56 protein-coding genes, 3 tRNA genes and 1 pseudogene (2 of these 60 only partly in view) are annotated in these 55776 nt (G+C 63.8%); 29 read left to right on the top strand and 31 right to left on the bottom strand.

Going from position 1 to position 55776, the window contains the following annotated elements; all coding sequences use genetic code 11:
• A protein-coding gene (locus ACSVHC_RS10740) for a GatB/YqeY domain-containing protein (RefSeq protein ID WP_439180930.1) crosses the window boundary here: on the bottom strand, positions 1 to 519 show its 5' portion. Its footprint begins 60 nt before the window's first position; only the first 519 of its 579 coding nucleotides appear in the window; it begins with the start codon at positions 517 to 519; its stop codon lies off the left edge, out of view.
• A 149-nt stretch (positions 520 to 668) separates the two neighbouring features.
• A complete protein-coding gene (locus ACSVHC_RS10745) occupies positions 669 to 1811 on the bottom strand; it encodes a glycerate kinase (RefSeq protein WP_437772007.1) in 1143 nt (380 codons plus the stop codon).
• Positions 1812 to 1943: 132 nt separating this feature from the next.
• Here ACSVHC_RS10745 and ACSVHC_RS10750 point away from each other — a divergent pair, with 132 nt between their 5' ends.
• Both ACSVHC_RS10750 and ACSVHC_RS10755 read left to right on the top strand, forming a co-directional pair.
• Positions 1944 to 2294 (top strand): YciI family protein, encoded by a 351-nt coding sequence (locus tag ACSVHC_RS10750; RefSeq protein WP_437772006.1) that lies wholly within the window; start codon positions 1944 to 1946, stop codon positions 2292 to 2294.
• Positions 2295 to 2301: 7 nt separating this feature from the next.
• Positions 2302 to 3591, top strand: a complete 1290-nt coding sequence (locus tag ACSVHC_RS10755; protein WP_437772005.1) for an RNA polymerase sigma factor — start codon at positions 2302 to 2304, stop codon at positions 3589 to 3591.
• Here ACSVHC_RS10755 and ACSVHC_RS10760 read toward each other — a convergent pair.
• Entirely contained in the window at positions 3533 to 4318 is a 786-nt protein-coding gene (locus tag ACSVHC_RS10760; RefSeq protein ID WP_437772004.1) for a glycerophosphodiester phosphodiesterase family protein, read from the bottom strand. The genes ACSVHC_RS10755 and ACSVHC_RS10760 overlap by 59 nt on opposite strands.
• A gap of 38 nt (positions 4319 to 4356) precedes the next feature.
• Complete coding sequence (locus ACSVHC_RS10765) at positions 4357 to 4605, bottom strand: hypothetical protein (protein ID WP_078107057.1); 249 nt, start codon at positions 4603 to 4605, stop codon at positions 4357 to 4359.
• A gap of 206 nt (positions 4606 to 4811) precedes the next feature.
• Between ACSVHC_RS10765 and ACSVHC_RS10770 the strand changes: the two are divergent.
• Positions 4812 to 4973: pseudogene (locus tag ACSVHC_RS10770) on the top strand (response regulator transcription factor); the annotation flags it as partial.
• Between the two features lie 29 nt (positions 4974 to 5002).
• Here ACSVHC_RS10770 and ACSVHC_RS10775 read toward each other — a convergent pair.
• The 4 genes from ACSVHC_RS10775 to ACSVHC_RS10790 form a co-directional block, all read right to left on the bottom strand.
• Entirely contained in the window at positions 5003 to 5812 is an 810-nt protein-coding gene (locus ACSVHC_RS10775) for an HAD family hydrolase (RefSeq protein ID WP_437772003.1), read from the bottom strand.
• Between the two features lie 44 nt (positions 5813 to 5856).
• A complete protein-coding gene (locus ACSVHC_RS10780; protein ID WP_437772002.1) occupies positions 5857 to 6381 on the bottom strand; it encodes a YbhB/YbcL family Raf kinase inhibitor-like protein in 525 nt (174 codons plus the stop codon).
• The gene (locus ACSVHC_RS10785) at positions 6378 to 7346 is read right to left on the bottom strand and encodes a carbohydrate kinase family protein (protein WP_437772001.1); all 969 of its coding nucleotides are present in this window, start codon (positions 7344 to 7346) and stop codon (positions 6378 to 6380) included. Before ACSVHC_RS10785 ends, ACSVHC_RS10780 begins: the two co-directional genes overlap by 4 nt.
• A gap of 69 nt (positions 7347 to 7415) precedes the next feature.
• Entirely contained in the window at positions 7416 to 8225 is an 810-nt protein-coding gene (locus tag ACSVHC_RS10790; RefSeq protein WP_437772000.1) for an alpha/beta hydrolase, read from the bottom strand.
• Positions 8226 to 8377: 152 nt separating this feature from the next.
• Here ACSVHC_RS10790 and ACSVHC_RS10795 point away from each other — a divergent pair, with 152 nt between their 5' ends.
• Positions 8378 to 9481, top strand: a complete 1104-nt coding sequence (locus ACSVHC_RS10795; RefSeq protein ID WP_059388901.1) for a GTP pyrophosphokinase — start codon at positions 8378 to 8380, stop codon at positions 9479 to 9481.
• A gap of 6 nt (positions 9482 to 9487) precedes the next feature.
• Positions 9488 to 10987 carry a SulP family inorganic anion transporter gene (locus ACSVHC_RS10800; protein WP_437771999.1) on the top strand — a complete coding sequence of 500 codons (1500 nt, stop codon included), beginning with the start codon at positions 9488 to 9490 and terminating at the stop codon, positions 10985 to 10987.
• 80 nt (positions 10988 to 11067) lie between these two features.
• Here ACSVHC_RS10800 and ACSVHC_RS10805 read toward each other — a convergent pair whose 3' ends face one another.
• The 4 genes from ACSVHC_RS10805 to ACSVHC_RS10820 all read right to left on the bottom strand — a co-directional run bounded on the left by ACSVHC_RS10805 (position 11068) and on the right by ACSVHC_RS10820 (position 14360).
• Positions 11068 to 11688 (bottom strand): LacI family DNA-binding transcriptional regulator, encoded by a 621-nt coding sequence (locus ACSVHC_RS10805; protein ID WP_437771998.1) that lies wholly within the window; start codon positions 11686 to 11688, stop codon positions 11068 to 11070.
• A 3-nt stretch (positions 11689 to 11691) separates the two neighbouring features.
• Positions 11692 to 12426 (bottom strand): LysR family transcriptional regulator substrate-binding protein, encoded by a 735-nt coding sequence (locus ACSVHC_RS10810; protein WP_437774108.1) that lies wholly within the window; start codon positions 12424 to 12426, stop codon positions 11692 to 11694.
• A 69-nt stretch (positions 12427 to 12495) separates the two neighbouring features.
• Complete coding sequence (locus ACSVHC_RS10815; protein WP_437771997.1) at positions 12496 to 13560, bottom strand: sulfate/molybdate ABC transporter ATP-binding protein; 1065 nt, start codon at positions 13558 to 13560, stop codon at positions 12496 to 12498.
• Positions 13557 to 14360: an ABC transporter permease gene (locus ACSVHC_RS10820; protein ID WP_437771996.1), complete on the bottom strand. Its 804-nt coding sequence runs from the start codon at positions 14358 to 14360 to the stop codon at positions 13557 to 13559. The genes ACSVHC_RS10815 and ACSVHC_RS10820 overlap by 4 nt, the downstream gene beginning before the upstream one ends.
• A gap of 133 nt (positions 14361 to 14493) precedes the next feature.
• Here ACSVHC_RS10820 and ACSVHC_RS10825 point away from each other — a divergent pair, with 133 nt between their 5' ends.
• Together ACSVHC_RS10825 and ACSVHC_RS10830 are read left to right on the top strand one after the other, a co-directional pair.
• Positions 14494 to 14943, top strand: coding sequence for a DUF5997 family protein (locus ACSVHC_RS10825; RefSeq protein ID WP_236813998.1), 450 nt, complete (start codon positions 14494 to 14496; stop codon positions 14941 to 14943).
• A gap of 150 nt (positions 14944 to 15093) precedes the next feature.
• Positions 15094 to 15711, top strand: a complete 618-nt coding sequence (locus ACSVHC_RS10830) for a hypothetical protein (RefSeq protein WP_437771995.1) — start codon at positions 15094 to 15096, stop codon at positions 15709 to 15711.
• Positions 15712 to 15757: 46 nt separating this feature from the next.
• On the opposite strand, the gene ACSVHC_RS10835 is transcribed toward ACSVHC_RS10830, so the two are convergent.
• The 5 genes from ACSVHC_RS10835 to ACSVHC_RS10855 all read right to left on the bottom strand — a co-directional run bounded on the left by ACSVHC_RS10835 (position 15758) and on the right by ACSVHC_RS10855 (position 22137).
• A complete protein-coding gene (locus ACSVHC_RS10835; protein ID WP_437771994.1) occupies positions 15758 to 16444 on the bottom strand; it encodes a GntR family transcriptional regulator in 687 nt (228 codons plus the stop codon).
• A 33-nt stretch (positions 16445 to 16477) separates the two neighbouring features.
• Complete coding sequence (locus ACSVHC_RS10840; RefSeq protein WP_439180931.1) at positions 16478 to 18208, bottom strand: acetyl/propionyl/methylcrotonyl-CoA carboxylase subunit alpha; 1731 nt, start codon at positions 18206 to 18208, stop codon at positions 16478 to 16480.
• A complete protein-coding gene (locus ACSVHC_RS10845) occupies positions 18205 to 19830 on the bottom strand; it encodes a 5-oxoprolinase subunit B/C family protein (RefSeq protein ID WP_437771992.1) in 1626 nt (541 codons plus the stop codon). Before ACSVHC_RS10845 ends, ACSVHC_RS10840 begins: the two co-directional genes overlap by 4 nt.
• Entirely contained in the window at positions 19827 to 20585 is a 759-nt protein-coding gene (locus ACSVHC_RS10850) for a LamB/YcsF family protein (RefSeq protein ID WP_439180932.1), read from the bottom strand. Before ACSVHC_RS10850 ends, ACSVHC_RS10845 begins: the two co-directional genes overlap by 4 nt.
• A 160-nt stretch (positions 20586 to 20745) precedes the next feature.
• Positions 20746 to 22137 (bottom strand): flavin monoamine oxidase family protein, encoded by a 1392-nt coding sequence (locus ACSVHC_RS10855; protein WP_439180933.1) that lies wholly within the window; start codon positions 22135 to 22137, stop codon positions 20746 to 20748.
• A 139-nt stretch (positions 22138 to 22276) separates the two neighbouring features.
• Between ACSVHC_RS10855 and ACSVHC_RS10860 the strand changes: the two genes are divergently transcribed.
• On the top strand, positions 22277 to 22960 hold the full coding sequence (locus ACSVHC_RS10860; RefSeq protein ID WP_437771989.1) for a TetR/AcrR family transcriptional regulator: 684 nt from the start codon (positions 22277 to 22279) through the stop codon (positions 22958 to 22960).
• 127 nt (positions 22961 to 23087) lie between these two features.
• On the opposite strand, the gene ACSVHC_RS10865 is transcribed toward ACSVHC_RS10860, so the two are convergent.
• Positions 23088 to 23170 (bottom strand) — tRNA-Leu (locus ACSVHC_RS10865).
• A gap of 362 nt (positions 23171 to 23532) precedes the next feature.
• On the opposite strand from ACSVHC_RS10865, the gene ACSVHC_RS10870 reads away from it, so the two are divergent.
• Genes ACSVHC_RS10870 through pknB form a run of 7 tightly spaced genes read left to right on the top strand, consistent with a single transcriptional unit; the run spans position 23533 to position 33065 of the window.
• The gene (locus ACSVHC_RS10870; RefSeq protein WP_437771988.1) at positions 23533 to 24276 is read left to right on the top strand and encodes an FhaA domain-containing protein; all 744 of its coding nucleotides are present in this window, start codon (positions 23533 to 23535) and stop codon (positions 24274 to 24276) included.
• Positions 24277 to 24281: 5 nt separating this feature from the next.
• Entirely contained in the window at positions 24282 to 24764 is a 483-nt protein-coding gene (locus tag ACSVHC_RS10875) for an FHA domain-containing protein FhaB/FipA (protein ID WP_059390255.1), read from the top strand.
• Between the two features lie 3 nt (positions 24765 to 24767).
• Positions 24768 to 26462, top strand: a complete 1695-nt coding sequence (locus ACSVHC_RS10880) for a PP2C family protein-serine/threonine phosphatase (protein ID WP_437771987.1) — start codon at positions 24768 to 24770, stop codon at positions 26460 to 26462.
• Positions 26459 to 27826 (top strand): FtsW/RodA/SpoVE family cell cycle protein, encoded by a 1368-nt coding sequence (locus ACSVHC_RS10885; protein ID WP_437771986.1) that lies wholly within the window; start codon positions 26459 to 26461, stop codon positions 27824 to 27826. The genes ACSVHC_RS10880 and ACSVHC_RS10885 overlap by 4 nt, the downstream gene beginning before the upstream one ends.
• Positions 27823 to 29280, top strand: a complete 1458-nt coding sequence (locus ACSVHC_RS10890; RefSeq protein ID WP_437771985.1) for a penicillin-binding transpeptidase domain-containing protein — start codon at positions 27823 to 27825, stop codon at positions 29278 to 29280. Before ACSVHC_RS10885 ends, ACSVHC_RS10890 begins: the two co-directional genes overlap by 4 nt.
• Positions 29277 to 31088 (top strand): protein kinase domain-containing protein, encoded by a 1812-nt coding sequence (locus ACSVHC_RS10895; RefSeq protein WP_437771984.1) that lies wholly within the window; start codon positions 29277 to 29279, stop codon positions 31086 to 31088. Before ACSVHC_RS10890 ends, ACSVHC_RS10895 begins: the two co-directional genes overlap by 4 nt.
• A 6-nt stretch (positions 31089 to 31094) precedes the next feature.
• Positions 31095 to 33065 carry a Stk1 family PASTA domain-containing Ser/Thr kinase gene (gene pknB, locus ACSVHC_RS10900; RefSeq protein ID WP_437771983.1) on the top strand — a complete coding sequence of 657 codons (1971 nt, stop codon included), beginning with the start codon at positions 31095 to 31097 and terminating at the stop codon, positions 33063 to 33065.
• Here pknB and ACSVHC_RS10905 read toward each other — a convergent pair.
• Positions 33062 to 33703 (bottom strand): aminodeoxychorismate/anthranilate synthase component II, encoded by a 642-nt coding sequence (locus ACSVHC_RS10905; protein ID WP_345448282.1) that lies wholly within the window; start codon positions 33701 to 33703, stop codon positions 33062 to 33064. The genes pknB and ACSVHC_RS10905 overlap by 4 nt on opposite strands.
• Before the next feature lie 170 nt (positions 33704 to 33873).
• Positions 33874 to 34602: a class E sortase gene (locus ACSVHC_RS10910; RefSeq protein ID WP_437774107.1), complete on the bottom strand. Its 729-nt coding sequence runs from the start codon at positions 34600 to 34602 to the stop codon at positions 33874 to 33876.
• Positions 34603 to 34912: 310 nt separating this feature from the next.
• Here ACSVHC_RS10910 and ACSVHC_RS10915 point away from each other — a divergent pair, with 310 nt between their 5' ends.
• The 12 genes from ACSVHC_RS10915 (at position 34913) to ACSVHC_RS10970 (ending at position 43440) form a co-directional block, all read left to right on the top strand.
• Positions 34913 to 35164: a cell division protein CrgA gene (locus tag ACSVHC_RS10915; RefSeq protein ID WP_437771982.1), complete on the top strand. Its 252-nt coding sequence runs from the start codon at positions 34913 to 34915 to the stop codon at positions 35162 to 35164.
• A gap of 42 nt (positions 35165 to 35206) precedes the next feature.
• Entirely contained in the window at positions 35207 to 35716 is a 510-nt protein-coding gene (locus tag ACSVHC_RS10920) for a methylated-DNA--[protein]-cysteine S-methyltransferase (RefSeq protein ID WP_437771981.1), read from the top strand.
• Positions 35716 to 36222, top strand: a complete 507-nt coding sequence (locus ACSVHC_RS10925; RefSeq protein ID WP_437771980.1) for an RNA polymerase sigma factor — start codon at positions 35716 to 35718, stop codon at positions 36220 to 36222. The genes ACSVHC_RS10920 and ACSVHC_RS10925 overlap by 1 nt, the downstream gene beginning before the upstream one ends.
• Complete coding sequence (locus tag ACSVHC_RS10930) at positions 36219 to 36839, top strand: methylated-DNA--[protein]-cysteine S-methyltransferase (RefSeq protein ID WP_437771979.1); 621 nt, start codon at positions 36219 to 36221, stop codon at positions 36837 to 36839. Before ACSVHC_RS10925 ends, ACSVHC_RS10930 begins: the two co-directional genes overlap by 4 nt.
• Positions 36836 to 37531 carry an alpha-ketoglutarate-dependent dioxygenase AlkB family protein gene (locus ACSVHC_RS10935; protein WP_437771978.1) on the top strand — a complete coding sequence of 232 codons (696 nt, stop codon included), beginning with the start codon at positions 36836 to 36838 and terminating at the stop codon, positions 37529 to 37531. Before ACSVHC_RS10930 ends, ACSVHC_RS10935 begins: the two co-directional genes overlap by 4 nt.
• Positions 37532 to 37587: 56 nt before the next feature.
• Positions 37588 to 38190 (top strand): DNA-3-methyladenine glycosylase I, encoded by a 603-nt coding sequence (locus tag ACSVHC_RS10940; RefSeq protein ID WP_437771977.1) that lies wholly within the window; start codon positions 37588 to 37590, stop codon positions 38188 to 38190.
• Positions 38191 to 38496: 306 nt separating this feature from the next.
• On the top strand, positions 38497 to 38859 hold the full coding sequence (locus ACSVHC_RS10945) for an ArsR/SmtB family transcription factor (protein ID WP_437771976.1): 363 nt from the start codon (positions 38497 to 38499) through the stop codon (positions 38857 to 38859).
• Complete coding sequence (locus tag ACSVHC_RS10950) at positions 38856 to 39893, top strand: cation diffusion facilitator family transporter (RefSeq protein WP_437771975.1); 1038 nt, start codon at positions 38856 to 38858, stop codon at positions 39891 to 39893. The genes ACSVHC_RS10945 and ACSVHC_RS10950 overlap by 4 nt, the downstream gene beginning before the upstream one ends.
• Before the next feature lie 140 nt (positions 39894 to 40033).
• Complete coding sequence (locus tag ACSVHC_RS10955; RefSeq protein WP_437771974.1) at positions 40034 to 41389, top strand: FtsW/RodA/SpoVE family cell cycle protein; 1356 nt, start codon at positions 40034 to 40036, stop codon at positions 41387 to 41389.
• A gap of 300 nt (positions 41390 to 41689) precedes the next feature.
• Entirely contained in the window at positions 41690 to 42040 is a 351-nt protein-coding gene (locus tag ACSVHC_RS10960) for a hypothetical protein (protein WP_437771973.1), read from the top strand.
• Positions 42041 to 42590: 550 nt separating this feature from the next.
• The gene (locus ACSVHC_RS10965) at positions 42591 to 42995 is read left to right on the top strand and encodes an ArsR/SmtB family transcription factor (protein WP_437771972.1); all 405 of its coding nucleotides are present in this window, start codon (positions 42591 to 42593) and stop codon (positions 42993 to 42995) included.
• Positions 42970 to 43440: an SRPBCC family protein gene (locus ACSVHC_RS10970; RefSeq protein WP_437771971.1), complete on the top strand. Its 471-nt coding sequence runs from the start codon at positions 42970 to 42972 to the stop codon at positions 43438 to 43440. Before ACSVHC_RS10965 ends, ACSVHC_RS10970 begins: the two co-directional genes overlap by 26 nt.
• A gap of 14 nt (positions 43441 to 43454) precedes the next feature.
• Here ACSVHC_RS10970 and ACSVHC_RS10975 read toward each other — a convergent pair whose 3' ends face one another.
• Positions 43455 to 44324: a rhomboid family intramembrane serine protease gene (locus ACSVHC_RS10975; RefSeq protein WP_437771970.1), complete on the bottom strand. Its 870-nt coding sequence runs from the start codon at positions 44322 to 44324 to the stop codon at positions 43455 to 43457.
• Between the two features lie 21 nt (positions 44325 to 44345).
• Positions 44346 to 44888 (bottom strand): peptidylprolyl isomerase, encoded by a 543-nt coding sequence (locus ACSVHC_RS10980; RefSeq protein WP_234752982.1) that lies wholly within the window; start codon positions 44886 to 44888, stop codon positions 44346 to 44348.
• Positions 44889 to 45041: 153 nt separating this feature from the next.
• Here ACSVHC_RS10980 and ACSVHC_RS10985 point away from each other — a divergent pair, with 153 nt between their 5' ends.
• Positions 45042 to 46022 (top strand): hypothetical protein, encoded by a 981-nt coding sequence (locus tag ACSVHC_RS10985; RefSeq protein WP_437771969.1) that lies wholly within the window; start codon positions 45042 to 45044, stop codon positions 46020 to 46022.
• A gap of 122 nt (positions 46023 to 46144) precedes the next feature.
• Positions 46145 to 47029 carry a glycosyltransferase family 2 protein gene (locus ACSVHC_RS10990; protein WP_437771968.1) on the top strand — a complete coding sequence of 295 codons (885 nt, stop codon included), beginning with the start codon at positions 46145 to 46147 and terminating at the stop codon, positions 47027 to 47029.
• Positions 47030 to 47044: 15 nt separating this feature from the next.
• On the opposite strand, the gene ACSVHC_RS10995 is transcribed toward ACSVHC_RS10990, so the two are convergent.
• The 9 genes from ACSVHC_RS10995 to recF form a co-directional block, all read right to left on the bottom strand.
• Positions 47045 to 47953, bottom strand: a complete 909-nt coding sequence (locus tag ACSVHC_RS10995) for a DMT family transporter (RefSeq protein WP_437771967.1) — start codon at positions 47951 to 47953, stop codon at positions 47045 to 47047.
• A gap of 67 nt (positions 47954 to 48020) precedes the next feature.
• A tRNA-Ala gene (locus ACSVHC_RS11000) sits at positions 48021 to 48096 on the bottom strand.
• A gap of 72 nt (positions 48097 to 48168) precedes the next feature.
• Positions 48169 to 48285 carry a DLW-39 family protein gene (locus tag ACSVHC_RS11005; RefSeq protein ID WP_437771966.1) on the bottom strand — a complete coding sequence of 39 codons (117 nt, stop codon included), beginning with the start codon at positions 48283 to 48285 and terminating at the stop codon, positions 48169 to 48171.
• 57 nt (positions 48286 to 48342) lie between these two features.
• A tRNA-Ile gene (locus ACSVHC_RS11010) sits at positions 48343 to 48416 on the bottom strand.
• A gap of 113 nt (positions 48417 to 48529) precedes the next feature.
• Positions 48530 to 49225 (bottom strand): DUF3566 domain-containing protein, encoded by a 696-nt coding sequence (locus tag ACSVHC_RS11015; protein WP_437771965.1) that lies wholly within the window; start codon positions 49223 to 49225, stop codon positions 48530 to 48532.
• Entirely contained in the window at positions 49222 to 51954 is a 2733-nt protein-coding gene (gene gyrA, locus ACSVHC_RS11020) for a DNA gyrase subunit A (protein WP_437771964.1), read from the bottom strand. The genes ACSVHC_RS11015 and gyrA overlap by 4 nt, the downstream gene beginning before the upstream one ends.
• A 63-nt stretch (positions 51955 to 52017) precedes the next feature.
• Complete coding sequence (gene gyrB / locus ACSVHC_RS11025; protein ID WP_437771963.1) at positions 52018 to 54093, bottom strand: DNA topoisomerase (ATP-hydrolyzing) subunit B; 2076 nt, start codon at positions 54091 to 54093, stop codon at positions 52018 to 52020.
• Positions 54094 to 54489: 396 nt separating this feature from the next.
• Positions 54490 to 55044, bottom strand: coding sequence for a DciA family protein (locus ACSVHC_RS11030; protein ID WP_437771962.1), 555 nt, complete (start codon positions 55042 to 55044; stop codon positions 54490 to 54492).
• On the bottom strand, positions 55031 to 55776 hold the 3' portion of the coding sequence (recF, locus tag ACSVHC_RS11035) for a DNA replication/repair protein RecF (protein WP_439180934.1). 448 nt of this gene lie beyond the right edge of the window; only the last 746 of its 1194 coding nucleotides appear in the window; the start codon falls outside the window, past its right edge; the stop codon is at positions 55031 to 55033. Before recF ends, ACSVHC_RS11030 begins: the two co-directional genes overlap by 14 nt.

The following is a 55776-nucleotide window of genomic DNA, read 5'->3' on the forward strand; positions in this document are numbered from 1 at the left end:
CTTTTCGGTGACCGGCTTCATGACATAACCCATGTGCATAAGGGACAACTCCACGCCGTCGGCCTTGAGCGAGGCGATGACCTCGTCAACGATGGACTCAACTTCCCCTACGGCCAGTGGTTCCGGCAGGTAGGCCTCGATTACCCCGGCGTCCGCGATCTCCGTGGCTGCGCGCTCGGACTCTCCGGCCTCCTCGTAAAGTCGGGCGACCTCGTGATACTGCGAAGCCTCCTTCTGCAACATGGTGGTGATCTGGGCGTCGTCCAGCTGGATCGGCGTCTGGCCGGCTTTCTCACGGGTGTCAATCTCGCTGAGGACGTTGCGCGTGGCGTTCAGGGCGATGCGGTTGCCATCCTTCATATGGCTGACGACGTCTGCGTGCAGCCGCTCTTTCAAGGTGGACATGATGTGCTCCTCGATTCGATGGTGCCGCGCTGGCCGGCTGCCAGCCCGGCGGGCGGTGACGGCGTCCCGGGCGGGGTCGTCGCATCGTAGGTGCATGGCAGAGGTCAGAGCCATGCTTTGTACGTTAATTATCTGCCCGACGACGCCGAGCAGCCCCGCAATCAAACTCTGTGCATGCCCCCTGGCGCTCACGAGTGGGCATATTCGCACTATGTCCACTCCTCGCATCCAACGCGGGGCATGTCCCTTGGTGGACGGGGAGCTTAGGCCCCTTCCAGAACCTGGCTCGTAGCCCATGCCAGGTACTTGGCGGCATTCGCTACGGCGTCCGCGGCATCGGGCACGCCATCCCGACGCTGCGCGACGTCGAGCAGCTGCGCCGCAGCCACCACTCCGTGGCCGGCTAGTTCCTCTGGGGTCACGAGGATCCTGCCGGCCACCACAATCACCGGAATGCCTTGACCGTGCGCCGAATCCGCGAGAGCGATGGGTGCCTTGCCTGTCAGGGACTGCGAGTCCATGGATCCTTCGCCGGTGATCACCAGGTCCGCGCCGTCGAGCTGCTCGGGCAGCCCCGTCAGTCCCGCCACGAGTGCGAACCCGCCTTCCAGCGTCGCTTGGGTGAAGGCCAGGAACGACGCCGGGAATCCGCCAGCCGCCCCGGCTCCCGGAACGTTGACGTCCTGTCCGCCCGCGTCACGCAGCAGGGACGCCCAGTTGCGCAGGCCGGCGTCGAGCAGTTCCACCGCGTCCTGGTCCGCGCCCTTCTGCGGGCCGAAAACATGCGCCGCACCGTCGCTGCCAAAGAGGGGATTCTGGACGTCGACGGCGATCCGGAACCTCACCGCGGTCAGCCTCGGATCGAGACCGGAGACGTCGAGGGACACGACCTCGGCGAGCGAGCCACCGCCGAGCGGAACCACGTTTCCGGCCGCGTCCAGGGGCTTGAGTCCGAGCGCACGCAGCGCGCCGCTGCCGCCGTCGGACATTGCGGAACCGCCGACGCCAAGCACAATCTCGGTGGCTCCGGCGTCGAGGGCGGCGGCGATGAGCTGGCCGCAACCATAGCTGTGGGCACGCAAGGCGTTTTCCGGCGTCGGCTCCATGTGTGCCAGTCCGGACGCCTGCGCAGTTTCGATCACCGCAGTAGCTCCGCCGAATGCATTTTGCCGGATGGCCCACGCGGCGCCCACCGGTTTGAGAATGGGGCCGACGACGGCATTGATCCGCTCTTCGTAGCCCGCCGCCACGGCTGCCTCCAGCGTTCCTTCGCCACCGTCGGCGATGGGAAACTGCGTCACCACCGCATCCGGATAGACGCGCAGTGCCCCTTCGGCCATCGCCGAAGCCGCTTCGGCGGCGGTGAGGGAACCTTTGAACTTGTCCGGGGCAATCAGGATGCGCATGCTCCCATCCTGCCAGCGGGGCTAAGCTTTTCGCAGATTCGTGTGCGGAGATGTCGAAAACAGCCCACGCCGTTCGTATAGAGGGTGAGACGCGGGCAAGGTGCCGGCGCCACATCCGAAGGAGGAACAGTCATGTCACGCTATCTGCTCAGCATCTACCAGCCCGATGGCCCCGCCCCGGAGCCTGAAGTCCTCAACAAAATCATGGCCGATCTTGACGTCCTGAACCAGGAGATGCGCGACGCCGGCGCCTGGGTTTTCACGGGTGGCCTGCACCCGGCCAGCACCTCCACGGTGGTGCGGGTGAACGACGGCGAAGTACTCACGACGGACGGCCCCTTCGCAGAGGCCAAGGAACACGTGGGCGGCCTGTGGGTGATCGAAGCCCCGGACCTGGACGTGGCACTTGTCTGGGGACGAAAAGCCGCCCGAGCCACTACGCTGCCTATCGAGGTCCGGCCGTTCGCGGGCTACCGGGAATAGTTTCCCCATGGTCCATATCTCAGAGATCGGACAAGTATTCCGCGAAGAGTATGGACGCTCCGTGGCTGTCCTGGTCCGCGTTTTGGGCAGCATCGACGCCGCCGAAGACGCTGTCCAGGACGCCTTCGCCGAGGCCGTAGCGCGCTGGCCCGACGCCGGGCTGCCGCCAAGCCCGGCCGGCTGGATCATCACCACCGCCCGCAACCGCGCCATCGACCGGTTCCGCCGCGAGGCCTCCGGCAGGGAGAAACTCGCCCAGGCTGCCCTCCTGCACCGCGATGAACCCCGCGATGAAAGCAGCGATGAACCCGAAGGAATCGAGGTGGACGCCGTGCAAGACGACCAGCTTCGGCTGATCTTTACGTGTTGCCACCCCGCCATCAACCGGGCCGCGCAAGTGGCCCTGACGCTCAAGCTCCTGGGCGGGCTCAGCACCGCCGAAATCGCCCATGCTTTTCTGGTCCCCGAGCCAACCATGGCCCAGCGGCTGGTGCGGGCAAAAGGAAAGATCCGCGACGCCCATATCCCCTACCGGGTACCGACTGGCGCCGAGCTCCCGGAACGGCTGAAGTCGGTGCTTACCGTGGTCTACCTGGTCTTCAACGAGGGTTACACCGCGAGCTCGGGCGCGGGGCTGGTGCGCGAAGGCCTCTGCCACGAGGCCATGCGCCTCGGCCGGCTCATCATGGAACTCATGCCTGATGAGCCCGAAGCCAAAGGGCTCCTGGCCCTCATGCTTCTGCTTAATGCCCGCCGCGTGGCCCGGACGACTCCCGACGGCGGCTTGGTGCTCCTCGCGGACCAGGACCGCAGCCACTGGGACTCCGATTTAATTGCCGAAGGGCAGTTGTTGGTGCGGCAATGCCTGAAGAGGAACCAGCCCGGACCGTACCAATTGCAAGCTGCCATCAACGCGGTGCACAGCGATGCCGCACGGCCAGCGGAAACGGACTGGCGCCAAATCCTCACGCTCTACGAACAACTCCTGGCCATGGAGCCGACGCCGGTGGTCGCTTTGAACAGGGCCATTGCCCTCACGGAGGTGGAAGGACCCGCCGAGGGACTTGCCGCCGTCGACATCCTTGAACTGGACAACTACTATCTTTTCCACGCAGTGCGGGCGGAGCTCCTGAGGCGCCTGGGACGCAACGATGAAGCTGTCGCCGCCTACCGGGAAGCGCAGGGGCGCACGGATAACGACGCCGAGCGAGACTTCCTGGCGGTACGCATCCGGGCGCTCACCACCACTGCCCCCGGCCCAGCAGCACCGACTTCAGACGATCCGCGCGGTCGGTGACCAGACCGTCGACGCCCATGTCCAGCAGCCTGGCCATCTCGGCGGAATCGTTGACCGTCCAGACATGAACCTGCAGCCCAAGCCGATGCGCGCGCCGCAGGAAACCGGGCGTCACTACCGTCAGGGGTCCGTAGCGGACCGGCACCTGGAGGGCATCGACGTCGTGCAGGATCTTCCGGAGCCAGCGCTCAGGAAGAAGCGGTCCCAAAAGAGTAAAGGCGGCGTTGCAGGCGATTCCAGCTGAAGACGCCGTGCGGCGGCGGAGCAGGCGCAGGACCGTCCGACGACGTCGATCGGAGAAGCTCGCGATCAGCACCCGGTCGTGTGCATTGAGTTGGTCGATGACTGCGGCGAGGGGTTTGACGGTATGCCAATCCTTGACGTCGACGTTCAGCCGGGCCTCGGGGAATTCCGTCAGGACGTCTGCCAAGCGGGGAATTGCTTCGCGGCTGCCAATCCGGGCCTTGGCAATCTCGGCAGCGCTAAGACTGGAGATGAGGCCGTGGGAGTCTGTGACGCGGTCCAAGGTGTCGTCGTGGAAAAGGAGCACCACGCCGTCGGCGGTGGTGCGGGCATCGGTTTCAAGGTGCGTGAAGCCAAGCTCAAGCGCGGCCGTGAATGCCGCGCCCGAGTTCTCAAGGCCGTCCGGTGAAAATCCGCGATGCGCGAAGGCAAGCGGAGCGGATAGTCCGTCCGGGCGGCTGAAGAAGGGCAAATGCGGGCTCACACGGGTAGCGTAACCCGGCTGTGCCTCCCGCGAGCCCGTCAGGATTCCTGCGGAACGATCTCCACGCCGTCGCCGCAGTGCACCAGCGTACGGCCGCGGCCGCCGTCGAGGTTTACCCAGACCACGCTATGGTCGCTCGACACGGCGTCCACCTGGCCCGGGTTCTCAAACCCCGGCGCAAGCTTGACGCTCACGCGGTCTCCGCGGCGCAACTGCTTCCAATGTTCGGCCGGCACTGCGCGGCGAACGGGGGCCTCGGGCCACCCCGTCGTCTTTCTCTTGGCCATCATGTCCCCTGTGATCGGCATCGAATACGACAGGAGACTACGGGGAGTAGTTGAACGGCAGTTGGACTGAAGCTGTGTAATGGGTGAGCGCTCCCAACTAACTAGCAATTGTTGTCGTTTAGAGGCCTGAAAACGACATTAACTGTTAGCTAGTTGGGAGCGCCCGGCCGGAAAGTGGGCCTTAGATGATGGCGGCGCGGAGTTGCTTGGCGGCCGGACAGCGCAACCGGGCCATCTCCACCAAGCTGCACATCAGCGAAAACACGGTTAAATTCCATGCCAGGAATATCTTCAGGAAACTTGGAGTGGGCTCACGAACAGAGGCCATTGCCCTGGCGCACAGCCACGGGCTACGTGCGCCGAACTAACGGCCGGTGCACGTGGGCCAAGTACAGGGCTAGACCCGGAGTGACGCGAGCTTCGCTTCGAGGATCTGGGCCACGCCGTCGTCGTCGAAATGGGGGGCTTGCTGGCCGGCTGCGCTGATCGCCTCAGGATGGCCGCTGGCCATCGCGTAACCGTCGCCCGCCCAGCGCAGCATCTCGACGTCGTTGGGCATGTCACCGAAAGCCACCACCTCGGCGGCCTCGATGCCCCGGGATGCCGCATATTCGGCGAGTGTGACGGCTTTGTTGATACCGGGCGCCGACATTTCCAGGAGTGCGGTCCGCGGCGCCGAGTGGGTGGTTTCCACCAGATGCGCGACGGCGGGCTGGACACTTGCCAGGAAATCATCCGGGGTACCTCTGCGCGTCACGGCTAGGAACTTCACGACGGCGTCGTCCGCGGTCAGCGTTTCGTCCAACCATGCGGGGGTGAACTCGGCCAGGAGCTCGCTCGTCTCGTTCTCGATGAACCCAGGCTCGAGATGGAATCCAGTGAGTGTTTCGGCCGCGAACAGTGCGTCGGGCCGGAGCTGCTTGATGATCCGGCGGGCCTCGAGCACGGACTCGATGCTCAAGGCATTGGCCGATATCAGCTTGTCCGCCTCAAGGTCCCACACCACTGCCCCGTTCGAACAGATAACGATGCCGCTGTGGCCGATCTGCTCGCGGAGGGGGTAGAGCCAGCGCGGCGGCCGCCCTGTCACGAACACCACCTCGATGCCCGCGTCGCGGCAGGCATGGAATGCGCGGATGGTGCGGCTGCTGATCTTGCCGTCATGGCCGAGGATGGTGCCGTCAATGTCACTTGCTACGAGCCGCATTATGTCAGTCTACGTGGGACGGTCGACGGCGGGTTTGCCCAAAGCTAGCGCCGTTCGAAGTGGCCCGTGATGACGGCCCGGCCCAGCGTGTGGGCTGCCAGCTTGCGGACGAGCGCTTCCGTGGAGGCGCGGGCGTCGAGACCCAGTGGTTCGACGTCGACCGCGTGCACGGCCACGATGTACCGGTGCGGTCCGTGCCCGGGCGGAGGCGCGGCACCCAGGTAACCGGGGAACCCGGCGTCGTTCTTAAGTTGAACCGCGCCGGCCGGCAAGTGTGAACTGCCCTGAACGCCGGCGCCGGCCGGCAAGGAGTTCGTCCTGGCGGGGATGTTGACCACGGCCCAGTGCCAGTAGCCGCCCGCCCTGGGGGCGTCGGGGTCGAAGACGGTGACGACGTAACCCTTGGTGCCCTCAGGGGCTCCGCTCCAGCTCAACTGTGGGGATTCGTCCTTGCCGCCGGTCACGCCGAAGCGCTTGCTGGTCTGGGCCGGGCTGAGTGCGTCGCCGTCCTTCAGCGAGCCGCTGGTGACATCGAAGGATGGGACATGTGGAAGGTCGGCGTAGCTCATGGCTGCCTTTCGACGCTTGCCTTCGGCTCCGGGACGCCTAGGGCGTTGAGTTCGGCACGGGTCGGCGGGTTCGCGCCAGGCCGGGAGACCGTGATTGCCGCGGCGCGCGCCGCATGGTTGAGGAGTCCTTCGAGCACTTCGGCGGGCATGGCGTGCAGTTCGTCGCGGTTCTGGGCCCCTGCCAGTCCGCGATCAACGATTCCGGAGAGCAGGGCGGCCATGAAGGAATCACCCGCACCCACGGTATCCGCCACTTCTACCTTTGGGGTGTCCACGTGGGCCTCGCCCGCGGCCGTGACACCCCAGGGGCCGTCTGCGCCTCGGGTGACGACCACGACGGCGGGTCCCCCACTGCCGCCGAGACCGAGCCAACGCCGGGCCGATTCCAAGACGTCGACGCCGGGGTAGAGCCACTCGAGGTCCTCGTCGGATGCCTTGACGACGTCTGAAAGCGCCACGAAACGCTCCACCTGGGCGCGCGCATAGTCGCGGTCCTTGATGATGCTGGGCCGGCAGTTGGGATCGAAGCTGACAGTCGCGTTCGGATGGGCATGCTCGACGGCGCCAAGGACATCCGCTGCGCCCGGCTCCAACATAGTGGCAATGGAGCCCGTGTGCAGGAGCGATGTCCCTTGAAGCATGAAGGGGAGGCGCGCAGCGATGCCGGGAAGCTCCCAGGCGAGGTCGAAGGTGTAGCTGGCAGCGCCGTCGTCGTCGATCAGGGCGGTGGCCACGCTGGTGGGACTATCGTCGGGCGGCAGCGGAACCATGACGGAGCTGGAGCGAAGATGGGCCGCGATCGATTCCCCGTAGGCGTCTTTGCCGAAGCGGCCTATGAACTGGACTGCGTGGTCCAGCCTGGCCAGGCCCACGGCGACATTGAGCGGACTTCCGCCCACGTGGGCGTCGACTCCCGAGGAACGCTGGACGACATCAACCAGCGCTTCACCTATGACTGTCAGCATGGGACAACTCTGCCACGCGGATGTGGTGCGCGTCTCGCGATGACAGCCGGTGACTTTTTCAGCAAACCGTCACACCAGCAGCCGCTGCACCAACTCCCGGCACTTCTTGTACGCAACGGCCCTGGGGTCGATCAGGTCGAAGTGGTCGCCGGGCACCTTGAGGAACTGGGCCGCACCCCCGGAAGCCGTGGCTGCGGCAACATAAGCCTCGGACTGGCTGCACGGGACATCCTCGTCCGATGCGGCGTGGACCGCGAAGACCGGAACGGCGATAGGCAGCGACCTCATGGGGTCGGCATAGATATGCCGTTTGGGGTATCTGACCGAGTCGCCACCCATGAGGTTGTCGACGGCGCCGTTGCTCAGGTTGAGCCGCTCGGCGTCGGCCAGGTTCAGCAGGCCGGATTGGCTCACGACGCCGGTCAGGCGCACTGCCGCGCCGTTGTCATGCCGATGGAGCTGCCGGTCGGCGTCCGGGGCGCCGATCTTGGAGAGCTTGTCCCGCCCGGCTGCCCAGACCGCGAGATGGCCGCCTGCGGAGTGTCCCAGCGCCACCACTTTGTTCAGATTGAGTTCATGCTTGCCGGCGATCTCGCCCAGATGGTCGATCCCGTCGAGGATATCTTCGAAGGTATGCGGCCAGCCGCCACCGTTTCCCGCCCTCCGGTATTCAAGGTTCCAGGCGGCTATTCCATGCGCAGCGAGGTCCCTGGCAATCGGCTCACCGAGTTCCGCGCCGTACTGGGAGCGCCAATAGCCTCCGTGGATCACCACTACCACTCCGTCGGGTCGAGTGCGGTGTGGCTGCAGCGAATCTGGTACGAACAGCTCGCCCCATTGGCTGGAGTGCTGACCGTAGTAGTACTTGTGCCGCTTCATCGTGTCCTCCTTTGTGCCGAGCCTATCGCGGAGGAGCGCCGCGGAGGGGGAGCCGTCGTGGTTTGCGCGCGGACACAGGCAAAAGGAGCGCCTGGTAACGCCAGCGGGTCCGGCTCCGCTTCACTGTCGTCCCTCCACCGTAAGCTGGAGGCATGGCTAGCAATTGGGACAGCTTGGATCCTCAGCTGCGCGAATCAGTACAGGCGAACGTTGAGCTTTACGAACGCGTCCGTCCTGCCCTGAAACTCGTCACCCGCGACGTCCTGTTGACCCTGCGGGACATGCTCAAGAACAGCGAGTCCGTGCCCCTCTTCGTCACGGGACGCACCAAGACGGTCGAATCTTTCCGGGAGAAGATTTCCCGCACCGAGGTGCCCCTGGAGGGGGGTCCACGGGTACTGAAGTTCCCGGACCCGTTCCGGACCCTGAACGACATGGTGGGGCTGCGCGTCATCACCAAGCTTCCGGCCGAGAACGCCGCGGTTGCCAACTTGATCAAGCGCCAGCGCCAGCTTTTCGATTGCCGCGGCGACCTTGAGAAGGACATCGGCTCCATCGAGTCCGGCACCTACGGATATTCGAGCCGACACCTTATCCTCCGTACCATCCAGAACGAGTCCGTGAAGGCGTACCAGCAGGTCTTCAATCCGGACATTCCGCCAAACGGCAGCTACTTCTTCGAATGTCAGATCCGTACGGTCTTTGCGCACGCCTGGAGCGAAATCGAACACGACATCCGCTTCAAGGCCGAGGATCCGCGCGCTTGGACGCCGCATTTCGACCGCCAGTTCACCGCCACAGCGGCAATGCTGGAAACCGTCGAGAGCGCCTTCGCCGACCTCCACGAACGCTACGAGGAAGTCCGCGGCTATTGGGATCTCGATGGTGAAGGTTCCATGCCCCTCACGCCCAACCGTGTGCGGGACGTTTGGCGGACGCTGCTTCCGCATGTTGACCGTAAAGTTGATGACGACTGGGGTTGGGCTGCGGAGCTTCTTGCGGCCCACGGACTGAACAAGACCGTGGAACTCGCCGGGCTCCTCAGCGCCAACCGGATCACCGAGGTCCGCAAAGCCCTGGACCACCGTTACTCCCCCGGACCGGACCGCCTCCTGGATGACCTCCTGCTGTGGCAGTACGGCACTGAACACATCGACCTCACCGCTGAGGCGCCCGACGTCGTCCCCCACCCCCGGAGGGACAGCCTCCAGCGGCGTCTCAAGCAGATTGAGCGGTACCGCCTAACCAACAGCTAAGGACCCATGACACCCGAGCAGCTCCAGTCCCTCCGTTTCACCCTGCGCTCGCCCCGCAGGCTCAAGACGGAAGCATTGGCCGGCTTGGTTGTGGCGCTTGCGCTCATTCCAGAGGCCATCGCGTTCTCCGTGATCGCCGGCGTGGATCCACGGATCGGGCTCTTCGCGTCGTTCACCATGGGAGTCACCACCGCGATCGTGGGTGGCCGTCCGGCCATGATTTCCGCGGCCACCGGCGCCGTAGCACTCGTCATTGCCCCGGTCATGAAGGATCACGGGCTCAACTACTTGATTGCCACGGTCATCCTGGCCGGGGTCTTCCAAATCGTCCTGGCGGTCCTGGGTGTCACTCGGCTCATGCGCTTCATTCCTCGTTCGGTGATGATCGGATTCGTGAATGCCTTGGCCATTCTGGTGTTCATGGCCCAGTTGCCCGAGCTGATCGGCGTTCCCTGGATGGTCTACCCGATTGTGGCCGTGGGGTTGCTGATCGTCTTCGGTTTGCCCAGAATCACGACGGCGGTGCCCGCGCCATTGGTGGCGGTCGTCGCCCTCACCATCGTCTCGGCGCTGGCCGGCATCCGCGTCCCCACTGTGCATGACAAGGGCGAACTCCCCAACAGTCTTCCCGGCTTCTTCCTGCCCAACGCGCCTTTGACCTGGGAAACCTTCCAAACGATTGCCCCATTCGCCTTGTCCATGGCGCTCGTGGGCCTCCTGGAGTCCCTCCTGACGGCCAAGCTCGTGGATGACATCACGGATACCCGCTCCAACAAGACCCGGGTCTCATGGGGCCAGGGGATTGCCAACATCGTCACCGGTTTCCTGGGTGGTTTGGGCGGCTGCGCCGTGATTGGGCAGACCATGATCAACGTGAAGGGTTCGGGTGCCCGCACCCGGCTGTCGACGTTCCTGGCCGGCGCGTTCCTGCTGGTGCTGGTGGTAGTCCTCGGGGACGTGGTGGGCATGATTCCCATGGCCGCTTTGGTGGCCGTGATGATCTTCGTTTCCCTCATCACCTTTGACTGGCATTCGATCCGGCCGGCAACGCTCAAGCGACTCCCGAAATCCGAGACCGGCGTCATGCTCGTGACCGTGGCTGTAGTGGTGGCGACGCACAACCTGGCCATCGGAGTCGGGGCCGGCGTGCTCACGGCCATGGTGCTGTTTGCCCGCCGAGTGGCCCACTTCGCCACGGTCGAGCGGAGCGAACTCGGGCTCAACGGCCGGACCGTGGCGAGCTACACGGTGGATGGCGAGTTGTTCTTCGCTTCCTCCAACGACCTCTACACACAGTTCGACTACGCGAAGGATTCCTCGGAGGGAATCGACCACGTGGTCATCGACCTGCACGCTTCGCACATTTGGGATGCCTCCACGGTTGCCGTACTTGATTCCGTTACCGAGAAATACCGCAAGCACGGCCGGGAGGTGGAGCTGATTGGCCTCAACGCGGCCAGCATCCGGATGCGCGAACGGCTGGCAGGCAAGCTCAACGCAAACTAACGTCCCCGGACCCCCAACTGACTCGCATTTGTTGTCGTTATGAGCCGCCAAAACGACAACAACTGCGAGTTAGTTGGGCGCTACGGAGTCTTGAACTCCCAAGGCGCGGCCTTGATGGTTCCCGCGCCAATGGTGCGGCCGGCGAGCCGATCCAGAAGCAGGGTGATGGCGCCTTCGAGGGCTTCCGGTTCCGGAGTCCCACCCGCGGATCCAGGTGCCAGGACATCGAATCCGGCAGGCTGCATGGTGTCCGAAATGATGACTTGTGCTACTCCGCGCCGGGCCAGCTCGCCCACCGTGAGGTCAAGAAGGGTCCCGGGCGGAAGAGCCCCGATGATGGCACCGTCGGCACCGCCGGAGAGCATGAACCGCCGCCACCCTTCGCCGATGAGGATCACGGGCAGGTAGCCGTGCTGGGGCAAAATGCGTGCAGCGGCCGTTGCCAAGGCCCGGTCCCACGGCCATTCCAGGTCGCCGATGGCAATCGCCACGAGGTCGGTCTTGCCGCGGCGCATTCCGCGGGCCGCCTGGTTCGGTACGTAACCCAGTTCCTTGGCCGCGGCCTGGACACGCTCTTGTGTTGCTTCGCTGATCCGGGTGGTCCCACCAAGCCGTCCGGACAAGACATAGGACACCGTGGTGAGGGAGACGCCCGCACTCTTGGCGACGTCCCGGATGGTCGGCTTCGCTCCAAGTCCCATCGCCTAGCGCTTTCCTTTCTTGCGGGAGCCCTTGCCCCGGCCCTTGTCGGGGTTCGGCGCATAGCGCTGAGCCACCGCCGGCTTTTTGGCGCCGGTGCCGCGCCGGTCCGGCTTGGGTGCCTTCTTGGGCTTCTCCTGCTGCGCCGAAGGCTGCCGCGAGCTCTGGGCGGTCCGGCCCCGGACAATGCCGATGAATTCCTCGATGACCTCGCTCGTGGAGTCGCTCGGCCAGGCAAGGGCGATCTGCGTACCTTCGGCCCCGGTCAAGCGCCGCGCCACCGTGTCCTTGACGCTGAAGTGCCGGGCCACGGACATCGGCAGGATCACGAGACCGGCGCCCGAGGCCACCACTTGCATGGCCATCTCCGGCCCGCCCATACCGGCGACATCCAGGAAGTTCTCCTCCACGAGGTCCTCCAGAGCGACCTCTTCGAACACTGAGATTTCGTGACCCTTCGGGGCCACCACCACCGGCTGCTCTTCGTAGAGCGGAATAACGTGGAGTCCATCGCGATCTACGGGCAAGCGCACAAAGCTGAGATCCGCGGAACCATCGCGCAGAACCTCCAGCTGCGCGCCGTCGTCGGACATGAACGAGTGCAGCGGAACATCGGGCATGCGCTCTTCCCAGCGCCGGATCCATTTCCCGGGCGTCACGCCGGCAACGTAAGCGAATGTCAGCCCCTCGGGAGCGCTTGTTTCAGCTTCGGAGGCGTCGGGGGCACCGACGGCGGGCAGGGATTCTTGATCGGATGGCACCAGTTCACAGTACCGCGCGGGCGGTAGCCAACGCAGCGCCGGTCCAGGCTACGCCGCGTAGACCTGGACCGCCGTGGCCTTGACCACGAAGTGGACGCGCGAGCCGGGTTCGAGTCCCAGCTCGGCGGAGGCTGAGGGCGTGATGTCCGCTGCCAAATCGCCGGCCCGGACCCTGATGTGGTCCCCGTGCGGTTCAAGATCGGTGATTGCAACCGGGAACGAGTTGCGCGGGCTTCCGTGGGCGGCGTCCAGGAAGATGGAAACGGCCGACGGCGGGAAGGCCGCGACGCCGGGCTGGCCCGGTTCCGCTTCGTCATCGAGATGTCCCGCGACGTGCAGTCCGGGAAGCTCCTCTGTGGCGAACGTCCTGAGTCCGTCCTCCGTGACCGTGCCCGCCATGAGGTTCACCCCGGCCAGGCCGGCTGCGAACTGGCTACGCGGACGCCGGAACACTTCACGGGTGGCGCCTTCTTCCACAATCCTGCCCTTTTCCATGACGATCACGCGGTCCGCGAGCATGAGGGCATCCAGGACGTCGTGGGTGATGATCAGGGCGCGACGTCCGGACAGCACGCGTTTGAGGAGCCGACGCAGGTGCGGGGCGGCGTGGATGTCCAGCGCGGACATCGGCTCATCGAGGAGCAACAACTCGGGACTGGCCGCCAGCGCGCGGGCCACTGCAACACGCTGGGCTTGTCCCCCGGACAACTGCCCGGGCTTCCGCCCGGCAAACTCCATGACGTCGACTTCGACAAGCCAATGCCGCGCAGTCTCGCGTGATTCCGTCCGGGAGGCGCCGGCGCTGCGCGGGCCGAAAGCCACGTTGTCGAGGACGCTCAGGTGCGGGAAAAGCAACGGTTCCTGGGCCAACAGCGCCGTACCGCGAAGGTGCGGAGGGGTCCATACCCGGCTGCCGCCGTCGAGATTGAAGAGGACCTGGTCCCCCAGTCGGGCAGAGCCGGCGTCCGGCCGCAAGAGCCCCGCCGCAACGGAAAGGAACGTCGACTTTCCGGCACCGTTGGGTCCGAGGATCGCCACGGTCTCCGCCTGTCCGAGGCTCAAGGACACGTCCAGGTTGCGGGCGCGGACGGTGGCGTCGATGTGGAAACTCATGCGGCTGCTTCCGCCGGAATGTCCGCGCGGTGCGGACGCCGGTAAGACAGCCCGACGACGATCACCGCCACCGCGACGAGCACGAGTGAAAGGGCGACGGCAGCGTCTGCGTCGGTCTCTCGCTGGAGGTAGATTTCCAGCGGCAGGGTCCGAGTAACACCTTGCAAGCTCCCTGCGAAAGTCAGCGTGGCCCCGAACTCGCCCAGGCTGCGGGCAAAGGAAAGCACCGCACCGGACGCGAGTCCCGGGAGGACCATAGGTACGGTCACGCGCCGCAGGATGGTGGTAGGGCGGGCGCCGAGCGTCGCGGCAACAGCTTCGTAGCGGTTGCCTGCCGTCCTCAAGGCACCTTCGAGGCTGACCACCAAGAACGGCAGGGCGACGAACGTCTGGGCCAGGACCACCGCCGTCGTCGAAAAGGCGATTTGAATGCCCGCGACCTCAAGGCTCTTCCCCAGAAGCCCCTGCCGCCCGAACGTGTAGAGCAGCGCGATGCCGCCCACCACCGGCGGCAACACCAGGGGCAGGAGGACGAAGGCGCGGAGTAGCCGCTGCCCTCGGAAGGGCCGGCGGGCAAGGACAAGCGCCAAGGGGATGCCCAGGACAACGCAGAGCGCGGTGCTCGCGGCAGAGGTACGAAGGCTGAGCCCCAACGCTGTAATCGAGGACTCGGAGGTCACCAGCGGGATGAATTGCGCCCAATTGACCTTTGCGACCATGGCAGCCAGCGGTAGCAGGACGAACAAACCGCCCAGTACCGCAAGGCCATAGACCCACCGTGGAATCCCGCTGAAGTTCATCAACGCCCGCGGTACGCCGAGGCTTGCGTCACCAGGACTTTCCGGGCGGCCCCGGCGACTCTTATGTGCGGCATGGATTCATCCTAGAACAGCGGCTGTGCCACTTCGCTGCGGTGGCGGATACCCTTGAACCATGACCTCTGCAAACTCCCAGTCCATGAAGCCGGCCACCGTTGCCAAGAAACTTGGCATCTACCTGCCTGCAACACCCCAGGAGTTCCAGGATTCGGAAATCACCCGCGCCGATTTCGCCGAGCTCCAGGCCAACGCGCCGGAGTGGCTCGCCGAGCTCCGCCGGACGGGTCCGCACCCCCGTCCCGTGGTGGCACAGAAGCTGAATATCTCCATCAGCGGCCTCGCCCGCGGCGGAATCACCGAACCTCTGACGACGGCGGAAATCACCGAACTGCTCGAAGCTCCTCCGCAGTGGCTCGTCGTCGAGCGCGCCACGCACGCAGCCGTACGCTCCGAGGCAAAGCGCATCAAGGAAGAAGCTGCCAAAAAGGAAGCTACGAAAGAAGCCAAAACCAACGCCACTGCCAAGCGGGACGCGCCCAAGGCTTCCAAGCGGGACCACGCTTAAGCTCCAACCGGACTTGCCGAGCAAGGCAGGACACCCCGGACAGGGTGTCCTGCCTTGCTGCTTTTAAGCGCGATTCGGGCTCTCGCCTCCGCGTCTTCCTCGGCGCATACTGATTTCAAAGGGGTGCGCATTCGCGTGGAGGTGGTCCGATTGCCCGCCACAACTGGAATCCAGCTGCCGGTCTGGGAGATCGGGCTGTGGGCAATTTTGCTCATGTGCGCGGTGGCCTTCACCGTCAACACCGTCCGCAAAGGGGTCATCCATGGAGCCCCCGACGGCGGCCGCCCCGCCTTGCAGGGGCCCCTCGGCCACCGTGATCGGGACCTCGTCAAAGAGCCGGACGCCACCTTCTGGAACATCTTCGCCGGACTCGTGGTGATTGTCCCCGCAGTCGTCATTCCCGCCTTGGCCTCGCCCGCCGTCGGGCTCTCGATGCTTTTCCTTGGCATGGGTTCGGGCGTTGCGGCATTTGCCGTCGGCCGGAAACTGGAGCAAAAGCGACAAAGCCGCAGCGGCTTCACGGAAGCGGCGACCCGTCACGATGCCCTCCTGGCCCGCTGGCAAAGATATGAACTGGATCCCGCCAAGGGCATCGACTTCCCCGGAATGAGCGACGTCAACGTTCCGCAGACCGCGGCCTTGGTGCGCGCGCTGCAGGAAGCCCAACGCTGCCGCCCGACAGCGGGGACGGACTATGCCCGCGCCGTCGAGCAGTTGGATGTTGCGATGGCCGAAGCCGAAGCGGCGGCGGGCGTTTCTGCTCCATAGCTGGCTCACGCCTTGCGTGGTCGCATTGTGTGGTGGCGCAGGCGCCTTACGGAACAGCCCCGATGTGCACCAGGAGTTCGTGCTCGGCACCGTCGAGGTAGCGGCGCAATTCGGCAGCAGCCTCTTCACGCTGTCCGCTACGGATCTGGGCAACCAAAGCGGCGTTCCGTTCCACGTAGTGGCCGTGGAAGTCGGGAGTGGTGGCCATGGCGTGGAAGACCAATCGCATCTCGGCCAGCACCTTCTCCATCAATGCGTCCAGGGAGGCACTTCCGGACAACGACACCAAGGCCTTGTGCAGCTCCTGGTTGGCATCCGCCATGCCGGCCACGGATCCCTCGGCAAGGGCGGTCCGGGCTTTGTCGACGATGACGTCCATAGCGTCCAGGGCTCCCGACGGGACGTCGCCCCACAACACCGCAGCCGGCTCGATCAGGCGGCGCACCCGGTAGATTTCGCGGACGTCGTCTGCTCCGGGGGCTGCCACGAACACGCCGCGGTTGGGAATCCGCTGGACCACGGATTCACCCGCGAGCACTGTAAAGGCCTCCCGCAGGGTGTTCCGGGAAACGCCGAGCGCCTCGGACAAAGCCTGCTCGGAGAGCTTCGTGCCGGGCGGCAACAAGCCATCGGAGATGCGCTGGCGAAGCTGGGCGGCAACCCACGCTCCAGTGTGGGCGTGGGTTGCGTGGCCGGCGTCGGCGATTCCTTGAAGCGCAGCGTTCATGGGCATGCCCTAAATCTACCGAACGGCGACCGGGCAAGCTCAGCCGATGCTCGCGAGCACCTCCCCGCGCCCGACCGCGGTGCCCGGCCCGTGCGGACCACGCGCCACGGTGCCGGAACGGTGGGCAGGGACGGTGGTTTCCATCTTCATCGCCTCCAACACGGCCACGGGCTGTCCGACTTCGACGACCGCACCGTCCTCAACCAGCCACTTCACCAGCGAGCCGGACATCGGCGATGCCAGACCGGATTCGTCGGCCACCGGAGCCGAAACAGCAGCGACGGAACCGCCACCTCCGCTCATCAGCGCTTCGAACAAGCGAAGGGGGAGCCCAAGCTGCACCGCCTTGCCGTCCAGTTCCACCGTGAACGTGCTGCGTTCGGAGCCGGGGGCCACGCGGGCGATCTCGGGAGACGCGGCCAACTCCTCGGCGAACTCGGTCTCGATCCACGTCGTGTACACGCCGAGCTTGTCCTCCGAGGTGAAGGCCCCGTGGCGGACCACCGCCCGGTGGAAGGGAAGCACGGTGGGCAAACCCTTGATCTGCATCTCGTCCAGGGCGGCCCGGGCGCGGCGCAGGGCCTGCTGCCGGTCCTCGCCCCGGACGATCAGCTTGGCCAGGAGGGAATCATATTCTCCGGGAACCACCGAGCCGTAGCGAACCCCGGAGTCCACGCGGATACCAGGACCGGTGGGTGCTTCGAAGACCTCCACCGTGCCGGGCCCCGGCAGGAAGCCGCGCGCGGGATCCTCGGCGTTGAGACGGAACTCGAAGGCGTGTCCTTTGGGCTCAGGGTCTTCCACCAGGGAAAGCCTGCCGCCAGCGGCAATCCGGAATTGTTCGCGGACCAGGTCCACCCCGGACGTTTCTTCGGTGACGGGATGCTCTACCTGCAGGCGTGTGTTGACCTCCAGGAAGGAGATGGTGCCATCCACGGCCACGAGGTATTCCACGGTCCCGGCACCGTAGTATCCGGCCTCGCGGCAAATGGCCTTGGCCGATTCGTGGATGAGCATGCGCTGTTCAGGGCTCAGGAAGGGTGCGGGGGCCTCCTCCACAAGCTTCTGGTTGCGGCGCTGCAGCGAGCAATCGCGGGTTCCCAGAACCACCACGTTGCCGTGCATATCCGCCAGGATCTGAGCCTCGACGTGCCGTGGCTGGTCCAGGAAGCGTTCCACGAAGCATTCGTCGCGTCCGAAGGCCGCCTTGGATTCACGCACGGCCGATTCGAACGCGTCCTCGATGTCCTCCAGGCGCCGCGCAATCTTGAGCCCGCGTCCGCCGCCGCCGAAAGCAGCCTTGATCGCCACCGGCATTCCGTATTCCAAGGCAAATGCAAGTACTTCAGCGGCGTTGGCCACCGGACCGTCGCTGCCAGGAACGAGCGGAGCCCCCGCGCGGACGGCAATCTCGCGGGCGACCACCTTGTTTCCCAGCTCCCGTATGGACTGCGGTGCCGGGCCGATCCAGGTGAGGCCGGCGTCGATCACGGCTTGAGCGAAATCCGCGTTCTCCGAGAGGAACCCATATCCGGGGTGTACGGCGTCGGCACCGGAGCGGCGCGCGACGTCGATCAGCTTGGCGATGTCCAAGTATGTCTCCGCGCCGGTGGAACCGCCCAGTGCGTAGGCCTCGCCGGCAAACCGCACGTGGAGGGAATCGGCGTCGGGATCCGAATACACGGCGACAGACTCCAAGCCCTCGTCCGAGCAGGCACGGGCAATCCGCACGGCGATCTCGCCGCGGTTGGCGATCAGGACCTTCTTCATGGCTGGTTTCCTTCGGTGACAGCGCCGGTAGCGGCAGATTCAAGTGGTTCAAGGGTTGCGGGGTCCACGATCCTGAACCGCACGCTGTGGCCGGGCGGCAATTGCGCCGCCGTCGGCAGGTCTTCGGGTACGACGACGGCAATCACCGGATACCCGCCGGTCACCGGGTGGTCGGCCAGGAACAGGACCGGGTGTCCGCTGGGTGGCACTTGGAGTGCGCCGGCAACGGCACCTTCGCTGGGGAGCTCGCCGGCGCCGCGGTCGGGGTTTCGTTCGAGCGCACGGTTGCTTCCGGGCCTGAGCCGGACACCGATCCTGTTCGACTGTTCGGTGGTGATCCAGTCCTCCCCCGTAAGCGTCTCCAGGGCGCGGGAATCGAACCAGTCGTCCCGAGGGCCTAAGGTGATCCGGAGTTCCGCGGAGCCCTTTCCCAGACGGAGCGTGGATTCCTCGGGAGCGCCGACCATCTGGAACATAGGCGCTTTCCCTACGGGGAGGCGGGTCCCGGCCGACAACGGCGAGGGACCGATTCCGGACATCGAGTCGCTTGAGCGACTGCCGAGCACCGGATGCACATCAATTCCGCCGCGGACGGCAAGGTAACTGCGGGCCCCGAGCGTAGGCTCTCCCAGGCTGAGGGTTTCGCCGTCCAGGAGAACGAAGGGCGCGCACATCGCCGCGCGGCGGGCCGGAGTCCCCGACGCATCGCGGGTTTCCAAGGGCACCACCGCTCCGGCAACAGCGATCACCTGGTCGCCGACGGCCCGGACCGAGAGTCCGCCCAGCACCGTTTCCACAACCGCCGCACCGGGTTCGTTGCCCACCAAGCGGTTGGCCTGGCGCATCGACTGCTGGTCCGCAGCGCCCGCGGCTGAAACTCCCAGATCTCCCAGTCCCGGGCGGCCGAGGTCCTGGACCAGCGATTGCAGTCCGGGTGAGTCCACCACCAGCGCGGGTCCGGTCACTTCGCGGACCGCGTGCCCAGTTGGAGTCAGCGCAACGGCCTCGCGGACGGCAACATACCGGACAGTGTCTCCCGGTCGAACAAGCGCCGGTGACTCGCGCCCGAGATCCCAGAGGACCGCCGTCGTACGCCCAATCAGCTGCCAGCCGCCCGGGGATTGCCGCGGGTAAACGGCGGAAAACGTTCCGCCGAGCGCCACGGAACCGGCCGGAACGGCGGTGCGTGGCGAGCTCCGGCGCGGAACGTCGAGGGTGTGGTTCTCGCCGAGCAAATACGTGAAGCCCGGGGCGAAACCGCCGAAAGCCGCGGTCCAGAGCTGTCCAGTGTGCGCGGCCACGACGCCGTCCCGGCCCAGACCGGTGAGGATGCCCACCTCGGCGAGGTCCTCGCCGTCGTACACCACTTCGATGGTGACGTCGCGGGAACTGTCGCGTGGCACCGTTCCCAGGTCGACATGCCCGACGGCGGTGCGTGCCGCGAGTGCCTCGGCATGCGTGCCGAACTTGAGAAGTACGGTGGCTGCCGCGGCGACCGCATCGAGCTGGCCGGGCAGGGGCTCGGCAAGCAAGCTGGAATGAAACGCCAGCACGGAAGGGAGGTCGGAAAGTTCCACCAGCAGGGCGCGCGGGCCCGCCCATCGTATTCCCGTAAGGCTCACGCGAAGCTCCGTACGGTGACGCCCGCTGCCTCGAGTCCTTCACGGACGGCGGCTGCCATGGCCACGGCGCCGGGAGTGTCTCCGTGTACGCAGATGCTTTCGGCGTGGACGTTAAGCACAGAACCGTCGCGGGCCACGATTTTGCCCTGCGTTGCCAGGCGGACCATGTTCTCGGTGATGGCAGCGTGATCGTGGAGCACCGCGCCTTCTTCGCGGCGCGACACGAGGGTACCGTCCGCGTTGTAGGCCCGGTCGGCGAATGCCTCGGCTACTCCGCGGAGCCCCTTCGCTTCGGCTTTGGCGAGTGCGACGGAGCCCGGCAGGAGAAGCAGCGGGAGTCCGGGACTGAAGGCATGGACGGCGTCGGCCACTGCTTGGGCATGGACTTCGTGGTGGACGATCGCGTTGTAGAGGGCGCCGTGTGGTTTGACGTACTTGATCTCAGAACCGGCCGCGTGGGCCAAAGCTTGGAGTGCGCCGAGTTGGTACAGAACGTCGTCGGCCAGTTCCGTGGCGGAGCAGTCCAGGAATCGTCGGCCGAAACCCGCGAGGTCCCGATAACCCACGTGGGCACCGATGGTCACCCCGGCAGCGACGGCCGCGCGGCAGGTGCTGGCGATAGTGCTGGGATCTCCGGCGTGGAATCCGCAGGCGACGTTGGCACTCGACACGTAACGGAAGACTGCGGCGTCGTCGCCCATGATCCAGTTGCCGAACGATTCTCCGACGTCGCTGTTGAGGTCAATAAAAGGCATTGTGATCCCCGTCTCAGGTTGAATACCTCACTATCATGCCTGAAACATCAAGATTGTTCAACAATCTTGCCCATGGGCCCGGTTGCCCTGATTCCAAGAGTGAGGTCTCGTCCCTTTCAACGAGCGAAAGAGCCGAGACCTCACGTTTGGATTGGATCGACTACGCCACCGGTACCGCAGCGACGCGGTTGTTGGCGGTGACGATCCTGGCGGCCGTTGCCTGGCCCATCCGGACTGCTCCGTCAACGTGCTGATAGCCTTCCGCAGCCAGATCGGAGGAGGACCAGTAGATGGGTCCGACGTTGGCGTGCTGGTCCTTGCCGTAGCGGTGCAGGCCACCCAGGTCATAGCTGGCCGCATAGGCTCCGCGGGTCCATTCCTCGGAACCCCAGTCGGATTCGTAGTAGACCTCGGCATCCAGGGCCTTCTCGCCCAGGAAGCTCGCAATGGACTCAAGGACCTTCTTCTTGCGGTCCTCGGCGCTGAGCTCGAAGACGGCGTCTGCCTTTTCGTCCGAAATGAAGCCCACCAAGGTGCCGCGCGTGTCCCCGTGGTTGGTGTTGTCGTAGACCTCCTGGACCAGGGCGTCGGCGCCGAAGCCCGTGCCGGACAGTCCGTCTTCGCGCCAGAACGGCGTGCTGTAGACAGCGTGCACCTTGATGACGAGGCCCAGGGACTGGTGCTGGTGCATCTGATGCTGGCGGCGCGGCAGCGGCGGGTTGTAGGACACGCGGGAGTACAGGTTCGGCGGGACGGCCATGATGACGAATCGCGCGTTGACGGTTGCACGCTCGGACTCGACGGTGACGCGATGGCCTTCACCGGCCGGCTCCCAATTGATGGTGCGGACCGGGCTGTTAAGTACGACGTCGTCACCCAATTCCGCGGCTATCAACAGGGAGACCTGCTGCATGCCGCCAATAACCCTCTTGTCCAGGATGAAGTCTTCGTCCGTCAGGTTGGAGAAGGAACCTGCCGAAGCCGCCATCAGCACTGCTTGCAGCGCAGAGAAGGCATGGGCCGGCTTGGTCAGCATTCCACCGGCGATGAAGAGGCCGATGTTGTTGCAGGCTTCCTCGTCCGTGGAGTTCTGGCGCAACCAGTGGTGGAAGGATATGGTGTCCAGTTCGCGGGACTTGGGGTGGGCCCAAGGCTCCTCCGGGCCGATCTCGGCAGCGAGGCCGTCCAGGATGGCAATGAGCTTGTCCATCTCGGCTGCAGTGGTTTCGCTGACCGGGAAGGAAGCCCCGGTGTAGCGGGTGCGGCTGCCGTCCGGCGCGAGGTAGACAGATTCGCCGTCGCGGTAGCGGGAGTACATCGTGAGGCCCAGTTCGTCCAGGAGCCCCATGAGGGCGGTCTGGTCCGGGGACACCCACTGTCCGCCGATTTCCAGCATGGCCCCGTCAATGGTGTCGGTCCATGTGCGCCCACCGACGCGGTCGCGTGCTTCGAGTACGGCAACGCTGAGTCCGGCCTTCTTCAATTCGCGGGCGGCCGTCAACCCCGACGGACCGGCACCGACAATTACAACGTCGCGATCAAGATTCAACATGATGTCCTTTCTGTGGCCGTCCCCGTTGGCTGACCAATAAATGAATGACGTTCATTTATCTCAACTGTAGCTGGCTTGGCTCCGGCTGTGAAGACCCAAATGGAATAATGCATTGACACAGCCTCCAGAAAGGTCAGCGATGCCTGAACCCACCCCCGCCCCGGGCGAGACCAAAGCGCGCCGCAGGGCAGGACGGCCAATGGCGGCGGTCCTGGACCAGGATGGAATCACTGCAGCGGCGCTGGAACTGATCAGCAAGAAGGGCTACGACGGCCTCACCATGGCGGCCCTCGCGCGATCCCTAGGTGTAGCGCCGTCGGCCCTTTACAACCATGTGTCCTCCAAGGATGAGGTCCTCAAGCTCGTGGAAGAAGACCTGATGTCCAAGGTCGACTTCGGCGGTTTCAGCACGCTCCCCTGGGAGGAGGCCGTCAGGCAATGGGCATATTCCTACCGCGGTATCTTCGCAAGGCACACCCCGCTGATCTCGGTGATCGCGGTCCTTCCCGTGACGGACGCCCCGCAGACGCTCGCAATGTACGAAGCCGTCACGGAGGGATTCCTCCGTGCGGGTTTCCCGGAGAAGCAGATCATCCCAAGCATCGTAGCCCTCGAGGCCTATATTTTCGGTGCTGCTTTCGACGCGAACGCGCCGGCGGACATTTTCGATTCCGGCCGCTTGGCCGACTCCACGCCGCACTTCACTTCGGCGGTCCGCAGCCTTGGACCTGAACGGAACAACTACCCGTCCGACCTCGCGTTCAGCATGGGCTTGGATGCCCTGATCACCGGGCTCGGCGCGCTCCGGGCATCGCCCAACTAGCTCGCAGTTGTTGTCGTTATGAGCCGTCAAAACGACAACAAATGCGAGTCAGTTGGGTGTTCAACACGGGTCAGTTGGGTGTTAAACAAAGGAACCCCGGTCAGAGACCGGGGTTCCTTGAATTGCGTGCGCGAGGGGGGATTTGAACCCCCACACCCTTTCGGATACTGGCACCTGAAGCCAGCGCGTCTGCCGTTCCGCCACTCGCGCGCAACTTCCTTCGCCCGGGCCGTACCTGGTTTCCCCGGCCTTACCCCTGCGAAAGCAGCGAGATCAAGCATAACGGACAACCCGCTGAAAACACCAATCGACCAAGAACGAGGCCGTAAAACCCCGGGACGCCACGGATTGCCGGTTGCCCACAGCATACGGAAATCCGGCGAGGAGCATCCCGAAATGATGCAGGCCGGCGAACTTTTCCGGCGTTCCAGCCGTTGTGGAATAAGGCCATTCACAGTCTTGCCCAGTAGTATCGGGGTTGAAGACAGGCTTCTCGCGTGCGCTCCGGCCACTGCGGGGATTCGTCTTGGCTACTGATACTGCAGGGTCAACGAAGCGGAAGGAGAAAGACCATGGGCTTGCTTGACAGGGTTGAGCGCGGCATCGAAAAGGCCGTCCGCGGCGTCTTCTCCACCGGTTCGCGGGCTCGGGTGGAGCCGGTGGAGATAGCGAGCAAACTTCGCCGAGAACTGGACAACCAGTCCATCACTATTTCGGCCGGCCGCACCTTGGCTCCCAACGTCTTCGATGTCCTCTTGAGCGATCAAGACTTCGCGCGCGCCCAGGACTGGGGAACTCCCCTGGCCGAAGAATTGTGCGACGTCGTCATCCAGCACGTGCGCAGCCAGGGTTACATCCTGCAGGGTCCGGTACGGATCTCCTTCCGTCACGACGAAGCCCAGCGCGAAGGCCATTTCGAAATCACGTCCCGCACGGAGAAATCCGACCGGGCGGCAGCGCCGGCTGCTCCTCGGCCCGTTGTCCCCGCGGCGCCGAGCCGCGAGCCCACCCGGCTCCAGCCTGTCCTGGACATCGGCGGACAACGCTATTCCCTCAACGCGCCTTCCATCGTGCTGGGCAGGTCATCCGAGGCCGACATCCTGGTGGATGATACCGGCGTCTCGCGCAAGCACTTGGAAATCCAGACGGCCGACGGAGTCATCCGCGCCGTCGACCTCGGTTCCACCAACGGAAGCTACGTCAACGGCCATAAAGTGGACGGCAGTGTGGAACTTACTGACGGATCCACCATCACCATGGGACGGACCAAGATCATCTTCAGACTTCTCCCCCAGCCCTCTGGTGGGCGCCCGTGAGCGACATCAGTGAACTGACCATCACCGCCCTCCGCTTCGGCTTCCTGCTGTTGCTGTGGATTTTGATCTTCAGCATCGTCTCGACCATGCGTCGTGATCTCGTGATCGGCCGCAAAGCAGCCATGGGAACTCCGACGGCGCGCGAAGTACGCAAGCACCCGGAGCTCGCCCCCGCGCCACCCCAGCCCGTGAAGCAACAGGCGCACCAGCTCGTCGTCGTCGAAGGCCCGCTCAAGGGGACCACGCTTCCTTTGGCCGCGAGCCCGATTCTCCTGGGCCGCGCACAAGAGGCCACGTTGGTCCTCGAGGATGATTATGCTTCGGGCAGGCACGCGCGCTTGTTCCCCCAGGGCAGCCGATGGTTCATCGAAGATCTTGGCTCCACCAACGGCACCTACCTCGCCGATCAGCAACTGACCCGCGCCCTGCCGGTGGAGCTTGGTGTCCCCGTGAGGATCGGCAAGACGGTCATCGAATTGAGGGCGTAGCCCATGGCTTCCCCCCAAGCTTCCGAGGGCAAGGCTCTGCCTCCGGACCTCCCCCTCATCATGCGTTACGCGGCGCGGTCCGACGTCGGGCGTGTCCGCTCGAAGAACGACGACTCTGCGTATGCCGGCCGGCATCTTGCCGTCGTGGCGGACGGAATGGGCGGGCACGCGGGCGGGGACGTCGCCTCGGCATCCACCGTGCTGGACATGATCCACCTCGATCACGATTCCTACCCGGACGGCGCGGAAACAGTCCTGGCAGACGAAATCCAGACTGCCAATTCCCTACTCTCCGAGCTCGTCCACGTGGACCCGAAGCTCGCAGGCATGGGCACCACGGTCACCGCCCTGCTCCTCGAAGGCAGGCGGCTGCACTTCGCGCACATCGGCGATTCCCGCGCCTACCGCCTGCGCAATGGCAAATTCGAGCAAATCAGCGTGGACCACACTTTCGTCCAGAGGCTGATCGACGAAGGCCGCCTGCGCCCCGAGGAAGCCGAGACCCACCCGCACAAAAACGTCCTCATGCGCGTTCTGGGCGACGTGGACGCGAGCCCCGAGCTGGACCTGGACGAGCTCGACGTCGTACCGGGCGAACGCTGGCTCCTCTGCTCCGATGGCCTGAACTACGTCCAAGGCGCGGTCGTGGAGCAAGTCGTCCGCGAAACCAAGGACCTCGCCGAGTGCGCTGAACTCCTCGTTGAGCTCACGCTCGCCAACGGCGCTCCCGATAACGTCACCGTGGTGCTGTTGGAAATCGTGGAAGAGACCGGCGACAACCTCAGCACGGCCGCCGTCGACGTCGTCCGGGAAGCACCAGTGCCGCCGAAAGCGGCCGATCCCGGAAAGTCCGCGCAGAGCAAGGACAGCGCGCACGGCAACGATGCGGCAGCCCAGGTCAAAGAGTCCGGAGCCAACAGCCCCGCAGCCGCGGCAAATCCCACCGCAGCGGCGGGTCCCGTAGCGGGTTCGGCAAAAGCCGCCGGGACCCCTGAGCCTCCGACGGCGACGGACCCGCACCTTGGCGAGCACCTGTCAGCCGAGATCCTCCGCGAAGAACTCGCAAGCCGTCCCCACGAACTGGTCGGTGCCGCCGCGACCGCGGCCGATACGGGTTCGATTCCGACCATAGCCGGACGCAGCGTTGCACGCCGGGCTGCCACGGTGCTGACCCACAAGGCTGAACAGGACCGCCAGGATCCGCAACCGCTTGCCGTCCGGAAACGGCGCTGGCTGACGCCGGCCATTGCCGCGGTCTTGGCCATTTTCGTGGTCGCCGGGCTGTGGCTCGGCTATGCGTGGACCCAAACACGCTACTACGTCGGTGAATTCAACCAGCACGTCGCGATTTTCAACGGCATTTCACAGAGCCTTGGCCCGTTCCAGCTCTCGAAAGTAGAGGCCACGACGGGCATCCGCATGGATTCTTTGCCTGAATTCACGCAACAAGTCGTTCGCCAGACCGTTCCGGCGCGGGATCTCGCCGATGCCCAGCAAATTGTGAAAAACCTGCAGGAAAAGGGCACCACGGGGCTGCCCGTCAATTGCCCCACGGGCACAGCCAAGCCGACGGCGAGTCCCACCCCCACGGCAAGCCCGACGCCTGCAAGCCCGAGTCCGGCAAGCCCGGGTCCTTCGAACCCGCCAACATCGTCACCCACGGCCACGGCTGCCCCTACGTGCGCGGTGTCGCGATGATTCTGGCCATCACCACACCCAAGCCCCGCCGCAACGTCGAGCTCGTCCTGCTGGTCCTTGCCCTCGCTGTGGGAATCGGCGCCAGCGCCATGGTCGGGCTCAACAGTCCGGCCGCTTTCGACGGCGATTTCTGGTTCCAGTCGAGTCTCTTGATCGTGGCGGCATTCGCTTTTCACATGATCCTCAGGTTCCGCGCAAAATATGCCGATCCGATCATCCTTCCGATCGTCGTTGCCCTCAACGGTTTGGGACTGGCCCTCATCCATCGCATGGACCAGCCAGGCGAGGATACGGGTAACAACCAGTTGCGCTGGACCCTCCTGGCCATGGCCGTGTCAATCGTCGTGATTTGGTTCCTCAAGGACCACCGCCTCCTTCGCCGTTTCACTTTTATTTCGCTTGCGGCCAGCGCAGTTCTCCTTGTGCTGCCGCTCGTTCCCGGTATCTCCGCTGGCGAGGTGCTCGGCGCCAGCGTCTGGATCCGGATCGGTCCCATGACTTTCCAACCAGGCGAAATCGCCAAGATCACCCTGGCTATATTCTTCGCAGGTTATCTTTCCTCCAACCGGGACCTCATCCTGCTTGCCGGGCGAAAAATCGGCCCCATGCAATTGCCGCGCTTCAAGGATCTTGGACCGATGATCACGGCTTGGCTCGTGAGCATCGGCATCCTCGTGTTCCAGCGGGACCTCGGCACGTCAATCCTTTTCTTCGGCTTGTTCATCGTCATCATTTACGTGGCAACAAGCCGAATCAGCTGGGTCGTCATCGGAGTCGCGCTGATCCTTGGCGGTGGATTCCTGGCATCCAGGTTCTTCTCGCACGTCGCGTTCCGCCTGGACAGCTGGTGGAACGCCTTCACCCCCGAAGTCTTCGACCGATCCCCGGGCGGCAGCGGACAGATCGTCCAAGGCCTCTTCGGCATGGCCGATGGCGGCCTCGGAGGCACAGGGCTCGGACAGGGCAGGCCGGATCTGGTGCCGTTTGCCAACAGCGACATGATCGTGGCCCTCATCGGTGAGGAACTCGGACTGATCGGTCTCTTTGCCATCGTGATGCTCTACATGCTCCTCTTCACGCGCGGGTTCCGCGCGGCTCTTGGCGCGCGGGACGCGTTCGGCAAGCTCTTGGCTTGTGGCCTGTCCTTTGCCATAGCGCTGCAGTGCTTCGTAGTGATCGGCGGCGTCACGCGGCTCATCCCCCTGACGGGGCTGACCACTCCATTCCTTGCTGCGGGCGGTTCCTCCTTGCTTGCCAACTGGATCATCGTGGGCTTGCTGCTCATGATTTCGAACACCGCGCGCGGCCCGGTGGACACTACGCCCATTACCCATGCCCCCACAGAGGCGGTGCAGACCTCATGAACCATTCCATACGCAATTCGTGGATGGCAGCAGTTGCCATGTTCGCCCTGCTCTTTGGCGCGATCAGCTATGTCCAGGTCATCGGCGCCGGCGACCTCAATGACAATCCGTGGAACCAGCGCGCCGTCCTGGCGAACTACTGCAACGACCGCGGTGCCATCATCGTGGGCGGCAAGCCGATCGCCGAATCCGTCGCCGGAGACGAAACCTGCAAGTACCAGCGCAGTTACGCCCAACCGGAGCTCTACGCCGGGATCACAGGCTACTTCTCCAGGACTTACGGGTCCACCGGACTCGAGCAGCAGCTCCGCGATGAGTTGGCAGGCAGCTCCGACCAGCTCTTCCTTGACCGTGTGAGCCAGATTTTCCTCGGGAGCCAGCCGAAGGGCGCCTCGGTGGAATTGACCCTCGATCCCGTGATCCAGAAGCTGGCATACGACCTCATTCCTGACGGTCAGCGCGGCTCAATTGTCGTCACCAACCCGAAGACGGGTGCCATCATCGCGATGGTTTCCAAGCCGTCCTATAACCCCAACCTGATCGCCACGCACGATCCCGCCAAGGAAAAGGCCGGTTACGATCAAATCAACCAGGTCCCCGGCATCAACCTCAACCAGTCCGTGAGCGGGCCCACCGGCGAACTGTTGGCGCCCGGTTCCGTGTTCAAGCTCGTCGATACCGCGGCTGCATTGAGCTCCGGAAAGTACAACAAGGACAGTGTCTTGCCGAACCCGGACAGCCTGCCCTTGCCCGGTTCGAACGCCTCGCTGCCGAACTATGCCGGCGGCAACTGCTCAACCCGCAACACAGCCGATTTCCCTTTCGCCCTGGAACAGTCGTGCAACACGCCCTTCGCGAGCATCGCCCTGGACCTGGGTCAGAACGCCATCGCGGACCAGGCCAGCAAGTTCGGCTTCGGACAGGATTTCGGGGACCAGCTCAAGCTGCAGTCCGCGGTCAGTGTCTTCCCCAAAAATCTGGACCAGGCGGCCCTGGCCCAGTCCGCCGTCGGGCAGCGTGACGTCAGGGCCACTCCGCTGCAAATCGCCATGATGACCGCCGCTATTGCCAATAAGGGCGTCCAGATGAAGCCGAACCTTGTCAAGACTGTGCGGGCACCTGACCTGCGCGTCATCAGCGAGCCCAAGGCCGAGGCGCTGCGCACTTCCACCACGCCCGATATCGCCAGCCAGATCACACAGTGGATGACCGACGTCGTATCCAAGGGCATTGCGAGCGGTGCCGCGGTGCCGGGAGTCCAGGTGGCCGGCAAGACCGGTACGGCGCAACTCGGCGATTCAGGCTTGAACAACTCATGGTTTACCGGGTTCGCCCCGGCCAACGACCCGCAGGTAGCCGTCACCATTGTCATGGAAGGCGTTGATGTGTCTACAGGCGCAAAGCTAACCAGTCCGAACGCGAAGAAGATTTTTGAGGCGGTGTTGAACAAGTGAGGCCTACGTCAGGAATCACCCTCGGCGGCAGGTTCCAGCTGACCAGTCGCATTGCGATTGGCGGCATGGGAGAGGTCTGGAGGGCAAAGGACCAGATCCTCGGCCGGATCGTCGCCATCAAGGTACTCAAGGAGGAATACACCGGTGACCCCGGGTTCCTCCAGCGGTTCCGCGCCGAGGCCCGCCACACTGCGCTGCTTAATCACGTGGGAATAGCCAACGTCTTCGACTACGGAGAGGAAGACGGCTCCGCCTACCTGGTCATGGAATTGGTACCAGGTCAGCCGCTGAGCAGCATGCTGGAACACGAGCAGGTCCTTTCCCCGGACCGCACCCTGTCCATCATTTCCCAGACAGCCCGGGCGCTGGCCCCCGCGCATGCCCAGGGCCTGGTGCACCGGGACATCAAGCCGGGCAACCTGCTGATCACGCCGGACTTCCGTGTCAAGATCACCGACTTCGGTATCGCCCGCCTGGCAGACCAGGTTCCGCTCACGCAGACCGGCCAAGTCATGGGTACGGCGCAGTACCTGGCTCCGGAGCAGGCCACCGGACAAACGGCAACAGGCGCCTCGGACATATATTCCCTCGGGATTATCGGCTACGAGTGCCTCACAGGGCATCGTCCGTTCTCCGGCGAATCCCAGATCGCCATTGCTCTGGCCCAGGTCAACGACGCCCCGCCGCCGCTGCCTGAAAGCCTGCCTACCCCGGTACGCGCCCTGCTGATGTCCATGCTCGCCAAGGATCCGAGGAACCGTCCTGCGGATGCCATCAAGCTGGCTGAAGCCGCAGAGGCGATCCGTGCCGGCGACATTGCCAAGGCACACGCCGCCGTGCCCGGGATGTTGCTGTTCGAATCGGCCACGGGCCCCATCACCGCACCCACGGACATCGCCACCGCGCCCACCGGCATTGTCACCTCGCCGTACGGGAGGGAAGCACGGTCGACGTCGACGTCGGCGCTCCCCGTGGTCGGCGCCGCAGCCGCCGGAGCCGCAGCGGTAGGGGCCGCAGCCGAAGGTGGAAATTCGCTGGCCCGTGCCAACGCCCTGGCCGCCGAACGCAGTTTGGATCAGGCCGGCGAGCACAACCAGTACATCCATGAAGAAGAGGAGTACCAGGAGGAGCCGCAGCGGAAGAAACGCAGCCCGTGGACGTGGCCGCTCATTGCACTGATCGTGCTCGTTCTGCTCGCCGTGGTGGGGGCGATCCTGACCCAATCCGGGCTGTTCTCGCCCAGCAGGCCGGCACCGGCGAGCACCACCCCTCCGGCCCAGGTCTCTAGCGCACCGCCAACCTCGGCAACTCCGAGCCCAACGGAGACCTCGGCCAGCCCCACGCCCACCACGTCCACCCCCGATACGATCAACCTGATCCCGGAGCAGTACAAGGGACAGCCGTACGACAAGGTGCGCTCGGACCTCAATGCACTCGGCCTCGCGGTCAACGGCGTCCAGGTCTTCGATCCATCCACGCCCGGCACTGTCATCGACATCAATCCTTCCGGTCCCGTGGCCAAGGGATCGACCATCACCGTCAACTACTCCAAGGGACCGCAGATGGTCACGGTGCCGACCATCGGCAAGGGAGCCACCGAATCGCAAGTACAGGCCACCATCGAAGGTGCGGGCCTGCGCTGGGTCACGGGAGCCCCCGTTGACGGAGCAACCGGCCAGGCGCCGGGAACATTCGTCAGTTCCGATCCTGCAGCCGGGCAGAAAGTACCGGCCGGGTCCGTCGTGACCTATCACCTGTCCAAGCCGACCACGAACCCGTCGTCTCCTTCCCCTAAGACCACCCCGTAGGACACCATGCCAACCGGACGCTCCACCCCTGCCCACAGAGAGGACAGCACTCCAATGACATCCCACCGCGTCCTCAACGGGCGGTACGAACTCGGTGAATTGCTCGGCCGTGGTGGCATGGCCGATGTCTACAAGGGCGTCGACACGGTGCTCGGACGAACTGTCGCGGTGAAACTGCTCCGTGCCGATCTTGCCCGCGATCCGCAGTTCCATGCCCGCTTCAAGCGCGAGGCGCAAGCGGTGGCGGCCCTGAACCACTCCTCTATCGTCGCCATCTACGACACCGGCGAGTACACCGTGCCCGGTGGCCCGGGCGAGGACGTCCGGGTCCCTTACATCGTCATGGAATACGTGTCCGGCCGGACTGTCCGCGACCTGATCCGAGCCAAGGAACTGGACATCGATCAAGCCATCGAATTCATCCTTGGCGTCCTCGCCGCTCTGGAATACAGCCATAAGGCCGGAATCGTCCATCGCGATATCAAGCCGGCCAACGTCATGGTGACCGGGGAGTCAAACGATGTGAAGGTCATGGACTTCGGAATCGCCCGGGCGATGGCCGATTCGGCGGCAACCATGACCCAGACGCAGGCCGTGGTTGGTACTGCCCAATACCTGTCGCCCGAGCAGGCCCTCGGCGAGACCGTGGATGCCCGCAGTGATCTGTACTCTGCGGCGTGCCTCCTGTTTGAAATGCTGACGTCGCGTCCTCCGTTCACGGGCGATAGCCCTGTCTCGGTGGCCTACCAGCACGTCCGCGAGATCCCGGAACCCGCCAGCACCTTCAATCCGGCCGTTTCAGAGGCACTGGACAGTGTCCTGGCCAAGGGCCTGCAGAAGAATCGCGCGGATCGTTTCCAGGATGCTGCTGCCTTCCGGCGCGCCCTGCGTGCGGCCAAGAACGGCGTTTCTGTTCCGGCAGTTGCCGCCGGAACGCCCACCGACGTTCAGGAGGCGGTGCCGTCGACACAGCAGATTCCGGAGGGTGGCCTGGCTCGCGGCCTGATGGGCGCAGAATTCCTGGACAGCACCCTGAGCGGAGAGCCAGGCAACGGCCAGGCCGCCGGCGACCAGGACATGCTGGCCCGGGAGGCAGCCGAATCGGAGTCTGACGCTGAGCACGACGGCGCCATGCCGCTTGGTTTCGCCCTTGAACGCGAGCGGACCGCCAGGCAGAAGTCCCGCCGTCGTGCGTGGACCGCAGTGGTGGTTATTTTGGTGCTGCTGGTCTTGGCCGGCGGCGGATTCTGGGTGTACACCACGGTGAACCAGAAGCCGGCCCCGCCCCCGTTGATCGCTGTACCGGCGGTCACCACCATGACCGAGGCCACGGCATTGCAGATGCTTTACAGCGCCAATCTCAGCCCGGAGTCTCATCATGTCCCGGATGACAAGGTACCCAAGGGGATAGTGATCAGCACCGACCCCGGCGCGGGGTCCCAAGTGGCGCCGAAATCACAAGTCACGCTGAACGTTTCAGACGGGCCGGTCTCGGCGACCGTCCCGGCAGGCCTGAGCGGACTCACCGAGGCCGCTGCCCGCGACCTCCTGCGCCAGGCTGGACTCGTAGGCGGGTCAAGTACCTTGGCCAATAGTGCCACGGTCCCCGCGGGCTCCGTCATCAGCACCAAGCCGGCTTCCGGGGCCGTGGTGGGCGTGGGCAGCACCGTTGACTTGGTGGTGTCCACGGGCAAAGTAGCCGTGCCTCAACTCATTGGATTGTTCAAGGCCGATGCCGAGGCACTGCTCAAGCAAAACGGCCTGGCCATCGCGGTCACCGAACAGGAGAATTCGCAAGTAGCCCCTGGAAAGGTGACGGGCCAGGGAGATGCCTTCAATTCCCTCGTGGAGCAGGGCAAGACCATCAGCGTGATTGTCGCGAAGGCTCCCGCCCCGCCCCCGAGTCCCACTCCGACCCCCACGCCGTCTCCGAGCGACACGAAGGGCGGCGGAGGCCTGGGCGGACTGGGCGGCTAGCGCTGGATCAGGGGGCTCAGGGTGGCTGCACGGGCGGCCGCCCCGGACATCCCGAGTGATTCAAGCCAGTTGCCGAGCATAAGGTAGCCACCTTCGGTGAGCACCGATTCCGGGTGGAACTGCACACCGCACAGCGGCGCCGAACGGTGCTGCAGGCCCATGACCACCCCGCTGGCGGTTTCGGCGGTGATTTCCAGGACGTCGGGAATGCTTTCCCGGACAGCCGCCAGGGAATGGTAGCGGGTGGCCGTTACCGGCGAAGGCAGACCCGCGAAAACGCTTTTGCCGTCATGCTGCACAGGTGATGTCTTGCCGTGCATCAGCTCTGGCGCGTGCGTGACGGTCCCGCCGTAGGCCTCGGCGAGTGCCTGGTGCCCGAGGCAGACCCCGAACATCGGTTTGTTGTTGTCTCCGCACCACCTGATCAACTCAATGCAGACTCCGGCGTCGGCCGGGGTTCCGGGGCCGGGGGAGATCAGCACGCCGTCGCGCGCATCCGCGAGCTCGATCGCTTCGGCGAGGGTGACGTCGTCGTTCCGGACCACTGTGGTTTCCGCACCGAGTTCCTGCAAGTAGCCGACCAGGGTGTAGACGAAGCTGTCGTAGTTGTCCACGACGAGGATTTTTGTTGTGCTCATGGCTGCTGTGCTAAACCAATCGTTGAGTCGGTGAAAGTAGTGAACTGTGACATCCAGGGGAACAGGAACTGGACCATCAAGACAAGCGCGCATGCCACGAGGGCCGCTGATGTCAGGATACGCACCCAGAGGGGTCCCGGAAGGTGGCGGAAGATCCATCCGTACATGGCTTAACCCTTTCCGGCCGTCTGGGCGACTTGCTTGGCGATGTCCTGTGGTGGCCCGGCGGATGCCGGCTGCCAGCTTTCCAGAACGGAGTAAGCGATGATGCGTTCTTGCGCACCGAAGCGCGGATTGCAGCTGGTCATGGTCAGGTAGCTTTCGGTGGGCGTCGCACCGGGCTGTGTGGGAACCGGAAGAAGGACGTCCGTCCGGGAAGGCAGCACGATCTGGTTGTTGCGGAAAACGTACGTGTAGTAACCGTCTTTGGTCTGCACATATATCTTGTCGCCCGGAACCAGGAGATGGATGTTGTCCAGCACTGCGCCATGGGTCTGGCGGTGCCCCGCGACGGCGAAGTTGCCCGGGGCTCCCGGCATGCTTGTGGTCCCGTAATGGCCAAGGCCGAGCGTGTCCAGAATGTCGGAACCGGTTCCCTCGATGATGGGCCGCGAATAATCCGGGCCGAATCGAGGAATGTACATGATGCCGATCATGCCGCCGTGCTCGGGAGCCTCGCCAACCACGGGCTTCCCGTAGTCCGGCGGTGCAGCAGGGTTGGCAGGGGCAACAGGCGCCACCGGTCCCGCAAAACTCTTCGCAAAACCCTGGACGGCCTGACTTTGCTTGGCGTCGGCTTCGACGTTTGTCCACCACAGTTCCCAAGCCACAAAGAGCAGCAGGATGAGTCCCGCGGTGACGAGCAACTCGCCCACGATCTGGACGATTTTGCGCACAATGTCGCCCGTGCTCGACCGTCCCTTGCGCCTCGCCGACCGCGGCTTGTGTCCCCTGGTGCGGCGACCCTCCGCGCCGGTTCCTGTGCCGTCGTCCGGCACGGCAGCGGCTTGCTGCGTCTGCTGCTGCGCCACTGGATCTCCTCTTTGCAGGCGCGGATGCCCGACGACGAGCGGCCTCCGAAATCCGGCTAGACTTGACTGCTAGAACGAACCCCGGAATTGCCGCGTGCGCGTTGACCGCTGGAATTTTCCTTCCTGCAGGATATCAAGCTGGCGCGTGGCCTTTCATTCAGCCGGCCAAGGAGGATCCGTGCCCGAGTCCAAGCCCCGCAAGAGGGCTGCCCGCCCCACCGAAGCGGCCACCGCACAGCAGTACAAGCCGAATCCCGTTTGGTACAAGCCCGTCATGTTCGGTCTCATGATCATCGGCCTGCTGTGGATCATCACCTTCTACATCACCAGCGGCCAGCTTCCCGTGGCCGCATGGGCGTCCTGGAACATCGTGGCAGGTTTCGGCATCGCGATTGTCGGCTTCCTCATGACCACGCGCTGGCGTTCCTGAGCGGCGACCTCACATTTCCGCCGCCTGCAGCGTCTACTAGACATGACCACCAGGCACACAACAATTGATTCCTCGCTGGGCCGGCTCACACTGACTGCCCAGGACGATCAGCTGACCGGCATTTTCTTCGAGGGTCATTGGCATATGCCGCCTTCGGAATTCTTCGGTGAAGCCGTCCCGGCCGAGGATCCCCTGTTCCAGCAAACTGCCGTTGAACTCGGCGAATACCTGGCTGGCGAGCGGACCGTGTTCGACGTGCCGTTCAAGGCTTCAGGGAACCCGTTCCAGCAGCGGGTCTGGGCAAGGCTCGAAGAAATTCCGTACGGGGAAACCGTCAGCTACGGAGAACTGGCCACTGAACTGGGCGATCGCAACCTTTCCCAGGCCGTCGGCTCGGCAGTTGGCCGCAATCCATTGAGCATCATCATCCCGTGCCATCGGGTGGTGGGGCGCGACGGGAAGCTCACCGGATACGCCGGCGGCCTCGATAACAAACGGTTCCTCCTGGAACTCGAAGAACCAGCAGCGGCGAAGGAAAGCAAGCTCTTCTAATGGAGCCCAAGAAGCCGTTCGAGCTGGTCGTCCGGGAGCACGGACCCACGGTCCTACGCGTGTGCGGAGCGGTTCTCGGCGTCCACGACGCGGAAGACGGCTGGTCCGAGACTTTCCTCTCCGCGTTGAAGGCCTACCCGGAACTTCCGGCCGGTGCCAACGTCCAGGCCTGGCTCGTGACCATCGCCCACCGCAAATCCATCGACATCGTCCGCTCCAGGAACCGCCAGCCGGTTCCCGTGGAGGAACTGCCCGTGCGACCGTCGGGTCTCGGAATCCCCGGCGACGGTCACCGGGAGATGCTCGACGCCGTCGGGCAGCTTCCGCCGAAGCAGCGCCTGGCGGTGGCGTACCACTACCTCGCCGGGCTCCCCTACAAGGATGTCGCCGGGCTCCTCGGAGGAACCCCCGACGCCGCGCGTCGAGCGGGAGCCGACGGCGTCAAGGCGTTGCGTGCCATTCTCCTCGACAGCTCCTTGAGCAACGTGAAAGAAGAAACCCCATGACCATCAACCACGACGAACCGGACGTCTCCAAACTCCTCGCACCCCTCGATTCCGTGGAGCCGGCTGTCATGCGGCGGCTCCACGACCGCCTCGCAGCGGCTGCAGCGGAGCAGCACGCCCTCGACATTGCCTACCGCACGGTGGACTCCCCGCTCGGCAAACTGCTCCTTGCGGCCACCGAGCGGGGCATGGTGCGCGTGGCATTCGAAGTGGAAGACCACGACGCCGTACTGCAGCTGCTCGCGGAAAAGCTCAGTCCGCGGATCCTTTTCTCAGCGAGCCGCCTGGATCCGGCTGCCCGCGAACTGGACGAATACTTCGCCGGGACCCGGCACCAGTTCGACCTCCCCCTGGATTTCAGCCTTTCGCGCGGGTTCCGGCTCAGCGTCCTGGAACATTTGCCCCAAATCGCTTACGGCCACACGGAAAGCTACGCGCAAGTGGCCTTGGCGGCCGGAAGTCCGCGAGCCGTGCGCGCCGTCGGCACTGCTTGCGCCACCAACCCGCTGCCGGTGATTGTTCCTTGCCACCGGGTGGTGAAATCCGATGGATCGTTTGGCAACTACCTCGGCGGCATGGAAGCCAAACGAGCCCTGTTGGCGCTCGAGGCCGCATGAGTTCAGGGTGGACAGAGCCGCTGTTTCCGCTTGAGTTGCCGGACCCGCCCGACGCCGGTCCCCGGGAGATCGCGCCCGGCGCGGTGCACGTTCCGGGCTGGTTGAGCCTTGAGCAGCAACAGTGGATCGCAGCCCGTTTCGAAGACTGGACGCGGGGTCCCGTCCCCTTGCGCGCCGCCGTCCTTCCAGGCGGGCACCCGATGTCCGTCCGGACGGTCTGCCTCGGCTGGCACTGGCAGCCCTATCGATACACACGCGAGGCCTTTGACGTCAACGGGCGGCGGGTCCTCGACTTTCCTGACTGGATGGTGCGTCTGGGCCGCAAAGCGCTCTTCGAGGCCGACGGCGACGCCGCCGAAGCCGCCGGCTACACGCCGGACACTGCGCTGGTGAATTTCTACGACGGGGCCGCCAAGATGGGGATGCACCAGGACAAGGACGAAAGGTCCCGGGCCCCTGTGGTCTCCCTCAGCATCGGAGACAGTTGCGTCTTCCGCTTCGGAAACACGGAGACGCGCACCAAGCCGTATACCGACGTCGAACTCTCCTCAGGAGACCTCTTCGTGTTCGGTGGAGCATCCCGTTTTGCGTACCACGGAGTCACCAAAGTTCTCCCCGGAACCGCTCCCGAAGGCTGCGGGCTGCCGCGGGGGCGGATCAACATCACCATGCGTGTCACGGGAATGTCGTAGGACGGGGGCACAATGTCAACAACAGCTTTTGCCCGGCTCCCTGTGGAGGAACAACTATGAACCCGCCCGAGAACGGCACCATCATTGGCGACGACGGCCTTGCGCGTCCGCCGTGGGCATCCGTTGACCCGCTCATGCGCGAGTACTACGACCACGAGTGGGGCATGCCCGTCCGGGACGAACGGGGCTTGTATGAGCGCATCAGCCTCGAGGGATTCCAAGCGGGCCTGTCCTGGGCCACCATCTTGCGCAAGCGGGAGGCATTCCGGTCCGCTTTCCTGGACTTCCACCCTGAAAGCGTCGCGGCTTTCGCGGAGGCCGACGTCGAACGGCTGATGCAGGATTCGGGAATCGTGCGCAACCGCCTTAAGATCCGTGCGGCCATCACCAACGCCAAGGCCACCATCGCCTTGCGGAGCGAGGGCGGGTTGGTGGACTTCGTGTGGTCGTTTCAACCGGCGTCGACCCCGGAACCGCGTACGTTTGCCGACGTCGCTACCCAATCGCCGGAGTCAATTGCTCTGTCCAAGGCCCTGCGTAAGAAGGGCTTCGCTTTCGTAGGCCCCACCACCATGTATGCGCTGATGGAGGCGATCGGGATGATCGATACCCATCTTCTTGACAGCCACCGTCGGGGCAGCTCCGGAGTTTGGCTCTGATACCCACCGCTTTCCACAGAAGTGCGTAACTTTATCCACAGCTGTGGACAATTCATGTGGACATCCATGTACATGAAGCCAGGATCCCCGACTTTCAGGTGAAAACGGGGCCTTCACGCCTTGGACCTCAGGTTTTACCCAGTGTGCACAAGGCTGTGGATAGTGTCCGCGGGTTCACTGAGAGTTCACTCCCGGGGTATTGAGAACTTCATTCTGACCCGCCGAACGCTGCGCCTCATCGACCTCCGATTCGCCATCCTAGGCCCTCGATGTGGGTTTGGCTGGGATATGTGAAAGAATCTGCGTATGAATGCAGATAAGAGTCCTTGCTCGCTGGGCGTCGACAGCCAGTATGTTGAATTGGCTGTGGAAGTGTTCGCGATGCTGGCTGACGCGACGAGGGTCCGGATCGTACTGGCGCTCCGGAATGGCGAAATGGCCGTGGGAGCGCTGGCGGAAATCGTCGGGAAGTCGCCCGCCGCAGTATCGCAGCACCTCGCCAAAATGCGCTTGGCGAGGATGGTTTCCACGCGGCAGGACGGAACCCGGGTCATGTACCGCCTCGAGAACGAGCACGCCCGCCAGTTGGTCGCGGATGCAATATTCCAGGCAGAACACGCCCTGGGCGGTACCCCTGCACACCACCGCGCAGAACAGGAATCGGCATGAGCGGTCACCAGCAAGTTGGTCATCACGAGGACCACGTGCACGACCACGACCACGACCACGACCACGACCACGACGGACACTCGCACGAGCACCACAAGGGGCTCAAGGGGTGGCTGTATGAGCTTTTCGTCCCGCACACCCACGATGCCGCCGATTCAATCGACGACGCGCTTGAGTCCAGCACACAGGGCGTCCGGGCCCTGAAGATCAGCCTTTTCATACTCCTTGGAACCACCGTCCTTCAGTTCCTTGTGGTCCTCATCAGCGGCTCCGTCGCATTGCTGGCCGACACCATCCACAACTTTTCGGACGCACTCACCGCAGTGCCACTATGGATTGCATTCATTCTGGGACGTCGCGCGGCAACCCGACGCTACAACTATGGATACGGGCGGGCGGAGGACCTTGCCGGACTGTTCATTGTCGGCGTGGTCGCGCTTTCCGCAGTAGTCGCCGCGTGGCAATCCATCGATCGCCTGTTCCATCCGCAACCCCTGCACAATCTGTGGTGGGTACTTGCGGCCGGACTCATTGGCTTTGCGGGCAATGAAATTGTGGCCGTCTACCGGATCAGGGTCGGCCGGCAGATCGGGTCAGCTGCGCTCGTTGCCGACGGCGTGCATGCACGCATTGACGGATTCACCTCCCTCGCTGTGGTGCTTGGCGCCGGCGGCGTGATGCTCGGCTTCCCTTTGGCGGACCCGATTGTCGGCCTGATGATTTCGGCGGCCATCATCGTCCTGCTCTGGGGCACGGTACGCAGCATCGGACGACGCCTGATGGACGGTATAGAACCCGAACTGCTCGACAGCGCCCAGGCGGCGTTGGAAACGACACCCGGAGTACTCTCCGTGCCGAAGCTGCAACTGCGTTGGGTCGGCCATCGCCTGCAGGGCGCCGCCACTGTCGTTGTCGCCAACGCGCCACTGTCAGCCGTGGAAGAAACTGTCAGCGAGGCCAGGCATCGGCTGGAGCACGCGCTCCCTAAGCTCGACGACATGGTGATACAAACCGTTACAGAAGCTGGCCGCTGATCGACCGGATCCTGTTCCCAACCGCCGCCCAGCCGCTGCGGCTAAGATGGCCCACTGAACCTTAAGTTGAGCCACTGACCCGATCTTGAGCCACCGAACCGGACCTGCCGGCCGCCCGAGATCCACGAAAGAAGATGCCCATGAGCCAGCAAGCGATTCTGGCGAAACCTCGCCGAAACGTGGAGATGGTGCTGTTGGTGCTGGCACTTGGCGTCGGCATTGGTGCCCTTGCAATGACCAGCGTGGACAAAAAGGAAGCCCTCGACGTTGGATTCTGGCTTCAGGCGGGTACCTTGACGGCGCTGGCCGGGATCTTCCACGTCGTCCTGCGGTTCAAGGCAAAGTATGCGGATCCGGTGATCCTCCCGATTGTCGTGGCCTTGAACGGCCTCGGCATCGCCATGATCAAACGCTTGGACGCCTCAAACGGTACGACTGCCGGGGCCAATCAGCTCACATGGACGATCGTCTCGGTCCTGGTCGCGGCCGCCGTTTTGTGGCTTTTGAAGGACCACCGGCTTTTGCGCCGGTACACCTTCATTGCACTTGCGGTCAGCGCCGCCCTCCTTATCCTTCCCCTCGTGCCGGGCATTTCGGCCGGCGACATCAACGGCGCGAATGTCTGGATACGCCTCGGTTCACTGCAGTTCCAGCCCGGCGAGATCGTGAAGATTACGCTGGCCGTCTTCTTCGCGGGCTATTTGTCCTCCAACCGGGACCTGATCCTGCTGGCCGGCAGGAAATTCGGACGCCTCCAGTTCCCCAGGATCAAGGACACCGGGCCAATGATCACCGCCTGGGCAGCAAGCGTGGGCGTACTGGTCTTCCAGCACGATCTCGGCATGTCGATCCTGCTGTTCGGACTGTTCATCGTGATGATCTACGTTGCCACGAGCCGGGCCAGCTGGCTCGTCCTCGGGGTCGTGCTCATGCTTGTGGGCGGATACGCGGCAGCAAAGATCTTTTCCCATGTCGGCTTGCGCATTGACGCCTGGATCAATGCCTTCGACCCCCAGGTCTTCACCCGCTTCCCCGGAGGTAGCGCCCAGATTGTCCAGGGGCTCTTCGGAATGGCCGACGGCGGCCTGATCGGCAAAGGCCTAGGGCTCGGAAGCCCGGACCTGGTGCCTTTCGCGAACAGCGACATGATCATCGCTTCCCTTGGTGAAGAACTCGGCCTGATCGGGCTGTTCGCGATCGTTCTCCTCTACTTGCTGCTTTTCACGAGGGGATTCCGGGCCGCCTTGGGCATCCGGGATGCCTTTGGAAAGCTCCTTGCCTGCGGGCTGGCGTTCTCCATGGCCCTCCAGTGCTTCATCATTATCGGGGGCGTCACCCGCCTTATTCCCCTCACGGGGCTGACGACGCCGTTCCTCTCCGCGGGCGGGTCCTCCCTCCTTGCCAACTGGATCATCGTCGCCCTGCTGTTGCGGATCAGCGACGCAGCCCGCAGGCCCCAGACGGTCGCTTCCCAGACCGAACACGTTCCGGTCTGACGCCCTCCCGCTACCCAGGCTGCCGTGCGTGCCTCGGCGAGCGTTCAGGATTGGCTTGAAAGCGGTGGCATTATCTGGGAATGGTATCTATAGTCGACGAGGTTCTCGGCATCCTCCACCGTGCTCACGTTGATCTTGGCCCATGCCTCTCAGAGACCCAGCTGGCCAAAGTTGAACGCCGTTTTGGCATTCGTTTCAACCCAGATCATGCCGACCTGCTAAAGCGCTGTCCCCAGGGGAAAGGGATGGGTCGATTGGCTCGGAGATCCGGACATCATTCGCGGGCGTTTGGATTGGCCCTTGGAGGGTGTTCTATTCGATGTTGAGAAGAATGCCTTCTGGCCTGCGTCGTGGGGCGAGCGACCACCATCGCGGACCGCTGCGGTGGCGGTTGCAAAACAGAAATTTGCGGACGTGCCGGTGCTCGTCCCGTTTTTCGTGCACCGATTTCTGCCCGCCAGCCCGGCAGCCAGCGGAAGTCCCGTATTTTCCGTCTATCAAACCGACGTCATTTGCTACGGCAACAACCTGGCCGAATATTGCGCCACCGAGTTCCTCAGCGAAGCCCGTCGCACCATCGAAGAGACCCGGCTTCGTGTCGAGTTCTGGTCCGACTTAGCCGAGGGTGGCGACTTCACGGTGCTATGGTGACTCGGCGCACGAGTCACCGGAGTTACACACTTAACAACAGGCAGCTACCCACAAGTTATCCACAGTTGGGGAAAAGCTGTGCCCATAGAGTGGAAAACTCCCAGAACGGCGGGCCTCAAGATGCAGGAAAGACACCGAACTACAGCCTTGTGAGTTATTAACAATGTTGATAACTCTGTTGATACTGCGCTGTTGCAGCTCCTAATACTGAAGTTGTCCACACGCGCCCGGAAAACGCACTCCTTATCCACATACCCACAGGCACGTGGGCAAAAGTTATCCACACATGTGGACGTTAATCCCCAGAGGAAAACGCAGCCCCTGCCATCTCGCTCCAAAGAGTCCATCCGGCATCGAACTACACGCTTGTAAGTTACACACATTGTGGATAACCCCTGTGGAAAACATATCCAAGGGGTCTTGACGGACTCAGCGCGCAGTTTTAAGCTGACATTATTCAATGAACTAGTTGATAAACCACTTGCTTGAGTACTGTGGAAGGCTCGGAAACCCCGCAATGCTTGAGCCAGGAGCCAGGCAGGGGAGACATATGCCTAACACGACGGGTACAGCGGTGCTGGATCAGGAAGACCAGCTCAACAGGGCATTCATGGCCCTCGCCGATCCTGTCCGGCGCAAGATCCTGGCGCGGTTGGCCTTGGGCGATGCCACGGTCAATGAGATCGCCCAGCCGTTCACCGTCACCCTCCAAGCCATCTCCAAGCACCTTCAAGTGCTCGAGGGCGCAGGGCTCATCACGAGGAGCAGGGAAGCGCAGCGCCGTCCCTGCCACCTGAACACCGCGGCGCTGGGTCCCTTGGCCGGGTGGATCGAGAACTACCGACTCCAGGCAGAGGAACGTTTCGCCCGGCTGGACGAACTATTGGCCAACACAGCCCAAAAGGACAATCCGGAAAAGGAGAAGGACAATGAGGACCAACACAACAACCATTGACGTCGCGGCGGGCACGCCGTTCATCGACACGAGCCGCGATTTCGACGCCGCACCGGAGCGCGTGTTCCGGGCTTTCACGGATCCCGAACTCGTCGTCAAATGGCTGGGTCCGCGTCGCCTGGAAATGCGACTGGAGTCCTATGACGCTCGGACCGGCGGCAGCTACCGCTACACGCATGTGGACGGCGAGGGCAACGAGTTCGGTTTCCGCGGGGTCTTCCACGAGGTCCAGGAACCATTGCGGATCATCCAGACCTTCGAGTTCGACGGCGCCCCGGGGCAAGTCACGTTGGATACCACCAGGTTTGACGACCTCGGGGGCCGCACACGAGTGGTGCAGCGTTCCGTGTTTCCCTCGGTAGAGGCCCGGGACATGGCAGTAGCCAGCGGCATGGATGCGGGCATCAAAGAGTCGATGGACCGCTTGGAGGAGCTCCTGGGGTAAAAGCTAGGGAACTCTTAGCCCGCCGTGGCCCTAAAGACCGTGGCCAGGACCAGGATTCCGGCAACCAGGGCCATGCCGGCGGACTGCAGCAGCGCCTGGCGCGGTCCACGCGGAGCAAAGGCGATCACGGCGGCACACAGGCCTCCCGTGACAAGGCCGCCCAAGTGGGCCTGCCAGGCAATGCCGGGGACAACAAAGCCAATCACCCCGTTGATGGCAATAAGGATCCATAGCTGCCGGGTGTCTCCGCCGCGCCGGCTTTGAACTACCAGCAGTGCGCCAAAGAGGCCGAAGATCGCACCGGACGCACCTTCCACTCCAGTGGGAGGCAAGACTGGCGTCAGGAGCAGGAAACCGACAGAGCCGCCAATGGCGGACAACAGGTAAACGGCCAGGAAGCGGATACGCCCCAGGACGGGCTCCAGGACCTGGCCAAAAATCCACAGCATGTACATGTTAAGAACGATGTGCAGCACAAAGCCTTGTGAGTGGACAAAAGCGCTGGTCAGCATCCGCCAGGGTTCGAAGGCCCCGTATTGCGGAGCGGCGTAGACAGACGCGAAAGCGAGTTGATTCTCCACGACATCGCCGGGAATCAGCCATTGCAGCACGTACACCAGGGCACACAGCCCGATAAGTACGTACGTCGCCAAGGGGCGGCCGGTCGCGACGGCGCCGCCATAGGCGGAACGCACTGCCGGCGTCGAACGCTTCATTTCATTGACGCAGTCTATGCATTGGAACCCGACGGCGGCCGCCCGCTGGCACTCGGGGCATGCAGGACGCCCGCAACGCTGGCACCGCACATAGGAGGGCCTGTCCGGGTGCCTGGGGCACACCGGAATGTCTGCTGACGGCTCTGCCGCCGGGATTCCGTAACTCATATGCTGTTCAGGCTCCGGGGATCAGAGCTGGACGATGTCAATACTGTTGATGACGACGTCTTCAACAGGGCGGTCGCCCATGCCGGTGCGGACAGCCTCGATGGCGTCCACAACCTTCTTGGACTCTTCGTCAGCAACCTCACCGAAGATGGAGTGCTTGCCGAAAAGCCAGTCGGTGTTGACCGTGGTGATGAAGAACTGGGAACCGTTGGTGCCCTTGCCCATCTGGACGCCGGCATTGGCCATGGCCAGCTTGTAAGGGGCGTTGAAGTTGAGTTCCGGGTGGATCTCGTCGTCGAACTTGTAGCCCGGTCCGCCGATGCCGCGACCGAGGGGATCGCCGCCCTGGATCATGAAGTCTTTGATGATGCGGTGGAAAATCGTGCCGTCGTACAGCGGGGTACCGGTCTTGTCTTCACCGGTCTCCGGGTGCGTCCAGGACTTCTCGCCTGTGGCCAGGCCAACGAAGTTGGCGACCGTCTTGGGCGCGTGGTTGCCGAAGAGGTCAACCACGATGTCACCGAGGCTCGTGTGGAAAGTTGCTTTTGCGGTTGCGATGGTCATATCGCCATTGTTTCACGCAGGGTCAACGCCAGGGCGGCCAGGAAGGCGGTTCCGCGCTAGGTGAAATCTTCCATGAATCCGCTGGATGAATAGCCGGTGCCGAACAAGCGACGTAGGCTAACAACAAACGAGCATGTTGATCGGGAGGTAGTTGTGAAGAAATCGGACCGGATTGCCCGCGAACTTGAACACACCGTTGTGAATGGTGTCGAAAATGCCAAGGACTGGGCGACACCGCGCGTCGAAGCAGCTGTGAACTGGGCGGTTCCCCGCATCCAGCACGGAATCGACACCGCTTCGCCGAAGCTTCAGGAAGGCCTGAAGTCGGCTGCGCACAACCTCGCCGACGGCGTTGCAACCGTCACACCGAAGCTCCAGGAAGGCTTGGCGAACCTCGCACCGAGGATCCACGACGTTGTCGAGGACGCCTCACCCAAGATCCAGGAAGCCCTTAACAAAGCCACCCCGGCGCTCAGCCATGCCCGGGACAAAGTTGTTGAGGAGTACCTGCCCAAGCTCTCAGAGCAGCTCGGGCAAGCCTCCGTGGTGGTCCACCAAGCCCTTGAGAATGCGCCCGCGCAGGTGGACGCCGTCGCCCAGAAGCTGGTGGACTCGGGAGTGGTTCACAATCTGCAGGAACAAGCACAAGCCACAGGGGCCCAGCTGAAAGCCGCTGCCGGGGAAGCGTCAAAAACAGTCTCGAAAGAGCTCGCCAAGACCCGCAAGCCCAAAAAGCGGGGTTTTCTGATCTTCACGATTGTGGCAGCAGCTGCCGCGGCCGGCGTCGCCGCGTGGAAGGCCAGCCGCCCGGTGGAGGACCCGTGGAAGACTCCGGTTCCGGTTACGCCATCACCTGTCCCGGCCGCAGCGGCAGCCGAGAAAGCTGCCGACAAGGCCAACGAGGCCGCCACCAAGGTAGCTGACACGGTTGACGACGTGAAACTCAACGTAGCTGACAAAGCCGAAATCGTAGCTGAGAAGGCAAAGCACGTTGTCGAGGACGCTGCGGACACCGCAGCCAAGGTGGCAACCGACGCCAAGACCGCGGTTAAGAACATCGCCGCCAGCCTCCACAAGGACGAAGCGGCCAAGGACCAGGCAGCCACGGACGAAGCCGGCAAGCACGAGGCCTAGGCGAAGGCCATATTCGCTCCACGTTGAAGGGATTCCGGTTCGCCGGGGTCCCTTCAATTGTTTGGCCACTTGTCACCGGAGGCTTCCTCCAGGAACACCGCCCTGATGTTAGATTTATGGAGATGCCAGCCGATAGATCTTTCGTAGATGCAGCCACCAGCGCAGCCGTCGCACCCGTGAAGCCGAGCGTTTCAATCATCATCCCGGCGTACAACGAGGAAAGCGTCATACGGCAATGCCTGATCGCGGCCATTTACCAGTCAGTACCTGCGGACGAGATCATCGTGGTGGACAACAGGTCCACGGACCGCACTGCACAGATCGTCCAGCAGATGCAGCAGGAATACCCGGAAAGCCCCATCATCCTGTTGAGCCAGGACGAGGCGCAGGGACTCATCCCCACACGCAACTTTGGCCTCAATAGCGCCACCTCGGAAATCCTCGGCCGGATCGATGCCGACTCCGTTGTGGAACCCGATTGGGTTGAGCAGGTGCAAAAGGCTTTCGCCGATCCCTCCGTGCAGGCGGCAACGGGTCCGGTGGTCTACTACGACATGCCCATGCGTCGATTCGGACTCAAGGCCGACGACAAAATGCGCCAGCTCATGCTTCGGCTTGCGAAGCACCAGTACCACTTCCTTTTTGGATCAAACATGGCCCTTCGCCGTTCCGCCTGGGAAACCATCCGCGGGGAAACCTGCCTGGATGAGAGGGACGAGATGCATGAGGACATCGATCTTTCCCTGCATCTTGCCGACCACGACCTCAGGGTGCAGTACTGGCCGCAGATGGTGTCGGGCATGTCTGCGCGCAGGCTCGAGGATTCACCGCGCGACTACCGCTATTACGTGACCCGCTTCGACCGGACCTACAAGGCCCACAACGTCAAGAAGATGGCCTTGAAGGCCCCCATGGTGGTGTTCTTCTCCGTCTACTTTCCGGCCAAGCTGCTCCGGGCCATCCACACGGCCAATGCAGGTCAGGGCGTCCGCCGCGGCGGCCTGTAGCTGCGCGAATACAGCTCAGTCAGCACCGAGTTCGGCGATCTTGCCCTCAGCGTCGCCCTTGCCGCGCCGCTGACCAGCGACGACGACCGCGAGTCCAACCAGGATCAAGGCGAGTCCTGCGTAAGTACCGGCCGGCAGGGTCTCGTGCAGGAAGACTGCAGCGAGCAGGGCTGCGCCCGGAATCTCCAGCAGGATGATCATGGAAACCAGAAGCGGGCTCATGGTCGCCAGTAGATGGTTGAAGGCGGTGTGGCCCACCAGTTGTGCGCACACGGTGATGGCCACGATCCCCAGCCAGCCGCCGGCGTCGAACCCTACAAGCGGCTGGCCGCCCATGAGGGCCAGCACGGCGACGATGGCCGCGCAGATCCCGTAGCAAAGCGTCGTGTACGTACCAATGCCCATGCTCTGGCGGGCTTTGCCTCCGGCCAAGGTATACAGGCCGGCCAGCGCGCCTCCGGCGAGGGCCAGGATGTCACCAAGGAGGGCTTTCGGGGAGGATCCCATATCGAAGCCCGTGATGGCCGCGACGCCGCCCAGCGCGATACCCAGGCCCACGAGGACCGGCCAGCGGTGCTTGGTGCCGCGGAGGAGCTGGAAGACGGCGATCCATGCTGATTGCAGGCAGACCAGGGCGGTGGCGGCAGCGACTGACGTGAGCTGGAGCGCGGTGATGAAGCAGGCGAAGTGGAAGGCGAGTGCCACCGCTGCGACAGCAGACCAGGTGAACTCCTTGCGGGTGATCTTGCGGAACTGGCGCGGTTCACGGATCAGGACCGGCGAGGCCATCACGACGGCGGCGATTGCGTTGCGCCAGAAGGCGATGGCCAGTGCGGTCACGGAAGTAGCTCCAAGAGTTCCGGCGATGAGGGGTCCGGAAGATGCGACGCCGAGCACACCCAAAGCAGCAACAATGAAGTTCACATTACAACCTTAGTGGGGCGGCTTAAAGCAAAGAGTCCCGGCCATTTCTGACCGGGACTCTTTCTTATGGTGGAGGCACGGGGACTCGAACCCCGAACCCCCTGCTTGCAAAGCAGGTGCGCTACCAATTGCGCCATGCCCCCATAAGAAGCAACCCATCCATACTACCCTAGTTCCTTCGATGGTTTTCACCATTTCCAGACTGGGCGCCTTCGCTAGTCAACCGTGTCGGTTGCCTTGCTCCAGACCGTTTTCCGGGCTTCGGTTTCCTGCACTTTTTTGTAGAGCAGGACGCCTGCGATTGCAGCTGCGACTACGAGCAACTTCTTCACACGCACCCCGTTCCGGTTCAGTTTCCCGAACCTTTAGCAAAACCTGTGCAGGTTCCGTGGGCGTACCAGGACTTGAACCTGGGACCTCTTCGTTATCAGCGAAGCGCTCTAACCGCCTGAGCTATACGCCCCGATACCTCTTCGGGCCGAGACATGACTTTACAGCACATCCCGGCCCGATCTCAAATCGAGGTATTTTCACCACTGTTTTCCAGCAGTTTCCCTCATTTTCCGACCGTTTGGGCTAGTCGTCGGTGAGGGTCACGCCAATGCCGCCCACGAGTGTTGCGGCAATGTTATAAAGCACTGCGCTCAACATGGACAGGGCAGTCAGCAGAACAACATTCACCACAGCAATGATGGTGGCGAAGGAGGCAACCTGTCCGAGCGATGCGACCTTCTTGAGTTCGAAGCCACCGCTTTCCGAGCCTGCCAGAGTGCCCAGAAGGCTGTCCACCTGGTTGAAAATGCCGGTGAGGTCCAGGACGGTCCAAAGCACGATTGCGGCGATCACAGTCACAATGCCCAAGGCAACGGACAACAGGAACGCCATCTTCAGGACGGACCACGGATCAACCTTGCTGACGAGCAGCCGGGCGCGGCGGACTTTCGCCTTGGGTGCCGGCTTCACAAGCCCCGGAGCCCCGGGGGCTGGCCGCTGCTGGCCCTGCACGGGCCTCTGGCCGGGCGCTGCGGGGCGCTGGCCCGCCGGACGCTGGCTCGCTGCGGGACGTTGGCCTGGGACGGCGGGGCGCTGACCGGGGACGGCCGGGCGCTGACCCGGAACCCTCTCCGCGCCAGTTCCTGCCGCACCCGAAGCGGATGCCGCAGGGCGCTGCTGGGGACGGGCCGGTGCGTCTACCCGCGGAGTAGCCGACGGTTGCCGCAATCCTCCAGGGACACCCGTACTCGGCTTGGGATATGAGTCCGAATTGCTCACTCGTTACCTCCGGTGTTGTCTTCGTTCAGCTCGACGCCGGACCCATTGCCGGATCCTGCGGCCGATCCCGATTCGGCCGTCGCGGTCGCCTGATCGGCGCCGCCGTTTGCAGCCAACGTTACGTCATCGTCCGCCTCGGACGTTCCTCCGGCGGGATTTTCGACACTATTGACGCTTGAGGCGTCGTCTGAGCCCTCGCCCTGCTCGTCGGACTCTTCGAGGCCGCGTTCGCTGTTGCGGGCCACCTCGATGATGCGGTCGTTCTTGTCAGGCTTCGCGAAAATGACGCCCATGGTGTCACGGCCCTTGGCAGGTACACCGGCCACGGCGGAGCGGACAATCTTGCCACCCTCCATGACCACGAGAACTTCGTCCTCTTCGTTGACGATCAACGCACCGACAAGGTCGCCGCGCTCTTCCTGAAGCTTGGCCACCTTGATGCCCAGGCCGCCACGGCCCTGGAGCCGGTACTCCTCCACGGCGGTGCGCTTGGCGTATCCGCCTTCGGTCACCACGAACACGAACGAGCCGTCCTGGACGACGTCGGCCGCGAGGAGTTCGTCGTCTTCGCGGAACTTCATGCCGGTCACACCCGAGGTGGCGCGCCCCATGGGACGTAGGGCCTCGTCGGTTGCCGTGAAGCGGATCGACTGGCCCTTGCGGGAAACCAGGAGGAGATCGTCCGTCTCGGACACAAGCTGCGCCGAGACAAGCTCGTCCTCATCGCGAAGGTTGATGGCGATGACGCCGGCTGTGCGGTTGGTGTCGTAGTCTTCCAGGCGCGTTTTCTTCACAAGGCCGTTCTTGGTGGCGAGCACCAAATACGGAGCCTGCTCATAGTCGCGCAAGTCCAGGACCTGGGCGATGTGCTCGTCCGGCTGGAAGGCCAACAAGTTTGCCACGTGTTGTCCCTTGGCGTCGCGGCCGGCCTCTGCAAGCTCGTACGCCTTGGCCCGGTACACGCGACCCAAGTTGGTGAAGAAGAGCAACCAGTGGTGCGTTGTTGTGACGAAGAAGTGCTCCACGACGTCGTCGCCGCGAAGCTGGGCACCCTTGACACCCTTGCCGCCTCGCTGCTGCGAACGATAGTTGTCGCTGCGGGTGCGCTTGACGTATCCGCCGCGGGTGATGGTGACCACCACTTCTTCCTCGGGGATGAGGTCTTCCATGGACATGTCACCGTCGAAGCCCATGAGGATATGGGTCCGGCGGTCATCGCCATGCTTGGCCACGATCTCAGCCAGTTCCTGGCTGATGATGTCGCGCTGGCGCTGCTCGGAGGCCAGGATCGAGTTGAACTCGGTGATCATGGCTTCCAGCTCGGAGTGCCTGTCCTGGATCTTCTGCCGTTCCAACGCGGCAAGACGGCGGAGCTGCATGTCAAGGATGGCGCGGGCCTGGAGCTCGTCGATGTCCAGGAGCCCCATCAGGCCGTCGCGGGCAGCCTCGGTGGTGTTGGAGGCCCGAATGAGCGCAATAACCTCATCCAGCATGTCCAGGGCCTTGAGAAGTGCGCGCAGGATGTGCGCCTCTTCCTCGGCCTTGCGCAGGCGGTAGCGGGTCCGCCGGACGATGACGCTCATCTGGTGGGCGACCCAGTGCCGGATGAAGGCGTCCAGGCTCAGGGTGCGGGGCACTCCGTCGACGATCGCCAGCATGTTGGCACCGAAATTGTCCTGCAGCTGGGTGTGCTTGTAGAGGTTGTTGAGCACCACCTTGGCCACAGCGTCGCGCTTGAGAACGATCACGAGGCGCTGTCCGGTACGGCCGGACGTCTCATCGCGGAGGTCAGCGATGCCCTGGATCTTGCCGTCCTTGACCAGTTCGGCGATCTTGATGGCGAGGTTGTCCGGGTTTGCCTGGTACGGAAGCTCAGTGACTACCAGGCACGTGCGGCCCTGGAGTTCCTCGACGTTCACTACGGCACGCATGGTGATGGAGCCGCGGCCCGTCCGGTATGCGTCCTCGATGCCCTTGTGGCCGAGGATGGTGGCACCGGTCGGGAAGTCCGGACCCTTGATGCGCACAAGCAACGCCTCAAGCAGCTCTTCACGGCTCGCCGTCGGATTGGCCAGATACCACTGCACGCCATCGGCGACTTCGCGAAGGTTGTGCGGCGGGATGTTGGTGGCCATGCCGACGGCAATGCCGGAGGAACCGTTGACCAGCAGGTTGGGGAAACGCGCCGGCAGGATGGTGGGTTCCTGGTTCTTGCCGTCGTAGTTGTCCTGGAAGTCGACAGTTTCCTCGTCGATGTCGCGGACCATTTCCATGGCGAGCTGGGCCATCTTGGTTTCGGTGTATCGCGGAGCCGCGGCGCCGTCGTTGCCCGGGGAACCGAAGTTACCCTGGCCCAGTGCCAGCGGATAGCGCATCGTCCAGTCCTGGATGAGGCGGACCAGGGCATCGTAGATCGCGGTGTCACCGTGCGGGTGGTATTGGCCCATGACCTCGCCCACCACGCGGGCACATTTGTTGAAGGAGCGGTCCGGGCGGTAGCCGCCGTCGAACATCGCGTAGAGCACTCGGCGGTGGACGGGCTTCAGGCCGTCACGAACGTCCGGAAGCGCACGGCCGACGATAACGGCCATGGCATAGTCCAGGTAGGAACGCTGCATTTCCGTCTGCAGGTCCACCTGGTCTACGCGGTCTGTCAGCACAGCGCCCTCAAGCACGGGTTCCGGAATGCCGGCCGACTCGGCGGGAACCTCGGGTGTTTCTTCACTCATAGTTTATGATTTCCGTTTCAGGTATATGTCAGTACTGGAATATTCCTAGGGGCTTTGAAGTCTCTAGATATCCAGGAACCTGACGTCCTTGGCGTTCTGCTGAATGAAGTTCCGGCGCGATTCCACGTCCTCACCCATCAGTACGGAGAAGGTCTGGTCCGCCGCCAGGGCATCATCCATGGTGACTTGCAGCAGCGTGCGGTGGTCCGGGTCCATCGTGGTGTCCCAGAGCTCGGTGTAGTCCATCTCGCCGAGGCCCTTGTAGCGCTGGATGCCGTTGTCCTTCGGGATGCGACGGCCGGCGGCTTGGCCGGAGACCAGCTTGGCGTCACGTTCACGGTCGCTGTACACGTAGTCGTGAGGGGCGTTCGACCACTTGATGCGGTACAGCGGCGGCTGGGCCAGGTAGACAAAGCCGTTCTCGATCAGCGGACGCATGTAGCGGAACAGCAGCGTCATCAGCAGCGTGGTGATGTGCTGGCCGTCCACGTCGGCATCGGCCATGAGGACGATCTTGTGGTACCGCAGCTTGGAGATGTCGAAGTCCTCGCCGATTCCCGTGCCGAAGGCCGTGATCATGGACTGGACTTCATTGTTGCCGAGGGCCTTGTCCAGCCGTGCACGCTCCACGTTCAGGATCTTGCCGCGCAATGGCAGGATGGCCTGGGTCTCGGGGTTACGGCCACGTTTGGCCGAACCACCGGCGGAGTCACCCTCCACGAGGTAGACCTCGCAGCGCGCGGGATCCTTCGAGGAGCAGTCGGACAGCTTGCCCGGCATGCCGAAGGATTCCAGGGGGCTCTTGCGACGTGCGTTGTCACGTGCCTTTCGGGCGGCCATACGGGCCTGGGCCGCCTGGACAGCCTTGCGGATGACGTCGCGGGCCGGGCCCGGGTTTCGTTCCAACCAGTCGCCAAGCTGGTCGGTAACGACCCGTTGGACGAAGCCCTTGACCTCGGAGTTGCCCAGTTTGGTCTTGGTCTGGCCCTCGAACTGGGGTTCGGACAACTTCACGGAGATGACGGCCGTGAGGCCTTCCCGGATGTCGTCACCAGTGAGATTGTCTTCCTTTTCCTTGATGATGGTCTTCTCGCGCGCGTAGCGGTTGATGAGCGACGTCATCGCGGCACGGAAACCTTCTTCGTGCGTTCCGCCCTCGTGCGTGTTGATGGTGTTGGCGTAAGTGTGCACGCTCTCGGAATAGGCCGTGGTCCACTGCATGGCGACCTCGACGGCGATGTGCCGCTCGGTGTCTTCGGTTTCGAAGGCGATGACGTCCTCGTGGACGACGTCCACCTTCTTGTTCGAGTTCAGGTGCTTCACGTAGTCGAGCAGGCCGTCGTCGTACTGGTAAACCACCGTGCGGTGTTCTGCCGCCACTTCGCCGTCGGTGGCAACCGCGTCAAGATCCAAGTCATCGTCGGCTGCTCCCGCGACGGGACGCTCGTCCGTGAGGGTGATGCGCAGGCCCTTGTTGAGGAAGGCCATCTGCTGGAATCGCGCGCGGAGGGTTTCGAAATCGAAATCGGTGCTTTCGAAGATGGTGCCGTCCGGGTAGAACGTCTGGGACGTTCCGGTCCGGTCCGTTTCTTCGCCCTGGACGAGTCCGCCCTGTGGCTTGCCGCCGTCGGCGAAGGTCATCCGCCAAACGTGGCCCTGGCGACGCACCTCGGTGTCGACCCTGCGGGAAAGCGCGTTGACAACGGAAATACCCACTCCGTGAAGTCCACCGGAGACCGCATAGCCGCTGCCGCCGAACTTGCCGCCGGCGTGCAGGATGGTCATGACAACTTCGACTGTCGGCTTCTTCTCCGTGGGGTGCATGTCCACCGGGATGCCACGGCCGTCGTCCACGACCTTAACGCCGCCGTCGGCCTGGAGAGTCACTTCAATGTGGCTGCAGTACCCGGCAAGGGCCTCGTCCACCGAGTTGTCCACCACTTCGTACACCAAGTGGTGGAGGCCGCGCGGGCCTGTGGATCCGATGTACATACCCGGGCGCTTGCGCACCGCTTCGAGACCTTCAAGAACGGTAATGTCACTCGCACCGTACTCCTTCGACCCCGAGGGGGTGTCAGGCTTATGGGCGTTCTCCTTCGCGGGATCTACTGCCAAGGTCTCTGCATTGTCGTTAGCCACAGGCGCTTTCGACTCCTCCGTGTTCGATGGTCGCCGGCCGTCACCGCACCAAGGAAGCACGTCCGTCAGGACACACCACAGGGATACGGCAGCCGCCAACAGGGACGTCACTGCTAACGCCGGCTACTTCGTGATTGGCGGATCCGCTTTTACATTGCTGTTCAGCGGAGCCAATCAACGTTCACCGGCGCCCAGTTGTCTATGCCGATTCTATCGTGACTGGGCGCAGTTCCTTGCAAAACCCGGCCCTTATGATCAGGAAAGTAGCTCTGGGAGGCCGCTGGCCCCATCTGCAAGCTGCCAAAACGGCACCCTCTAGGGAGCTGTACGGTCCGGGGAGGTTTCTCGCCCCTGTGCGCCGTTCAAGCAAATGCGCAGACACGGGCGCCCGGGAAGTTACCCGTAAGTATCCCGGGGGCCCCGCCCGTTGACGCTTCGGCCGCCCTTGCGCCAGCTCGGTGCGGTGGGCGCGAGCACTTGAATCGACGTCACTACGCCGTCTCCGAGTTCCCTTCGGAACATGTCCAGGAGGCTGGTGCTCAGGAGCCTGAGCTGTGTTGCCCAGGCGGTGGAATCGCAACGGACATGAAGCGTGGTGTCGGTAAAGCTCTCCGGGGTGCAGTGCGCGGAAATCTCCGGTCCCACCAGGGCATCCCACTCGGCCATCACGGAGCCGACGGCCACGGGTGACGTCCAGCCGCGTTCGGCCACGAGCCTCCCGACGACCTTCCCCAGGCCGAGCGGATCCCGGCCCGTGCCGTGGAATTGGCTGAATCCTCGGGTGTCGCGGACGCCCTTGCGTTTAGGCGCGGCGCCGGTCCGCGGGGCAGCGCGGCGGATTTCGCCGCGCGCGGCAGCGGCGTCGCGCATCCGGTTCAAAGCTGATTGGGCAGCGTCGATCTCGTCAGGGTCCCTGCCCGGCTGGCGTCCGCCGGGGCTATCCTTCTCCATCAATGCCTCCGGGCACAACCTTCACGCGTCGTCCCGCCAGTTCTTCGGGAATGTCGGCGTCGACGGCGGCCGTCACCAAAACCTGCTCGGCGCCGGCCACTATTCCAGCCAGTTTACGCCTGCGCTGCACGTCCAGTTCGGCGAAGACATCGTCGAGGATGAGGATGGGAGCCGAACCGCCGGTACGGGTGTCATCGAGCATGACATAGTACGAGGCAAGTCGCAGGGAGAGGCACATGGACCATGTTTCGCCATGGGAGGCGTACCCCTTTGCCGGAGCCTGGCCGAGAACCAATTCAAGTTCGTCACGGTGGGGTCCGACCAAGGAAATCCCGCGTTCCAACTCCTTGCGGCGCGAGGCTGCGAAGGCCTGGACGTAGCGCTCGGTGAGTTGCTCCACGGACAGCGAACGGAGGTCCTCAACCCCCTCTGAACCTTCAGTGAGACCCTCGGCGGGCCCGCCGTCGTCGTCCAACACGCCCTGGATGGTGGAGCGGTAGACCGCTCCCGCTTCCTTGGATCCATCCGTTAGTTGCGCGTAGGCACTCTTGAGATGCGGACGGAGGCGTTCCACGAGTTCCAGCCGCGCATGCAGGAGTTCCGCGCCGGCCCGCGCCATATGCTGGTCCCAGACATCGAGCGTTGCTTCGTGGCCCGTGGTGAATTTCCCGGTGCGGGCCGATTTCAACAAGGCGTTGCGCTGTTTGAGCACGCGGTCGTAGTCGCTGCGGG

Origin of the sequence: Arthrobacter sp. KNU-44 (genome assembly GCF_051843155.1) — a bacterium.
Lineage (GTDB): Bacteria > Actinomycetota > Actinomycetes > Actinomycetales > Micrococcaceae > Arthrobacter.

Bases quoted from the DNA above. Each gene is read 5' to 3' on its own strand.
- ACSVHC_RS10745 (WP_437772007.1), bottom strand. From the start codon at position 1,811: ATGCGCATCCTGATTGCCCCGGACAAGTTCAAAGGTTCCCTCACCGCC.
- ACSVHC_RS10750 (WP_437772006.1), top strand. From the start codon at position 1,944: ATGTCACGCTATCTGCTCAGCATCTACCAGCCCGATGGCCCCGCCCCG.
- ACSVHC_RS10755 (WP_437772005.1), top strand. From the start codon at position 2,302: ATGGTCCATATCTCAGAGATCGGACAAGTATTCCGCGAAGAGTATGGA.
- ACSVHC_RS10765 (WP_078107057.1), bottom strand. From the start codon at position 4,605: ATGGCCAAGAGAAAGACGACGGGGTGGCCCGAGGCCCCCGTTCGCCGC.
- ACSVHC_RS10775 (WP_437772003.1), bottom strand. From the start codon at position 5,812: ATGCGGCTCGTAGCAAGTGACATTGACGGCACCATCCTCGGCCATGAC.
- ACSVHC_RS10780 (WP_437772002.1), bottom strand. From the start codon at position 6,381: ATGAGCTACGCCGACCTTCCACATGTCCCATCCTTCGATGTCACCAGC.
- ACSVHC_RS10785 (WP_437772001.1), bottom strand. From the start codon at position 7,346: ATGCTGACAGTCATAGGTGAAGCGCTGGTTGATGTCGTCCAGCGTTCC.
- ACSVHC_RS10790 (WP_437772000.1), bottom strand. From the start codon at position 8,225: ATGAAGCGGCACAAGTACTACTACGGTCAGCACTCCAGCCAATGGGGC.
- ACSVHC_RS10795 (WP_059388901.1), top strand. From the start codon at position 8,378: ATGGCTAGCAATTGGGACAGCTTGGATCCTCAGCTGCGCGAATCAGTA.
- ACSVHC_RS10800 (WP_437771999.1), top strand. From the start codon at position 9,488: ATGACACCCGAGCAGCTCCAGTCCCTCCGTTTCACCCTGCGCTCGCCC.
- ACSVHC_RS10805 (WP_437771998.1), bottom strand. From the start codon at position 11,688: ATGGGACTTGGAGCGAAGCCGACCATCCGGGACGTCGCCAAGAGTGCG.
- ACSVHC_RS10815 (WP_437771997.1), bottom strand. From the start codon at position 13,560: ATGAGTTTCCACATCGACGCCACCGTCCGCGCCCGCAACCTGGACGTG.
- ACSVHC_RS10820 (WP_437771996.1), bottom strand. From the start codon at position 14,360: ATGAACTTCAGCGGGATTCCACGGTGGGTCTATGGCCTTGCGGTACTG.
- ACSVHC_RS10825 (WP_236813998.1), top strand. From the start codon at position 14,494: ATGACCTCTGCAAACTCCCAGTCCATGAAGCCGGCCACCGTTGCCAAG.
- ACSVHC_RS10835 (WP_437771994.1), bottom strand. From the start codon at position 16,444: ATGCCCATGAACGCTGCGCTTCAAGGAATCGCCGACGCCGGCCACGCA.
- ACSVHC_RS10840 (WP_439180931.1), bottom strand. From the start codon at position 18,208: ATGAAGAAGGTCCTGATCGCCAACCGCGGCGAGATCGCCGTGCGGATT.
- ACSVHC_RS10850 (WP_439180932.1), bottom strand. From the start codon at position 20,585: ATGCCTTTTATTGACCTCAACAGCGACGTCGGAGAATCGTTCGGCAAC.
- ACSVHC_RS10855 (WP_439180933.1), bottom strand. From the start codon at position 22,137: ATGTTGAATCTTGATCGCGACGTTGTAATTGTCGGTGCCGGTCCGTCG.
- ACSVHC_RS10860 (WP_437771989.1), top strand. From the start codon at position 22,277: ATGCCTGAACCCACCCCCGCCCCGGGCGAGACCAAAGCGCGCCGCAGG.
- ACSVHC_RS10870 (WP_437771988.1), top strand. From the start codon at position 23,533: ATGGGCTTGCTTGACAGGGTTGAGCGCGGCATCGAAAAGGCCGTCCGC.
- ACSVHC_RS10880 (WP_437771987.1), top strand. From the start codon at position 24,768: ATGGCTTCCCCCCAAGCTTCCGAGGGCAAGGCTCTGCCTCCGGACCTC.
- ACSVHC_RS10885 (WP_437771986.1), top strand. From the start codon at position 26,459: ATGATTCTGGCCATCACCACACCCAAGCCCCGCCGCAACGTCGAGCTC.
- ACSVHC_RS10890 (WP_437771985.1), top strand. From the start codon at position 27,823: ATGAACCATTCCATACGCAATTCGTGGATGGCAGCAGTTGCCATGTTC.
- pknB (WP_437771983.1), top strand. From the start codon at position 31,095: ATGCCAACCGGACGCTCCACCCCTGCCCACAGAGAGGACAGCACTCCA.
- ACSVHC_RS10905 (WP_345448282.1), bottom strand. From the start codon at position 33,703: ATGAGCACAACAAAAATCCTCGTCGTGGACAACTACGACAGCTTCGTC.
- ACSVHC_RS10920 (WP_437771981.1), top strand. From the start codon at position 35,207: ATGACCACCAGGCACACAACAATTGATTCCTCGCTGGGCCGGCTCACA.
- ACSVHC_RS10925 (WP_437771980.1), top strand. From the start codon at position 35,716: ATGGAGCCCAAGAAGCCGTTCGAGCTGGTCGTCCGGGAGCACGGACCC.
- ACSVHC_RS10930 (WP_437771979.1), top strand. From the start codon at position 36,219: ATGACCATCAACCACGACGAACCGGACGTCTCCAAACTCCTCGCACCC.
- ACSVHC_RS10935 (WP_437771978.1), top strand. From the start codon at position 36,836: ATGAGTTCAGGGTGGACAGAGCCGCTGTTTCCGCTTGAGTTGCCGGAC.
- ACSVHC_RS10940 (WP_437771977.1), top strand. From the start codon at position 37,588: ATGAACCCGCCCGAGAACGGCACCATCATTGGCGACGACGGCCTTGCG.
- ACSVHC_RS10945 (WP_437771976.1), top strand. From the start codon at position 38,497: ATGAATGCAGATAAGAGTCCTTGCTCGCTGGGCGTCGACAGCCAGTAT.
- ACSVHC_RS10950 (WP_437771975.1), top strand. From the start codon at position 38,856: ATGAGCGGTCACCAGCAAGTTGGTCATCACGAGGACCACGTGCACGAC.
- ACSVHC_RS10955 (WP_437771974.1), top strand. From the start codon at position 40,034: ATGAGCCAGCAAGCGATTCTGGCGAAACCTCGCCGAAACGTGGAGATG.
- ACSVHC_RS10965 (WP_437771972.1), top strand. From the start codon at position 42,591: ATGCCTAACACGACGGGTACAGCGGTGCTGGATCAGGAAGACCAGCTC.
- ACSVHC_RS10970 (WP_437771971.1), top strand. From the start codon at position 42,970: ATGAGGACCAACACAACAACCATTGACGTCGCGGCGGGCACGCCGTTC.
- ACSVHC_RS10975 (WP_437771970.1), bottom strand. From the start codon at position 44,324: ATGAGTTACGGAATCCCGGCGGCAGAGCCGTCAGCAGACATTCCGGTG.
- ACSVHC_RS10980 (WP_234752982.1), bottom strand. From the start codon at position 44,888: ATGACCATCGCAACCGCAAAAGCAACTTTCCACACGAGCCTCGGTGAC.
- ACSVHC_RS10990 (WP_437771968.1), top strand. From the start codon at position 46,145: ATGCCAGCCGATAGATCTTTCGTAGATGCAGCCACCAGCGCAGCCGTC.
- gyrA (WP_437771964.1), bottom strand. From the start codon at position 51,954: ATGAGTGAAGAAACACCCGAGGTTCCCGCCGAGTCGGCCGGCATTCCG.
- ACSVHC_RS11030 (WP_437771962.1), bottom strand. From the start codon at position 55,044: ATGGAGAAGGATAGCCCCGGCGGACGCCAGCCGGGCAGGGACCCTGAC.